This is a genomic window from Paenisporosarcina sp. P4_D4, assembly GCF_056401835.1.
Genome location: NZ_JBFUIO010000016.1, coordinates 1 through 44,185, shown reverse-complemented (window position 1 = coordinate 44,185; position 44,185 = coordinate 1). Strand labels below are relative to the sequence as shown.

43 protein-coding genes, 1 rRNA gene and 1 riboswitch are annotated in these 44,185 nt (G+C 42.1%); of the genes, 36 read left to right on the top strand and 8 right to left on the bottom strand.

Translation table 11 applies throughout. From position 1 onward, the window contains the following. The first annotated feature begins 146 nt into the window (after positions 1 to 146). The 15 genes from rrf to purD all read left to right on the top strand — a co-directional run bounded on the left by rrf (position 147) and on the right by purD (position 14,862). Positions 147 to 262, top strand: a 5S ribosomal RNA gene (rrf, locus tag AC1DSL_RS06540). Positions 263 to 993: 731 nt separating this feature from the next. After that, positions 994 to 1,536 (top strand): DUF2179 domain-containing protein, encoded by a 543-nt coding sequence (locus AC1DSL_RS06535; protein ID WP_036660252.1) that lies wholly within the window; start codon positions 994 to 996, stop codon positions 1,534 to 1,536. Next, positions 1,533 to 1,721, top strand: coding sequence for an NETI motif-containing protein (locus AC1DSL_RS06530; RefSeq protein WP_477531621.1), 189 nt, complete (start codon positions 1,533 to 1,535; stop codon positions 1,719 to 1,721). The genes AC1DSL_RS06535 and AC1DSL_RS06530 overlap by 4 nt, the downstream gene beginning before the upstream one ends. 96 nt (positions 1,722 to 1,817) lie before the next feature. Beyond that, a riboswitch (purine riboswitch) is annotated at positions 1,818 to 1,918 on the top strand. A gap of 202 nt (positions 1,919 to 2,120) precedes the next feature. Next, a complete protein-coding gene (gene purE, locus AC1DSL_RS06525) occupies positions 2,121 to 2,609 on the top strand; it encodes a 5-(carboxyamino)imidazole ribonucleotide mutase (protein WP_016429432.1) in 489 nt (162 codons plus the stop codon). Further along, positions 2,606 to 3,730, top strand: coding sequence for a 5-(carboxyamino)imidazole ribonucleotide synthase (gene purK / locus AC1DSL_RS06520; protein ID WP_477531620.1), 1,125 nt, complete (start codon positions 2,606 to 2,608; stop codon positions 3,728 to 3,730). The genes purE and purK overlap by 4 nt, the downstream gene beginning before the upstream one ends. A 12-nt stretch (positions 3,731 to 3,742) precedes the next feature. Beyond that, positions 3,743 to 5,038, top strand: a complete 1,296-nt coding sequence (gene purB / locus AC1DSL_RS06515; protein WP_477531619.1) for an adenylosuccinate lyase — start codon at positions 3,743 to 3,745, stop codon at positions 5,036 to 5,038. 14 nt (positions 5,039 to 5,052) lie between these two features. Beyond that, positions 5,053 to 5,769, top strand: a complete 717-nt coding sequence (purC, locus tag AC1DSL_RS06510) for a phosphoribosylaminoimidazolesuccinocarboxamide synthase (protein ID WP_016429429.1) — start codon at positions 5,053 to 5,055, stop codon at positions 5,767 to 5,769. After that, positions 5,766 to 6,020, top strand: coding sequence for a phosphoribosylformylglycinamidine synthase subunit PurS (purS, locus tag AC1DSL_RS06505; RefSeq protein WP_477531618.1), 255 nt, complete (start codon positions 5,766 to 5,768; stop codon positions 6,018 to 6,020). Before purC ends, purS begins: the two co-directional genes overlap by 4 nt. Further along, positions 6,017 to 6,703, top strand: coding sequence for a phosphoribosylformylglycinamidine synthase subunit PurQ (gene purQ / locus AC1DSL_RS06500; protein ID WP_016429427.1), 687 nt, complete (start codon positions 6,017 to 6,019; stop codon positions 6,701 to 6,703). The genes purS and purQ overlap by 4 nt, the downstream gene beginning before the upstream one ends. After that, the gene (gene purL / locus AC1DSL_RS06495; protein WP_477531617.1) at positions 6,687 to 8,918 is read left to right on the top strand and encodes a phosphoribosylformylglycinamidine synthase subunit PurL; all 2,232 of its coding nucleotides are present in this window, start codon (positions 6,687 to 6,689) and stop codon (positions 8,916 to 8,918) included. The genes purQ and purL overlap by 17 nt, the downstream gene beginning before the upstream one ends. Beyond that, positions 8,894 to 10,315 (top strand): amidophosphoribosyltransferase, encoded by a 1,422-nt coding sequence (gene purF, locus AC1DSL_RS06490; protein ID WP_477531616.1) that lies wholly within the window; start codon positions 8,894 to 8,896, stop codon positions 10,313 to 10,315. Before purL ends, purF begins: the two co-directional genes overlap by 25 nt. Positions 10,316 to 10,327: 12 nt before the next feature. Then, a complete protein-coding gene (gene purM / locus AC1DSL_RS06485) occupies positions 10,328 to 11,392 on the top strand; it encodes a phosphoribosylformylglycinamidine cyclo-ligase (protein WP_477531615.1) in 1,065 nt (354 codons plus the stop codon). Beyond that, on the top strand, positions 11,382 to 11,954 hold the full coding sequence (gene purN / locus AC1DSL_RS06480) for a phosphoribosylglycinamide formyltransferase (RefSeq protein ID WP_342542929.1): 573 nt from the start codon (positions 11,382 to 11,384) through the stop codon (positions 11,952 to 11,954). The genes purM and purN overlap by 11 nt, the downstream gene beginning before the upstream one ends. A gap of 100 nt (positions 11,955 to 12,054) precedes the next feature. Next, entirely contained in the window at positions 12,055 to 13,590 is a 1,536-nt protein-coding gene (purH, locus tag AC1DSL_RS06475) for a bifunctional phosphoribosylaminoimidazolecarboxamide formyltransferase/IMP cyclohydrolase (protein ID WP_477531614.1), read from the top strand. Positions 13,591 to 13,605: 15 nt separating this feature from the next. Then, entirely contained in the window at positions 13,606 to 14,862 is a 1,257-nt protein-coding gene (gene purD, locus AC1DSL_RS06470; RefSeq protein WP_477531613.1) for a phosphoribosylamine--glycine ligase, read from the top strand. 431 nt (positions 14,863 to 15,293) lie between these two features. On the opposite strand, the gene AC1DSL_RS06465 is transcribed toward purD, so the two are convergent. Continuing rightward, positions 15,294 to 15,959: a YgaP-like transmembrane domain gene (locus AC1DSL_RS06465; RefSeq protein WP_477531612.1), complete on the bottom strand. Its 666-nt coding sequence runs from the start codon at positions 15,957 to 15,959 to the stop codon at positions 15,294 to 15,296. Between the two features lie 115 nt (positions 15,960 to 16,074). On the opposite strand from AC1DSL_RS06465, the gene AC1DSL_RS06460 reads away from it, so the two are divergent. The 5 genes from AC1DSL_RS06460 to pcrA all read left to right on the top strand — a co-directional run bounded on the left by AC1DSL_RS06460 (position 16,075) and on the right by pcrA (position 22,444). Then, the gene (locus tag AC1DSL_RS06460; RefSeq protein ID WP_477531611.1) at positions 16,075 to 17,808 is read left to right on the top strand and encodes an adenine deaminase C-terminal domain-containing protein; all 1,734 of its coding nucleotides are present in this window, start codon (positions 16,075 to 16,077) and stop codon (positions 17,806 to 17,808) included. 13 nt (positions 17,809 to 17,821) lie between these two features. Further along, on the top strand, positions 17,822 to 18,868 hold the full coding sequence (locus AC1DSL_RS06455) for a DUF3048 domain-containing protein (protein ID WP_477531610.1): 1,047 nt from the start codon (positions 17,822 to 17,824) through the stop codon (positions 18,866 to 18,868). Positions 18,869 to 18,895: 27 nt separating this feature from the next. Continuing rightward, positions 18,896 to 19,231, top strand: a complete 336-nt coding sequence (locus AC1DSL_RS06450; RefSeq protein WP_016429416.1) for a YerC/YecD family TrpR-related protein — start codon at positions 18,896 to 18,898, stop codon at positions 19,229 to 19,231. 231 nt (positions 19,232 to 19,462) lie between these two features. After that, the gene (gene pcrB / locus AC1DSL_RS06445; RefSeq protein WP_477531609.1) at positions 19,463 to 20,155 is read left to right on the top strand and encodes a heptaprenylglyceryl phosphate synthase; all 693 of its coding nucleotides are present in this window, start codon (positions 19,463 to 19,465) and stop codon (positions 20,153 to 20,155) included. 57 nt (positions 20,156 to 20,212) lie between these two features. Beyond that, positions 20,213 to 22,444, top strand: a complete 2,232-nt coding sequence (gene pcrA / locus AC1DSL_RS06440; RefSeq protein ID WP_477531608.1) for a DNA helicase PcrA — start codon at positions 20,213 to 20,215, stop codon at positions 22,442 to 22,444. 59 nt (positions 22,445 to 22,503) lie between these two features. Here pcrA and AC1DSL_RS06435 read toward each other — a convergent pair whose 3' ends face one another. Then, positions 22,504 to 22,626 carry a hypothetical protein gene (locus AC1DSL_RS06435; RefSeq protein ID WP_477531607.1) on the bottom strand — a complete coding sequence of 41 codons (123 nt, stop codon included), beginning with the start codon at positions 22,624 to 22,626 and terminating at the stop codon, positions 22,504 to 22,506. 342 nt (positions 22,627 to 22,968) lie between these two features. Here AC1DSL_RS06435 and ligA point away from each other — a divergent pair, with 342 nt between their 5' ends. From ligA to gatB, 5 genes are all read left to right on the top strand, one after another. Next, the gene (ligA, locus tag AC1DSL_RS06430) at positions 22,969 to 24,975 is read left to right on the top strand and encodes an NAD-dependent DNA ligase LigA (RefSeq protein WP_477531606.1); all 2,007 of its coding nucleotides are present in this window, start codon (positions 22,969 to 22,971) and stop codon (positions 24,973 to 24,975) included. A gap of 16 nt (positions 24,976 to 24,991) precedes the next feature. After that, positions 24,992 to 26,134, top strand: coding sequence for a CamS family sex pheromone protein (locus AC1DSL_RS06425; protein ID WP_477531605.1), 1,143 nt, complete (start codon positions 24,992 to 24,994; stop codon positions 26,132 to 26,134). Between the two features lie 206 nt (positions 26,135 to 26,340). Further along, positions 26,341 to 26,631 (top strand): Asp-tRNA(Asn)/Glu-tRNA(Gln) amidotransferase subunit GatC, encoded by a 291-nt coding sequence (gene gatC / locus AC1DSL_RS06420; protein ID WP_016429411.1) that lies wholly within the window; start codon positions 26,341 to 26,343, stop codon positions 26,629 to 26,631. Between the two features lie 24 nt (positions 26,632 to 26,655). Next, positions 26,656 to 28,125, top strand: a complete 1,470-nt coding sequence (gene gatA / locus AC1DSL_RS06415; protein ID WP_016429410.1) for an Asp-tRNA(Asn)/Glu-tRNA(Gln) amidotransferase subunit GatA — start codon at positions 26,656 to 26,658, stop codon at positions 28,123 to 28,125. Next, a complete protein-coding gene (gene gatB / locus AC1DSL_RS06410) occupies positions 28,122 to 29,552 on the top strand; it encodes an Asp-tRNA(Asn)/Glu-tRNA(Gln) amidotransferase subunit GatB (RefSeq protein WP_016429409.1) in 1,431 nt (476 codons plus the stop codon). The genes gatA and gatB overlap by 4 nt, the downstream gene beginning before the upstream one ends. Positions 29,553 to 29,805: 253 nt before the next feature. Here the strand turns inward: gatB and AC1DSL_RS06405 are convergent, their stop codons facing one another. Both AC1DSL_RS06405 and AC1DSL_RS06400 read right to left on the bottom strand, forming a co-directional pair. Then, the gene (locus tag AC1DSL_RS06405) at positions 29,806 to 30,216 is read right to left on the bottom strand and encodes a hypothetical protein (protein ID WP_477531604.1); all 411 of its coding nucleotides are present in this window, start codon (positions 30,214 to 30,216) and stop codon (positions 29,806 to 29,808) included. An 89-nt stretch (positions 30,217 to 30,305) separates the two neighbouring features. Then, positions 30,306 to 31,634, bottom strand: coding sequence for a TrkH family potassium uptake protein (locus AC1DSL_RS06400; RefSeq protein WP_016429406.1), 1,329 nt, complete (start codon positions 31,632 to 31,634; stop codon positions 30,306 to 30,308). Positions 31,635 to 31,764: 130 nt separating this feature from the next. On the opposite strand from AC1DSL_RS06400, the gene AC1DSL_RS06395 reads away from it, so the two are divergent. Next, positions 31,765 to 32,334: a thioredoxin family protein gene (locus AC1DSL_RS06395; protein ID WP_477531603.1), complete on the top strand. Its 570-nt coding sequence runs from the start codon at positions 31,765 to 31,767 to the stop codon at positions 32,332 to 32,334. A 166-nt stretch (positions 32,335 to 32,500) separates the two neighbouring features. Next, positions 32,501 to 33,412, top strand: coding sequence for a diacylglycerol kinase (locus AC1DSL_RS06390; protein ID WP_477531602.1), 912 nt, complete (start codon positions 32,501 to 32,503; stop codon positions 33,410 to 33,412). A gap of 115 nt (positions 33,413 to 33,527) precedes the next feature. Here AC1DSL_RS06390 and AC1DSL_RS06385 read toward each other — a convergent pair whose 3' ends face one another. Continuing rightward, on the bottom strand, positions 33,528 to 33,989 hold the full coding sequence (locus AC1DSL_RS06385; protein ID WP_477531601.1) for an NUDIX hydrolase: 462 nt from the start codon (positions 33,987 to 33,989) through the stop codon (positions 33,528 to 33,530). 289 nt (positions 33,990 to 34,278) lie between these two features. Between AC1DSL_RS06385 and AC1DSL_RS06380 the strand changes: the two genes are divergently transcribed. The 5 genes from AC1DSL_RS06380 to AC1DSL_RS06360 all read left to right on the top strand — a co-directional run bounded on the left by AC1DSL_RS06380 (position 34,279) and on the right by AC1DSL_RS06360 (position 38,855). Further along, positions 34,279 to 35,625, top strand: a complete 1,347-nt coding sequence (locus AC1DSL_RS06380) for a cytochrome ubiquinol oxidase subunit I (RefSeq protein ID WP_477531600.1) — start codon at positions 34,279 to 34,281, stop codon at positions 35,623 to 35,625. Then, positions 35,622 to 36,647 carry a cytochrome d ubiquinol oxidase subunit II gene (locus AC1DSL_RS06375; protein ID WP_477531599.1) on the top strand — a complete coding sequence of 342 codons (1,026 nt, stop codon included), beginning with the start codon at positions 35,622 to 35,624 and terminating at the stop codon, positions 36,645 to 36,647. The genes AC1DSL_RS06380 and AC1DSL_RS06375 overlap by 4 nt, the downstream gene beginning before the upstream one ends. A gap of 14 nt (positions 36,648 to 36,661) precedes the next feature. Further along, positions 36,662 to 36,769: a cytochrome bd oxidase small subunit CydS family protein gene (cydS, locus tag AC1DSL_RS06370; RefSeq protein WP_016429400.1), complete on the top strand. Its 108-nt coding sequence runs from the start codon at positions 36,662 to 36,664 to the stop codon at positions 36,767 to 36,769. 843 nt (positions 36,770 to 37,612) lie between these two features. Beyond that, on the top strand, positions 37,613 to 38,017 hold the full coding sequence (locus AC1DSL_RS06365) for a sporulation protein (protein WP_477531598.1): 405 nt from the start codon (positions 37,613 to 37,615) through the stop codon (positions 38,015 to 38,017). A gap of 52 nt (positions 38,018 to 38,069) precedes the next feature. Further along, positions 38,070 to 38,855, top strand: coding sequence for a TerC family protein (locus tag AC1DSL_RS06360; RefSeq protein WP_477531597.1), 786 nt, complete (start codon positions 38,070 to 38,072; stop codon positions 38,853 to 38,855). Positions 38,856 to 38,905: 50 nt separating this feature from the next. Here the strand turns inward: AC1DSL_RS06360 and AC1DSL_RS06355 are convergent, their stop codons facing one another. Then, on the bottom strand, positions 38,906 to 39,424 hold the full coding sequence (locus AC1DSL_RS06355) for a DinB family protein (protein ID WP_477531596.1): 519 nt from the start codon (positions 39,422 to 39,424) through the stop codon (positions 38,906 to 38,908). Between the two features lie 195 nt (positions 39,425 to 39,619). Here AC1DSL_RS06355 and AC1DSL_RS06350 point away from each other — a divergent pair, with 195 nt between their 5' ends. After that, positions 39,620 to 40,372 carry a hypothetical protein gene (locus tag AC1DSL_RS06350; RefSeq protein WP_477531595.1) on the top strand — a complete coding sequence of 251 codons (753 nt, stop codon included), beginning with the start codon at positions 39,620 to 39,622 and terminating at the stop codon, positions 40,370 to 40,372. A 76-nt stretch (positions 40,373 to 40,448) separates the two neighbouring features. On the opposite strand, the gene AC1DSL_RS06345 is transcribed toward AC1DSL_RS06350, so the two are convergent. Beyond that, positions 40,449 to 41,264, bottom strand: a complete 816-nt coding sequence (locus AC1DSL_RS06345) for an MBL fold metallo-hydrolase (RefSeq protein ID WP_477531594.1) — start codon at positions 41,262 to 41,264, stop codon at positions 40,449 to 40,451. Continuing rightward, positions 41,261 to 42,244, bottom strand: a complete 984-nt coding sequence (locus tag AC1DSL_RS06340) for a quinone oxidoreductase family protein (RefSeq protein ID WP_477531593.1) — start codon at positions 42,242 to 42,244, stop codon at positions 41,261 to 41,263. The genes AC1DSL_RS06345 and AC1DSL_RS06340 overlap by 4 nt, the downstream gene beginning before the upstream one ends. A 152-nt stretch (positions 42,245 to 42,396) precedes the next feature. Here AC1DSL_RS06340 and AC1DSL_RS06335 point away from each other — a divergent pair, with 152 nt between their 5' ends. The 3 genes from AC1DSL_RS06335 (at position 42,397) to AC1DSL_RS06325 (ending at position 43,981) form a co-directional block, all read left to right on the top strand. Then, positions 42,397 to 42,693: a DUF3221 domain-containing protein gene (locus AC1DSL_RS06335; protein WP_477531592.1), complete on the top strand. Its 297-nt coding sequence runs from the start codon at positions 42,397 to 42,399 to the stop codon at positions 42,691 to 42,693. Between the two features lie 131 nt (positions 42,694 to 42,824). Continuing rightward, positions 42,825 to 43,265 carry an SRPBCC family protein gene (locus AC1DSL_RS06330; RefSeq protein ID WP_477531591.1) on the top strand — a complete coding sequence of 147 codons (441 nt, stop codon included), beginning with the start codon at positions 42,825 to 42,827 and terminating at the stop codon, positions 43,263 to 43,265. 26 nt (positions 43,266 to 43,291) lie between these two features. Beyond that, positions 43,292 to 43,981, top strand: coding sequence for an aspartate/glutamate racemase family protein (locus AC1DSL_RS06325; protein WP_477531590.1), 690 nt, complete (start codon positions 43,292 to 43,294; stop codon positions 43,979 to 43,981). Positions 43,982 to 44,185 lie beyond the last annotated feature (204 nt).

The following is a 44,185-nucleotide window of genomic DNA, read 5'->3' as shown; positions in this document are numbered from 1 at the left end:
ACGATGAGGTAGATAGGTTCGAGGTGGAAGCGCGGTGACGTGTGCAGCTGACGAATACTAATCGATCGAGGACTTAACCAAAATGAATTTGAATGGTTTTCAATGACCCGTTTATCCAGTTTTGAGTGAACAAACACTCAAAAAAGTCTAGTGATTATGGCAAAGAGGTCACACCCGTTCCCATACCGAACACGGAAGTTAAGCTCTTTAGCGCCGATGGTAGTTGGGGGTTTCCCCCTGTGAGAGTAGGACGTCGCTAGGCAAATAAGAAACCGATACCTTTCGAGGTATCGGTTTTTTTGTGTTGTTTTTAAGGGTTTGAACAGGAGCGTAGCGGAAACAAGGCCATTAAGAGTTTTAGCCATGTATTCCCTCCCCTAAATGGGAGCCATTCCGCTGACGCTGCAAGTCTCTTCTCTGTTGGAGAAGGATCACATATAGAAAGTCCATTAAAAGACGGTATTGATTCAGAAAGTCTACTTGCTCGTGAGATGAGTTTGAGCGATAAATGCTTCGATTTGAACGATAAATCTCTAGTTTGAGCGATAAAGTATCCAATCTGCACGATAAATCTCCAGTTTGATTGATAAATTTACAACTGTTGATTTTAAGCGAACGAGCTTGTTTCACCCGACTGTTTAACTTGGGTTATGAGACAATCGACTATCACAAACCCCTGAATGGTGGAGATTCTGCCGGTCGCTGCATGGCTCTCTTCTATTTGATGGGATTTTCTTGAACATCCAGTTGAATCAGCTGGTTCAAAGCGACTGGATGGCTTACTAACTAAAAGTAGTTTACATCTTTTCATTAAAGGGCAAATTTAATATAAGTGAAATATAAATAACTTCCTAGCATATCAGTGCTTTTCGCTTTAACAGTAAATAGCTTTGTTTTAATGTCAATTACAGAAATTCCGCAAAATTTCTTGTATTCTAAAGGGTTCTCTAATAAGATAGGGGCTTAATGTTTTTTCATGAAGGGAAGATTATTATGAGCAATGATGCACTTTTGATGGTATTAATCATATTTACTATAAATATTGTCTATGTTTCGTTTTTTACAGTGCGCATGATTATGACGTTGAAGGGTTATCGTTATTTTGCAGCGTTTCTCAGCACAATTGAAGTGGTTATATATGTTGTGGGTCTTGGATTAGTATTGGATAACTTGAATGAGATCCAAAACCTTATAGCCTACGCAGTTGGGTATGGTACTGGGGTCCTTGTTGGTACGAAAATTGAAGAGAAGATGGCCCTTGGTTATATTACGGTAAATGTCATTACGACTGAAGAAAATCGTACCTTGCCACGCCTTTTGCGTGATAAAGGATATGGAGTAACTGATTGGGAAGCGAATGGTCTTGAAGGTAACCGTAAAGCGATGCAAATCCTGACTCCCCGAAAATATGAATTGAAACTGTATGCAACGATAAAAGAGCTTGATCCAAAAGCATTCATTATTGCTTATGAGCCGAAAACTATTCATGGTGGATTCTGGGTTAAAACGGTAAGGAAAGGAAAACTATTTAAATGAAGAAAAAGACTGTATGGTTTGAAGTTGCAGAGAATGAAACCATTGATGACTGTTTAAAACGTATGCAGACTGAAGGATATATGCCAACAGGGCGAAGGGAAGAGCCGATTTTCCAAGAAGTGAATGGAGAAATCGTCCCAATTCGTCAAATCATCCAATTTAAAGGTACGTACATCTCTGAATAACCTAAAAACTGGCGAAAAACCGAACGATATTGTTTTCTGAAAATTTATCGTTCGCATTTTAGCGTTGACTCGAGTCCTAATGGTTGTTAAAATATGAATAAGAACAACGATAATCCCCATATATGCTAAAGAATTGGCTTTAGCGTCTCTACCAGGTCACCGTAAATGACCGGACTATGCGGGAAAGCAACTTTTGGATGAAAATAAGGATGTGAGTCTGCATATGTATATGTCAGCCGTTCATAACCCCTTTTCTTTAAAGTCCTCAAGTAAACTGCTTTTCATGCATAGTGAGCAGTTTATTTGGGGACTTTTTGTCATTAATGTCTAGCTTCAAGTGTTATCTCGTTGTCAAACTAGTGTAGCGCTTTAAGCTTTTCAATAAAGGAGCGATTTCAGATGAATGCAAAAATCGGCGTGATCATGGGAAGCTCAAGTGATTGGGAAACAATGAAACATACATGTGACATATTAGATGAACTGCAAGTCCCTTATGAAAAAAAAGTGGTGTCGGCGCATCGCACGCCAGATTTAATGTTTGAGTATGCGATGTCAGCAAGAACACGAGGAATTCAAGTGATTATTGCGGGAGCTGGCGGAGCCGCACATTTACCGGGTATGGTTGCAGCGAAAACGACGTTACCGGTTATTGGGGTTCCTATTCAATCAAAAGCATTGAATGGTCTTGATTCGTTACTATCCATAGTTCAAATGCCAGGTGGCGTTCCTGTTGCGACAGTCGCTATCGGCAAAGCTGGAGCAACGAACGCAGGATTGCTTGCTGCTCAAATGCTAGCAATGACCGATCAAACCTTAGCACACAATTTAGACTTAAGACGTGAAGCGACGAAAGACAAAGTATTTGAAAGCAACGGTGACCTCATATGATCAAAACCATTTCACCAGGACAAACAATCGGAATTATTGGTGGAGGTCAATTAGGTCGAATGATGGCTTTGGCTGCCAAGGAAGCCGGATTCAAAATTGCAGTGCTCGATCCAAGTATGGAATCGCCTTGCGGTCAAATCGCGGATATACGAATTGTTGCACCTTATAATGACCAGACGGCATTAGAAGAGCTAGCAGATGTCAGTGATGTCATTACGTACGAATTTGAAAATATTGATTATGAAGGACTGAAGCGGTTAGCTGAATATGCTTATATTCCTCAGGGGGCAGAACTTGTCCGTATAACACAAAACCGAATTACAGAAAAAGCTGAAATTTGTCAGGCTGGTGTACCGGTTGCAGACTATATAGTTGCGACAAGTATTGTGGAACTGAAAGCATGTATTAATGAGGTTGGTTTCCCTTGTATCGTCAAAACCGCATACGGCGGTTACGATGGCAAAGGTCAAGTAAAGCTCGAATCGGAAGCCGATTTAATACTGGCGGAACCATTATTCAATCACGGTGCGTGTGTTGCGGAAGCGTTCGTGCCATTCGTTAAAGAAATTTCAGTTATCGTACAGCGTAATGGAAACGGGGAAACCTATTGCCTGCCTGTAGGTGAAAATATTCATAAAGATCATATTTTACACGAAACGATTGTACCTGCTCGTGTAACTGAATCGATTCTGACACAAGCTACAGAAGCAGCAGAACAAATTGCTGATCATTTACAATTAGTCGGCACTTTGGCAGTTGAAATGTTTGTGCTGAAAGATGACACGATTGTGATTAACGAGTTGGCGCCACGTCCTCATAACTCAGGACACTATTCAATAGAAGGTAGTACGATATCACAGTTTCATCAACATGTGCGTGCAATTTGCGGATGGCCTCTAAGGAAGCCTGTCCTGCATCAACCGACTGTCATGGTCAATGTACTTGGAGAACACGTCGTTCCTCTATCGAACGCGATTTCTAAATACCCAGACTGGTCCATTCATCTATACGGTAAAGAAGAAGCGAAAACAAAACGTAAAATGGGGCATGTGACCATTTTGACAAACGATATAAATCAAACGCTACAAGAAATCGAGGATTCCGGCATTTGGTCGGAATAGAAGGAGAACTATATGATAGAACGTTATACTCGCCCTGAAATGGGAGCAATTTGGACAGAACAAAACAAATACCAAGCATGGTTGGAAGTTGAGATTTTGGCATGTGAAGCATGGGCTGAACTTGGCGATATTCCAAAAGAAGACGTAGCGAAAATTCGTGCTAATGCTTCATTTGATATTAATCGCATTTTAGAAATTGAAGAAGAAACGCGTCATGATGTTGTTGCTTTCACACGTGCAGTATCTGAAACACTTGGCGATGAGCGTAAATGGGTACATTACGGACTGACTTCTACGGATGTAGTTGATACAGCTCTTTCTTACATCATCAAGCAAGCAAATGAAATCCTTCGTAAAGATTTGAACAATTTCGTTGAAATCTTGGCCAATAAAGCAAAAGAACATAAATTCACGGTCATGATGGGACGTACGCATGGTGTTCACGCGGAGCCAACGACATTCGGCTTGAAACTTGCCTTATGGCATGAAGAAATGAAACGTAACGTAGAACGTTTTGAAGCAGCTGCAAAATCAATTGAAACAGGCAAAATGTCTGGTGCAGTTGGAACATACGCAAACATCGATCCATTTGTAGAGAAATATGTTTGTGAAAACTTAGGAATCGAAGCATCAAAAATCTCGACACAAACATTGCAACGTGACCGCCATGCACAATACATGAGCACACTGGCATTGATTGCAACGTCTGTAGAGAAGTTTGCAACTGAAATTCGTGGACTGCAAAAATCGGAAACACGTGAAGTGGAAGAATCATTTGCAAAAGGTCAAAAAGGATCATCTGCTATGCCACATAAACGTAACCCGATTGGTTCTGAAAACATGACTGGTCTTGCACGATTGATTCGTGGATATATGTTGACTGCTTATGAAAATGTGTCTTTGTGGCATGAACGTGATATTTCACATTCTTCAGCTGAGCGTGTCATCTTACCGGATGCGACAATCGCTTTAAACTACATGCTAAATCGTTTCGGAAACATCGTAAAAAACTTGACGGTATTCCCAGACAATATGAAACGCAACATGGACAGCACACTCGGTTTGATTTACTCACAACGCGTTCTTCTTGCCTTGATTGACAAAGGAATGGCTCGTGAAGAAGCGTATGATACAGTTCAACCTTGTGCGATGGAAGCTTGGGAAAACCAAATTGCTTTCCGTGGTGTCGTTGAACAGAACGAAACCATTACTTCTCAATTGTCTAAAGAAGAATTGGACGATTGCTTTGACTATAACTACCATATCCAACATGTCGATATGATTTTCGAACGTCTCGGACTAAACTAATCGGGGGAATACACGTGGAAAAAGGTCAGCTTTTGTATGAAGGTAAGGCGAAACGATTATATACAACAGACAAAGAAGATATTCTTTTTGTGGAATACAAGGATAGTGCAACTGCGTTTAACGGAGAAAAGAAAGCTGAAATCGCAGGAAAAGGTACATTGAATAACCAAATCACATCTTTACTGTTTGAAAAATTGAAAGCTGCAGGTATTGATTCTCATTTCGTTGAGCAATTATCCGATCATGAGCAATTAGTGAAAAAAGTTGACATCATTCCAATCGAAGTCGTGGTTCGCCAGGTCGCAGCGGGCAGTTTAGCTAAGCGCCTCGGACTGGATGAAGGAGTAGAACTCGCACGCCCTATCGTCGAGTTCTACTACAAAGACGACGAACTTGGTGATCCCCTCATTACTGAAGAGCACATCGAGCTTTTGAACATCGCTTCTAAAGAAGAAGTACAAGCTCTTTATGATAAGGGATTACAAGTAAATGAGATATTGACGCAATTCTTCAAAGAAATCGGTGTTATTTTAGTTGATTTCAAACTAGAATTTGGCCGGGACAATGAAGGCAATGTATTGCTAGCTGATGAAATTTCACCTGATACGTGCCGCTTATGGGACGAAAAAACAAAACAAAAGCTCGACAAAGACGTGTTCCGCAGAGATTTAGGTCAATTAACGGACGCATACGAAATCATACTATCCCGTCTAGGAGGAATCACACAATGAAAAAAGTAAAAATCTATGTAACGCTTCGCGAAAGTGTATTAGACCCACAAGGTTCGGCCGTAATGGGAGCTCTGCATACAATGGGCTATAACGAAGTTGCAGATGTTCGTATTGGAAAGTACTTAGAAGTTCAAGTGGATGATTCTGATAAAGAGCTAGACGTGGTAGTTAAAGAAATGTGTGAAAAATTATTAACGAACACAGTGATTGAAGATTATAGGTACGATGTCGAGGAGGCTGTAAGCAAATGAAATTTGCAGTCCTCGTATTCCCAGGATCGAACTGTGATTTAGATATGTACCATGCAATTAAAGACGAGCTTGGTGAAGAAGCTGAATATGTGTGGCACGATACGAAAGATTTAAGTGGTTATGACGGCATTTTACTACCAGGTGGATTCTCTTATGGAGATTACTTGCGATGTGGTGCAATTGCTCAGTTCTCTAACGTTATGAGTGAAGTGAAAAAAGCAGCTGATGCTGGTAAACCAGTTCTTGGTATTTGTAATGGATTCCAGATTTTAACTGAAGCGGGTTTACTTCCTGGCGCTTTGCTACGCAATAAAAACTTGAAGTTTATGTGTCGTACCGTTGATTTGACAGTCGTCAATAACAACACCATGTTTACAGCTGAATATGCAAAAGACCAAGTGATTCAAGTTCCAATCGCGCACGGCGAAGGAAACTATAGTTGTGATGAAGAAACACTTGCTTCATTAAAAGCAAACAATCAAATTGTTTTCACTTATACGAACGACAATCCAAATGGCAGTGTTGAAGACATTGCAGGGATAATCAACGAACGAGGTAATGTCTTGGGTATGATGCCACATCCAGAGCGTGCAGTGCACGAACTAATTGGTGGTACAGACGGATTAGCGTTATTCAAATCTATCGTTAAACAGTGGAGGGAATCTCATGTCAGTCATGCTTGAACCAAATCCTCAGCAAATTAAAGAACAGAAACTATATGCTCAAATGGGTTTATCCGATTCAGAGTTTGAGATGGTCGAAAACATTTTAGGACGTCAACCGAACTATACGGAAACTGGATTGTTTTCAGTTATGTGGTCGGAGCATTGTTCTTATAAAAACTCGAAACCAATCTTACGTAAGTTCCCAACAACTGGTCCTCGCGTACTTCAAGGTCCTGGTGAAGGAGCTGGAATCGTGGATATCGGGGATGGACAAGCTGTGGTTTTCAAAATGGAATCACATAATCATCCATCTGCTATCGAGCCTTTCCAAGGAGCGGCAACTGGTGTTGGCGGAATCATCCGTGACGTTTTCTCAATGGGAGCCCGTCCGATTGCGATGCTGAACTCATTGCGCTTTGGGGAATTGACAAGTCCACGCGTTCGTTATTTGTTTGAAGAAGTGGTTGCAGGAATTGCAGGCTACGGGAACTGCATCGGCATCCCGACAGTAGGTGGAGAAGTTCAGTTTGACGACTGCTATGCAGGAAACCCATTGGTAAACGCCATGTGTGTGGGATTGATCAATCATGAAGATATTCAAAAAGGTGTCGCTTCTGGTGTTGGCAATACCGTTATGTATGTAGGGGCAAAAACAGGTCGAGACGGAATTCATGGAGCGACATTCGCATCGGAAGAGTTAAGTGAAACTTCTGAAGAAAAACGTCCGGCCGTTCAAGTAGGCGACCCTTTCATGGAAAAGCTTTTACTTGAAGCGTGTTTGGAGCTTGTAAAATCTGACGCCCTTGTAGGAATTCAAGACATGGGTGCTGCAGGATTAACTTCTTCATCAGCTGAAATGGCTTCCAAAGCTGGCTTCGGTGTAGAAATGAATCTGGATTTAATTCCTCAACGTGAATCAGGAATGACAGCTTACGAAATGATGTTGTCAGAATCACAGGAACGTATGTTGATTGTCGTGAAAAAAGGACGCGAAGCGGAAATCGTGGAGCTCTTTGAAAAATATGATTTGGATGCAGTCGCTGTCGGACAGGTAACAGACGATAAAATGCTTCGTTTGCTTCATAAAGGTGAAGTCGTAGCAGACGTCCCGGCAGATGCGTTGGCAGAAGAAGCACCGGTTTATCATAAACCATCAAGTGTGCCTGCTTATTACACAGAATATCAAGCGATGGAAAACGCAGAACCTCAAGTCGCAGACTATAAAGAAACGCTAATTAACTTATTGAAACAACCAACCATTGCTTCGAAGGAATGGGTTTATGATCAATACGATTATCAAGTACGTACGAGTACAGTAGTTGCACCAGGTTCGGATGCAGCGGTCGTTCGAGTTCGAGGAACAAACAAAGGACTTGCGATGACGACAGACTGTAACTCACGCTACATTTATCTAGATCCGGAAACTGGCGGGAAAATCGCGGTTGCGGAAGCGGCACGTAACGTTGTTTGTTCAGGAGCTAAACCTTTGGCGATTACGGATTGTCTAAACTTCGGAAATCCAGAAAAACCAGAGATTTTCTGGCAATTGGAGAAATCGGCTGATGGGATGGCTGCGGCGTGTTTGGCACTTGAGTCTCCTGTTATCGGCGGTAACGTATCACTTTACAACGAGCGCAGTGGAGTAGCTGTTTATCCAACACCTACGATCGGCTTGGTTGGATTAGTTGAAGATTTATCACATGTAACAACACAAGATGTGAAAGAAGCTGGTGACTTGGTTTACATGATCGGTGAAACGATGACTGAGTTTGGTGGCAGTGAACTTCAAAAAATGGTGGAAGGTCGTATTTTTGGCCAAGCACCTTCAATTGATTTAGATGTGGAAGTAACTCGTCAAAACGCTTTGTTGCAAGCAATTCAATCAGGCTTTGTGGCATCAGCTCACGATATTGCAGAAGGTGGCTTCGCCGTTGCATTGGCTGAAAAAACTTTCGGAGTACAAAACCTTGGTGTGGACGTAACTATTTCAGGTTCGGCTACCACTGCTTTATTCAGTGAATCACAATCTCGCTTCATCGTGACAGTGAAACCACAACATGCGGCAGCGTTCGAAGAAATCGTAAAAGATGCAGTGAACATTGGAACGGTTACATCAGATACGTCCGTCATCATTCGTAATGAACATGGCGAAGAGTGGATGTCAGGAACTGTTGAGGAATTCCGATCTGCTTGGAAAGGAGCAATTCCATGCTTGCTGAACTCAGAGGATTAAACGAAGAGTGTGGCGTTTTTGGAATTTGGGGTGACCCAAATGCAGCACAGATTGCGTATTACGGATTGCATGCACTTCAACATCGTGGACAGGAAGGAGCGGGGATTGTCGTAACGGATGGTCATTCGCTTCAAGCAGTCAAAGGAGAAGGGCTTGTTAATGAAGTATTCAGTGCAGGCAAGCTTGATCATTTGCAAGGCTATGGTGCGGTAGGACATGTACGTTATGCAACTGCAGGCGGTGGAGGTATTGAAAATGTGCAACCTCTTTTATTCCGCTCGACAACTGGCAGTCTTGCGATTGCCCATAATGGCAATCTCGTAAATGCGAACCATTTAAAACAACACTTAGAGCGTCAGGGAAGCATCTTCCAGACCTCTTCAGATACAGAAGTATTGGCTCATTTAATTAAAAAAAGTGGCTATTCGACGTTTGAAAAACGTGCGAAGAATGCATTATCCCTACTTAAAGGTGCTTTTGCCTTCGTCATGATGACGGAAGACGAGATGATTGTCGCAAACGATCCAAACGGTTTGCGTCCATTGTCTTTAGGAAAACTGGGTGATGCCTGGGTAGTTGCTTCGGAAACTTGTGCATTCGATATCATTGGTGCCGAATGTATCCGTTCTGTGGAACCAGGTGAGTTTTTGATTATCAATAACGAAGGATTACGTGTTGAACGCTTTGCATTCCCTGCAAAACGCTCGATTTGTACAATGGAGTACGTTTACTTCTCACGTCCCGATTCGGATATAGATGGCATTAACGTTCATATGGCACGTAAGCGTTTAGGGAAAGAACTGGCAAAAGAAATACAAATTGATGCAGATGTTGTAACAGGTGTACCTGACTCGAGTATTTCGGCAGCAATCGGATTTTCTGAAGTTACGGGAATTCCGTATGAATTAGGATTGATCAAAAATAGATATGTCGGTCGTACTTTCATCCAACCTTCACAGGACTTGCGTGAACGCGGTGTGAAAATGAAGCTGTCGCCAGTTCGCCAAGTGGTAAACGGCAAGCGTGTTGTTATGGTCGATGATTCAATCGTCCGTGGTACGACATCTAGACGTATTGTAACGATGTTAAAAGAAGCGGGAGCAACGGAAGTGCATGTTGTCATTAGTTCTCCGCCTATTAAAAATCCATGTTTCTACGGGATAGATACGAGTTCTACTGAAGAACTAATTGCATCCAACAATAGCATTGAAGAAATAAGAGAATTGATTGGGGCAGATTCACTTACTTTCCTGTCAGTTGAAGGAATGGTTCGTGCAATCGGAAGAACGGATGAAGGGCCTGAAGCTGGACATTGTCTTGCTTGCTTTACAGGGAATTATCCGACTGAAATATTCCCAGATACCATTTTACCGCACCAAAAAGAATTGGCTCGATAGGAGGCAACATGGATGTCAAAGGCATATGAACAAGCTGGCGTAAGTATTGAAGCGGGTTACGAGGCTGTAAAGCGAATGAAATCTCATGTGGATCGTACAGCTCGTAAAGGCATAATGGGGGCATTCGGTGGTTTCGGTGGGATGTTTGACCTGTCATCACTCGACTACAAAGAACCTGTTTTAATCTCGGGCACAGATGGCGTAGGGACTAAATTGAAATTGGCGTTTATGACCGATCAACACGATACAATCGGCATCGATTGCGTGGCAATGTGTGTCAATGATATCGTGGCTCAAGGTGCCGAACCTTTATTTTTCCTAGATTATTTAGCTGTTGGACAAGCAAAGCCTGAAAAGATTGAGCAAATTGTCAAAGGTGTAGCAGATGGTTGTGTGCAAGCTGGAGCCGCACTTATCGGTGGAGAAACAGCGGAAATGCCTGGTCTTTATGAAGAAGATGAGTACGATGTTGCTGGGTTTGCCGTAGGGGTAGCTGAGAAATCAAATATCGTAACAGGTGAAAAGATTCAAACGGGTGATGTCCTTGTTGGACTTGCTAGCAGTGGTATCCATTCAAATGGTTTTTCACTAGTGCGTAAAATTGTCTTTGCCGATCAAGGGTATGAAATAGATTCCTTAGTTGCAGGCTACGAACATTTGGGCCGTATTGGGAAAGCATTATTAAAACCGACAAAAATTTATACTAAACCGGTTCTTGCCATTCATGAACAGCTGGACGTGCACGGCATGGCACACGTAACAGGTGGAGGTTTTTATGAAAACCTGCCCCGCATGATGCCCGCAGGTCTTGGTGTCGAAATCAAACTGGGCTCATGGCCAGTATTACCGGTGTTTTCAATGTTGAAAGAAAAAGGGTCTCTGGAAGACCGTGATTTGTATAATGTTTTCAATATGGGCATTGGTTTCGTCATTGCTCTTCCTGAAGAACAAGCGCAACAAGCCATTCGACTATCAGTAGAAAACGGTGAAAATGCGTACGTGATTGGTCGTGTCGTAGCAGGTGAAGGTGTTCAATTTAATGGAACTCATGACGGGAGCCTGAACGATGAACAGTAAGCCAAAGGTGGCGATTTTTGCTTCCGGCAGTGGAAGTAATTTTCAAGTCATCGTGGACGCAGCAAGAGCTGGCCAGTTACATGCTGACATCGTGGCTGTCGTTACAGATAAGCCACAAGCTTTTGTGGTGGAACGAGCTAAAACAGCTGGTGTAAACGTTGTGGCTTTCCGACCGTCAGATTTTGGGTCGAAAGTTGAATATGAAGAAGCCATCTTACAGGAACTGAAGGAGCTTCAGGTAGAATGGTTGGTGTTGGCTGGTTATATGCGTTTAATCGGCGATACATTGCTGAATGCCTTTACGAACCGCATCGTCAACATCCATCCTTCACTATTGCCTTCATTTCCTGGCAAAGATGCCATCGGTCAAGCTTTGGTACATGGCGTCAAAGTAACCGGCGTGACCGTACATTATGTAGATGCAGGGATGGACACGGGTCCAATTCTGTCGCAACAAGCGGTTGAAGTAGTAGAGGGTGACCGTGAGAAAACAGAACAACTTATACATGCGGTCGAACATGAACTCTATACAAAAACGTTGCATCAATTATTTAGCCGGTAGAAGGCCACAGGATTAAGCTTCAGAAAATGGGACCTTTCTTCCAGCGCCGGTGCAGCGCTAGAGTGGCACTTTACGCTTTTCCAAATTAGGAGGATTTTCTATGACAAAACGTGCGCTTATCAGTGTATCAGATAAATCAGGAATTCTTGAGTTCGCAAAAGAACTAGAGACGTTAGGGTATGAAATTCTATCAACCGGTGGAACAAAAGCGTATTTGCAGGAAAATGGAGTAGCCATTACACCTGTCGATCAAGTAACGAGATTCCCTGAAATATTGGGTGGTCGTGTGAAGACGCTTAATCCTATGATTCACGGAGGCCTTCTTGCCAAGCATGATGATGCCGACCATCAAGCACAAATGAATGAACATGGCATCGAGCCAATCGAGGTTGTTTGTGTAAACTTATATCCTTTCCGTGAAACGATCTCAAAACCGGATGTGACAGCTGACGATGCGATTGAGAACATTGATATCGGTGGACCAGCAATGTTGCGTGCGTCTGCGAAAAACCATGCTTATGTAACTGTCATTACAGATGCAGCGGACTATCCTGCTGTTTTGGAAGAATTGAAAGCAGCAGGCAAAACTACGATTGAAACGCGTCGTCGTCTGGCAGCAAAAGTTTTCCGTCATACTGCTTCTTATGATGCGTACATCTCAGGTTATTTAACTGACCTTGCAGGTGAAGAATTTCCCGAACAAGTTACCTTTACATATGAATTGAAACAACCGCTTCGTTATGGAGAAAATCCACATCAAAAAGCAGCGTTCTACCAACGTGCACTAGGATCGGATTTCTCAATCGCTTCTGCACAGCAACTGCACGGGAAAGAACTTTCCTACAACAATATCCAGGATGCCAATGCAGCCATTCAAATCGTTAAAGAATTTGAGCTGCCGGCTGCTGTCGCTGTCAAACACATGAATCCATGTGGTGTCGGAGTTGGTGAAACCATTTCTGAAGCATTTGGCAAAGCATACGAAGCGGACAGTATGTCCATTTTTGGTGGCATTGTTGCCTTAAATCGCGAAGTGGATACCGAAACGGCGGAACAACTTTCAGGTATCTTCCTTGAAATCATCCTTGCTCCTTCCTACTCTGATAAGGCTTTGGAGATTTTGACGAAAAAGAAAAATATCCGTCTACTAACAATTCCTTTTGAACAAAACAAAAAGGATAAATGGAATACCGTTTCTATCGAGGGTGGCTTGTTGATGCAAGAACCTGATGCTCATGGTTTTGCACAAGCGGACGTCCGTGTCGTAACGGACCGTGAACCTACGGAAGAAGAATGGGCTGCACTGAAGCTCGGATGGAGTGTTGTAAAACACGTGAAATCCAATGCGATTGTTGTCACGGATGCACAAATGACGCTTGGCGTTGGTGCTGGGCAAATGAATCGTGTCGGTGCTGCTAAGATTGCGTTAGAGCAAGCGGCAGAAAAAGCACAAGGTGCATCACTTGCTTCAGATGCCTTTTTCCCTATGAATGATACCGTTGAAACAGCTGCTAAAGCAGGAATCACCGCCATTATTCAACCAGGTGGATCTGTAAAAGACGAAGATTCAATTGCGAAAGCAAATGAATACGGAATTGCTATGGTGTTTACAGGCGTACGTCATTTCAAACACTAAGAGGAGGAGAACTTAATGAAAGTACTCGTTATTGGTAGTGGTGGGCGTGAACACGCTATTGTACGTCAATTCAACAACTCTCCATCTGTAACTGAAGTGTTCGTTGCACCAGGTAATGATGGCATGAGAGAAGATGGGACCTGTGTGGCAATCGAAGCACTTGAATTTGATATGCTGGTTGCTTTCGTTCAGGAAAATGCTATCGATCTTACGTTTGTGGGACCTGAACAACCGCTGGCTGCTGGAATAGTCGATCGTTTCGTGGCAGAAGGTCTGCGTATATTCGGGCCTACGAAAGCGGCATCACAAATCGAAGGTAGTAAATCTTTTGCCAAAGAACTAATGAAGAAATATGGTATTCCAACTGCGGCTTACGAAACGTTCACAGACGTCAAAGAAGCCAAAGCCTATATCGAGAAAATGGGTGCACCAATTGTGGTAAAAGCGGATGGACTCGCTGCAGGTAAAGGTGTGGTTGTTGCCATGACTGTGGAGGAAGCACTTAATTCCGTGGAAGACATGATTGGTAACCAAAAGTTTGGTGATTCATCATCTCGCGTGGTCATTGAGGAATTCCTCGATGGGGAAGAGTTCTCATATATGTCTTTTGTTCATAACGGCCAGATTTACCCGATGGTCATCGCCCAAGATCACAAGCGTGCGTATGACGGTGACCGTGGACCGAATACTGGCGGTATGGGAGCTTATTCACCTGTCCCTCACATTTCGGAGCTTATCGTTCAGGAAGCATTTGAAGCGATTGTGGCACCTACTGTTGAAGCGATGGCAACGGAAGGAACACCTTTTACTGGTATTCTCTATGCCGGGTTAATCTTGACTGAGGATGGACCGAAAGTCATTGAGTTCAATGCTCGTTTTGGTGATCCAGAAACACAAGTCGTGTTACCACGTATGGCTTCAGATTTCGGTGAATTCATGAACGCACTTTTCGATGAAAAACCATATGAATTGGAATGGTCGAATGAAGAGATGCTTGGTGTAGTAGTAGCCGCAGATGGTTATCCTGAAATGGTTGAAAAAGGGGCGACACTGCCTGACTTAGAAAAGCTTAATCAAAATTTACAGATCTTCCATGCGGGCACGAAAGAAGTGAATGGTCGCTTCGTTGGCAATGGGGGCCGCGTAATTTTGGTCGCAGCGAAATCAGACTCTCTGGCTAATGCTCAAAAACAAGTGTATGACGCTTTTTCTGAATTGAAGTGGGATGGATTTTTCTATCGAAACGACATTGGTTGGCGTGCGTTGAAATAATCGGAAAAGGTTATCCTCAAGTCATTTGAGGATAACCTTTTTTTTGTGAGTGGCATGTTTCAATACATGAGATGCCAAGACATTATATTTTTTTCATCTTCATACGAGCGGCTGAATATCTGCACCGCATGTTACGGTAAAGTGTATAACATAAAAAAAGCCCAAAATGCAGTTATGCATTTTGAGCTTGTCTAAATGTTTTCTTGTGCTTGGCACCGTATTGTTCATAAACTTAAGGATATTCTTTTTGCCATTAAATTGGGTGAAAGGGAATAAACACACTACGAGAGGGAATATAGTGACCGCGAAGGGGAATAAACAGTAGGGAATAAATATTCCGCCAAAGTGTATAACCTACTAGCGAAGAGGAATAAACTTTCACTTACTACCTCAATTCGTCACCGGCGACATGCCTTACCCAGAAAAATCCTTTATTTATTTTCGGAAGATCCAGAAGCAGCTTTTGCACCAGCACCAGATGTTGTTTGTCCCGACATAGCTTGACTAGCAAGGTCCTTCACCTTTGTTCCAACGGCAGCTCCATTAGTAGCACCAGTGCCAGAAGCAGCTTTTGCACCAGCACCAGATGTTGTTTGTCCCGACACAGCTTGACTGGCAAGGTCCTTCACCATGTTTCCAACGGCAGCACCAGCACCAGAACCAGAACCAGCTTTTGCACCAGCACCAGATGTTGTTTGTCCCGACATAGCTTGACTAGCGAGGTCCTTCACCATGTTTCCAACGGCAGCACCAGTAGTAGCACCAGTCCCAGAACCTGTTGCAGAACCGGCAGCAGAATTTGAACCAGAACCCGATTGACCCGACATACCTTGACTAGCGAAATCCTTCATCAATTTTCCGATTTCTGGGGTATTTCCGGTTTGTCCCATCATGCTTTGTTTTTCAATCATGGCTTTCATTGGACAGAACTTGACCGTTCCTTCTGCAGCTTTCATAGCACCGAATGCAACCATCATGCGACCTTTGTTGCATTTGGGATTGCGGGCGAGTTTAGCGGTACCATAAGCGAGCATACTAAGTCCGAGTGAAAGTCTGGTCAGTGCGTTACGTGTGCTAAGGTTTTGCGTTTGTGACATTTTCGTGTTTCCTCCTATCTGAATTTTCAAAAAAGTGGTCTTACCGTCTGTATTTTCCAAAGTCGGTATGCTAGTATAAAAAAATGATACCCGTCTTGAAAGGAGAGTGGATACCATGCAACACCCGTTGTGGAAAATAGGGGAGATCCGCCACCAATTAAGCATGATTGATGGAAAAACGAGTCCCGATAAAATTATTGTGAATGCGACATACTTACATAGCGTGCTGAAAAAATGGGTTGAAGGCAACATTTGGATTGCAAAAGACCGCATTGTGTATGCAGGTCCTGATATGCCTGTTCAAACAACTGACGCAGAAATAATTGATGCAACTGGACAGGTGATTGTGCCGGGCTATATCGAACCTCATGTTCATCCATTTCAACTTTATCATCCCCAATCATTTGCTGATTATGCAGCACAATTAGGTACAACTACGTTTCTATCAGACAATCTTATACTCTTTCTTTTGTTGAAAAACAAGAAAGCGTTTACACTATTGGATCAATTGAATGAACTGCCGTTTTCATTTTATTGGTGGGCCCGATTTGATTCACAAACTGAGCTTGAAAATGAAGATGAACTATTTACGACGAAATCCATCGGTGAATGGTTGGATCGTCCGGAAGTATTGATGGGCGGAGAATTGACAGCATGGCCAAGGTTGCTAGCAGGTGATGACCAAATGCTGTACTGGTTACAATCGGCTAAAACAAAAGGCAAAAAAGTAGAAGCCCATTTACCTGGTGCTTCTGACAAAACATTGGCGCGCATGAAATTGCTAGGTAGCGACGGTGACCACGAAGCCATGACAGTTGAAGAAGTGGAAAGACGGTTGTTGCACGGTTATGCCGTGACGTTAAGACATTCGTCGATTCGTCCTGATTTACCTCATTTATTAAAAGGAATCGTCGAAAAAGGACTGGATGTTTTTGATCATTTGATGATGACAACGGACGGCTCTACACCTTCTTTCCACATCGATGGTGTCATGGATAAATGCATTCAAGTCGCACTGAATGCAGGAGTGAAACCGATTGATGCCTATCAAATGGCATCCTATAATGTAGCCCGTTATTACAACATGACCAGTCTGCATGGATTTATTGCCACAGGAAGATTAGCTTCTTTAAACTTCTTGGAAAACGAGCGAAATCCTGTCCCTGTAAGCGTGCTGTCTAAAGGCGTATGGCTGAAGAGAGACGGCAAGCAAGTGCAACAGCTGCCGACAATCGATTGGTCCGTATTAGGTGATTTGGAATTGCCGTTTGATTTGCATGATGGGGACTTTCAGTTCTCGATGCCTTTTGGAATTGAAATGGTTAATGATGTGATCACGAAGCCATATAGTGTATCGATTCACACTGGTGAGTCGAGCTTAAGTTCTGATCATGATGAGAGCTATCTGATGTTAATTGACCGCGATGGTAAGTGGCGTGTCAACACGATGATTAAAGGTTTTGCGACTTCTGTGCAGGGCTTTGCTTCGTCTTACTCGAATACAGGAGATATTATTCTAATAGGTAAAAACCATAAAGATATGTTAGTAGCTTTCAATGAAATGAAGCGGATGAAAGGCGGCATCGTGCTCGTTGAACATGGTGAAGTCATTGCACACATTCCACTGGCAATAGGTGGAGGACTATCAAATGAAAAAGTGGAAGATTTGATTGAGCGGGAATTGTTTTTGAAGAAAGCATTGAACGAACGAGGGTATACACATGGTGATGCGATTTACACATTGCTATTTTTGCAATCGACTCATTTACCATATGTCCGTATTACACAACGCGGCATATATGATGTCATGAAAAAATCAGTGTTGTTCCCTTCATTCATGAGATCTTAGGGGGTTCGGAGAAATGAAGAAATGGCTGTTTATGATGGTTTTGTTGCTTATTATTGCGGGTTGTTCTAAAGATAAAGAAAATACAGTCGACGCAGAAAATCCAAACGAGGATGAAACGACAGATGATAATGAAGACGAAGAAGTGATAACCTTACCTTTTGCTGCACCTTATTCGGGTGAACGTTCCGAAGAAGAATTCACGAAACGTCCTGTGCTGGTCACAATCAATAATCACCCGAAAGCAAGACCACAATCGGGACTTGCAAGTGCAGATATTGTTTATGAAATGGTGGCAGAAGGAAACGTGACACGTTTGCTTGCATTGTATCAAAGCGAATTGCCTAATGAAATTGGACCGGTCCGAAGTGCACGTGATTACTTTATTGAAATTGCATCCGGTCTCGATGCCTTTTACGTGGCACACGGCTATAGCCCGGAAGCGCGACTGATGTTAACTACAGGAGATGTGGAAAACATCAATGGCATGCAATATGACGGTTCCCTATTTTTACGTTCCAAAGATCGTGTAGCACCTCACAATTCGTACATTACAGGTGAACATGTCATCGAAGGAATGGACAAAGTTGGTGCCCGACAAGAAATCGAAAAAATTCCGAACCTGGCATTCTATGATTCAGTCGAAGATGTTCCTTTGGGTACTCCTGCATCAATGATTGATGTCCGCTATGGCGGGAGTGAAGACTTCCACCATGTGTATTCATATGATACACTTACTCAACAATACTCTCGTTCTTCTGGAGGGATTGTCACGATAGATAGAGAGACTGACGAAGAGATCAGCTTAGCCAATGTAATGTTTTTTGAAGTGGATCATCAAACAATTGATGGCGCAGGAAGACAACAACTCGATTTAAAATCGGGTGGCAAAGGCTACTTATTCCAAGCAGGTATGATGAAAGAAATCGAATGGCAACAAATAGATGGTGTGCTAGTGCCAATGGAAAATGGTGAACCCGCTAAACTCGTTCCAGGAAAAAGCTGGATTCATTTAGTGAAAACAAACCCCGGTATTGACCAAATGGTTACATTTACGCCCTAAAAATGCTTCGAAAAGGAGGTAACAACCATGCAAGTAGATAAAATACGCGGTCATCAAACGGATCAGTTATTTAAAGCGGTCTTAGAATTAAAAGACATTGAAGAATGCTATCGATTTTTTGATGATTTATGCACTATAAGTGAAATTCAATCGTTATCTCAACGCTTTGAAGTGGCTCATTTATTACGACTGAAGAAAACATATGAAACGATTAAAAATGAGACTGGAGCCAGCACGGCTACCATTTCTCGCGTGCGTCGTTGTTTCGATTACGGGAACGATACATATGATGAAATGCTAGGCAGGCTATACCCTGACGAAAAACCTTTTCAATTTCCTAAGTACGGAAATTCCAACGAATAAACCATCACAGGGACCACTCACATCCGAGTGGTCCTTTATTGTTGGGTAAAAATGGGTAAATCCGAATAATACGAGAACGATGCGGATTAATAAGAGTTTCATGCCGATAAAAAGCAAATTGATGTCGATTAAACGAATGATACCAAATATTTGCCCGCTCTCACTCTTCGGATAGGAGGGTTTTTTTGTTATACTAGATAGATGAATATGAACATAGATAGGTGGGAACCGATGATGTATCAGGAGTGGCGTCACATTTTTAAATTAGATCCTGCGAAGGAAATATCCGAAGAAGCGCTAAAGCAGGTGTGTGAATCTGGAACGGACGCCATTCTAGTCGGTGGTACAGATGGAGTTACCCTTGATTTGGTTTTGGACTTACTAATTAGAGTTAGACAATATAATGTACCGGTTGCACTGGAGATTTCGACGATAGACTCCGTGACGCCAGGATTCGATTTCTATTTCATTCCTTCCGTGTTAAATAGTACAAATACCGCATGGGTGAAGGATTTGCATATCGAAGCCATCAAGGAATTCGGGGATTATATGGACTGGAATGAACTTGTTCCGGAAGGTTACTGTATTTTGAATGCGGATTGTAAGGCGGCACGCGCGACTGAAGCTCACACTTCTTTATCAGAGGAAGAAGTGATTGCCCACGCAAGGCTGGCTGAACACTTTTTCAAGTTTCCGATATTCTACTTAGAATATAGCGGTGTTTATGGAGACCCCAAGATGGTGAAAGCTGCAAAAAACGTTTTGAAAAACACGCGTCTCTTTTACGGCGGTGGCATTACATCGGCAAGACTAGCGACTGAAATGGCAATGATTGCGGACACAGTTGTAGTGGGCAATCATCTTTATGACAATTTGAACGAAGCGCTCGAAACAGTGAAAGCTGTTCATGCAGTGACACTTTGACAATTAACATAAGCAGTTTATAATTGAAGAACAAATGTTCGTGAAGGACGGTGCATAATGGAATTAATCGTAAAGAATTTATTAAACGGGATGAATCCCGAACAAGAAAAAGCAGTAAAAGCAACGGAAGGTCCCTTACTGATTATGGCAGGAGCGGGATCTGGGAAAACACGTGTGTTAACTCACAGAATCGCTTATTTAGTCGTGGAAAAAGAAGTCTACCCATCGAAAATTTTGGCGATTACATTTACGAATAAAGCAGCAAGAGAAATGCGTGAGCGTATCGATGGCCTACTTGGCAATGGAGCAGGAGAGCGTATGTGGGTTTCTACATTCCACTCGATGTGTGTACGTATTTTACGTCGCGATATCGATCGAATCGGTTACTCAAAAAGCTTCTCCATTTTGGATACCACTGAACAATTGACAGTCATTAAACGTATTTTGAAAGACCAGAACATCGACCCTAAAAAATATGATCCCCGTTCCATGTTAAACGCTATCAGCTCAGCAAAAAACGAGTGCATTGATGCCGAAACATTTGCGAGCCAAATGAATCAGTTCAATCCGTTCGAGAAGACAGCGTCGGAAGTCTACACAGCGTATGACAAACGTCTTCGCAAAAATCAATCCCTCGATTTTGATGATCTGATTATGACAACGTTAACTCTGTTCAAACGTGTACCGGATGTGTTGGAGTTTTATCAAAACAAATTTCATTATATTCATGTTGATGAATATCAAGATACGAACAAAGCCCAATACGAACTTGTACAGATGTTGGCAAAGAAATTCAATAACTTGTGCGTAGTAGGCGACTCGGATCAATCGATTTATCGCTGGCGTGGAGCAGATATTCAAAACATCATGTCTTTTGAAAAAGATTATCCAAATGCCCAGGCCATTATGCTGGAGCAAAATTATCGCTCGACTAAACGCATCCTGAAAGCCGCAAATGACGTCATACAAAACAATACAGGTCGCTATCCAAAAGAACTGCGTACGGACAACGGTTCAGGTGAAGCAATCAATGTTTACAAAGCTTATGACGAACAGCAGGAAGCACAGTTTGTCGTCAAAACAATTCAGGAATTGATGGAAAAGGGCAATCGTACCCTTGATGATTTCGCCATTCTGTATCGCACAAATGCCCAATCTCGTGTGATGGAGGAAGTTTTGGTCAAATCGAATATTACCTACACAATCGTTGGCGGCACGAAGTTCTATGATCGCAAAGAGATTAAAGACTTGCTGTCATACTTACGTTTGATTGCCAACAACGAAGATGATTTGGCATTGGCGCGTATCATCAATGAACCAAAACGCAACATTGGTGCGACGTCTTTCGAACGAATGGCAATGTATGCACTTGAACAGGACCGTTCCATTTTTGATGCACTTCGCGAAGTGGACTTTATGGGATTGCCAGCACGCGCAGCAAACGAAGCGGCTAAATTCCACCAGATGATGGATGGATTCACTCAAATGCAGGAATTCTTATCTGTCACTGAACTCGTGGAGCAAGTATTGGATAAAACCGGCTACCGTAATATGCTGCGAAATGAAAAGACGATCGAATCAGAAAGCCGTCTTGAGAATATTGAAGAGTTTTTATCCGTAACGAAAGCGTTTGAAGAACGCAGTGAAGATAAAACCCTTGTATCTTTCCTTACTGATTTGGCGCTGATTTCCGATTTGGATAAGTTGGATAACGATGAAGATGTATCTAAAGGAAAAGTCGTACTAATGACGATGCACGCAGCAAAAGGACTGGAGTTCCCGGTCGTATTCATCATTGGGATGGAAGAAAACGTCTTCCCTCATTCACGTTCGATCGGTGACAATGACGAAATGGAAGAAGAACGCCGCTTAGCATACGTAGGGATTACACGTGCTGAAGAGCGTCTGTATTTAACTTGTGCACAATCGCGAACATTATTCGGCCGAAGCGGCTACAACAATCCTTCCCGATTCATTGCGGAGATCTCAGAAGATATTCTAGAGCATGTGACGTTGAAACAATCTGCAGGTACAGGCAGAAGTCAAACTACCCGTCGTTCGGTTGCGAACACTACGCGTCCAGCAGTTGAACGTCCTGCATATAAAGCTTCAGGCGGGGACAAGCTTGGATGGAATACGGGCGACAAAGCCGTTCATAAAAAATGGGGCGAAGGAACAGTTGTCAGTGTACGCGGTGAAGGCGAGAATACGGAAATCGATATCGCTTTCCCAAGCCCAACCGGCATCAAGCGATTACTTGCGAAGTTTGCACCAGTTGAAAAAGTATAAATTATAGATAATTTAAAAAGTCCGCTCAAAATAGCACGTCGTGGCCTCCACGAAGCAGGTTATGCAGCCGTTGCCACAAAAGGAATTTTGCGACGAGTAACCGCAGGAGCAGGAATTTTGCGACGAGTAATCGCAGGAGCAGGAATTTTGCGACGAGTAATCGCAGGAGCAGGACGTGGCACTTAGGCTGGGTACCAAAAACCGTTGGCTTGCTTTTCCGTTCCTCACGTATTAAATACAAGAGGAACTTCTGCAATACTTACATCCTGTAAGCATTGCAGAAGCCAGCACATTCTGTGCAAGTGCGGTACTCAAAGGCTGCGTCGCCTCGGGCTAACACGAAGTTGGTTACTCATGTGTTGTCACAAAAGGAATTTTGCGACGAGTAATCGCAGGAGCAGGAATTATTTTGCGACGAGTAATCGCAGGAGCAGGATGTGGCGTTCTTAACCTGAGTTCCAAGACTGGCTCTTTTGATGCTCCTTTTTAAATAGTTATAACAGATCGAGCGGAGGAACGACTCTATGGATAAAGTACAATTGGAAGAACGTGTGAAAGAACTCAATCAGCTTTTGCACGATACAGGCTATGCCTATTATGTGCTGGATCAGCCAGTCGTGCCTGATGCGGTTTATGACCAATATTTGCAGGAACTCATTGCCATTGAAAGTGAATTTCCTGACCTGATTTATCCGGATTCGCCAACTCAACGTGTTGGTGGAGTGGTTCTTGAAGGATTCAAGAAAGTATCACACACATATCCGATGCTCAGTTTATCGAATGCTTTTGGACGGGAGGATTTGGAAGATTTCGACCGACGCATCCGTGCAAGCATAGGGGACGAGTTTTCATATGTATGTGAATTGAAAATAGACGGCTTAGCCATTTCACTCAGCTATGAAAATGGCGTTTTTTTCCGCGGCGCAACACGTGGTGATGGTCGCATAGGGGAAGATATTACGGAGAATTTAAAAACCATCCGTTCCATTCCGTTACGCTTGAAAAAACCGCTCACTATCGAAGTTCGAGGCGAAGCCTACATGCCTAAAAGATCGTTTACCGCATTGAATGAAACACGTGTGGCAAATGAAGAAGAAAAGTTCGCAAACCCGAGAAATGCAGCAGCGGGCTCATTGCGTCAGCTTGATCCGAAAATTGCCGCAAGTCGTAACCTGGCCATTTTCGTTTATGGCATCGGTGGGGACGGGGAAGCATATCAGCTGGATAGCCATGCACAAGCGCTCGATTATTTGGACGAACTTGGTTTTCAAACAAATAGGGAACGACAAACCTGTCAGTCAATCGACGAAGTCGTATCGTATATTGAAAAGTGGACAGCAGAACGTCCAAATCTACCTTATGAAATTGACGGCATCGTCATAAAAGTGAATCGCTATGTTCACCAACAGGATTTAGGCTTCACGGCTAAGAGTCCACGTTGGGCGACAGCGTATAAGTTCCCGGCTGAAGAAGTTGTAACCACTCTGCTCGACATTGAATTGACCGTCGGACGTACAGGTGCCTTAACACCGACAGCAATACTTGAACCTGTACAAGTGGCAGGAACGACCGTCGGACGAGCGTCTTTACATAACGAAGATTTGATTCGTGAAAAAGACATTCGTATTGGGGATACCGTCATTATCCGCAAAGCAGGCGACATCATTCCAGAAGTGGTGGCAGTGGTTCTTGAGGCTCGTAAAGAGGAGTTGCCGGCATTTAACATGCCTACACATTGTCCAGTTTGTGAGAGTGAACTCGTTCGTATTGAAGGTGAAGTGGCACTACGTTGTGTCAATCCTCAATGCCCTGCTCAAATTACCGAAGGACTCATTCATTTTGTGTCGCGAAACGCAATGAATATTGATGGACTCGGTGAAAAAGTGGTGGAGCAATTGTTCCGTGAAGGACTCATCCACGATGTTTCGGACTTGTTTACGCTTACGAAAGATCAATTGATCCAGTTGGATCGAATGGGTGAGAAGTCGGCAACGAATCTGGTTATTGCCATTGAATCATCCAAGCAAAATTCAATGGAGCGCGTATTATTTGGATTAGGAATTCGACATGTTGGTGAGAAGGCCGCCAAAATTCTATCAGAAGAGTTCGGAGATATGAAGTCACTTGCGCAAGCAACTCCAGAACAACTGACGTCAGTTCATGAAATTGGCGATAAAATGGCGGGCTCCGTTGTAAGTTACTTTGACAACGAAGAAGTGCAGGAATTAATCGCACGACTTGAAAAACTAGGAGTGAACTTATCCTATACTGGTAAAAAAGTGGATCTTTCAAACTTGGATCACGTATTGACAGGTAAAACAGTTGTGTTAACTGGGAAAATGGAACAATTGACACGACAAGAAGCAAAAGAGAAAATAGAACAAGTAGGCGGTACCGTCTCTGGGAGTGTGAGTAAAAAAACAGACATCGTCATTGCAGGTGAAGATGCCGGTTCTAAACTCGACAAAGCCCGTACGTTGGGCATTCCGGTATGGGATGAAAACCGTCTGATTGAAGAATTAAATGGGTGAAGGAGTCCTTCCTATAATGAAACGAATACGCTGGATTCCAGCTATAATATCTTTAACCTTACTTGCAGGGTGTATCCCGAGCCTAAGTAAAGATACAAAAGTCAACACTGAAACTGAAAAAAGTAAAGAAGAGGCAACGATCATTCCGAGCATGCAAATTTCGGACCAGTATTATCGTACCCTCTTGCCATATCAAGAAAGTATGAGTCGAGGATTAGTCGTCTCAAATATTTATTCCAAGTACGATGTGAAAGAAGTAGAAAGCGGGTTATTGCGTTTGTCGCAACGTACGTTTTCACCAGACGACTACTTTTTCCAAGAAGGTCAAATGCTTGATGCGGAAGTACTAAGTTCGTGGTTAGCCCGAAGTTCGCAAACGAAAGACGGGTTAAATCCAAGTCGTCCTAAAGAAGGAAACATGACAGCTGAGTTAGCCAAAAAAGCACCTATATATTTAGCACATATAGTTGAGCAAAACTATTTAGTAAAATCAGATAAAAACGAAGTGAAACTTGGTGGTGTTTCCATTGGTCTTGCCATGAATTCTACCTATTACTACCAAAAGGAAGACTTTGGTGCGACGTATGAAGAACCAATTCCCCAAGCAGTCATTGTTGAACAAGGTAAAAAGATGGCCAATGAAATCGTTAAACGCATGCGTACAATGAAAGGACTTGAGAAAGTGCCAATTACGGTTGGCTTGTTCCGACAAGAAAGCCGCAATTCCATAGTACCGGGTACATATTTTGCAAGCGGGCAAGTTGGTGAAGGAAAAGCATCAGTTTCTGATTGGACAGACATTAATGAAGAATTCGTTCTGTTCCCACAACCTGTTTCCGAAGAAAAGTACCGTGAAGTGGGACAATCGTTCAATAAATTCAAACAAGATGTGGAAGAGTATTTCTCGAATTTCACAAGTATCGTTGGTACTGGGTTCTACCAGGACGATCATATTAAGAAAATGACCATTGATATTCCGATACAGTTTTATGGTACGGCTGAAATCATTGGCTTTACGCAATACATGACGGGACTGGTGATGGAACATTTCCCAGCTTCCATGCATGTAGAAGTCAGCGTCACATCGATTAACGGACCAGAAGCACTGGTCATTAAAGAAGCTGACGAGAAAGAGCCTTACGTCCATATTTATGACTAGAAATGCGAAAAGCGCCAATTTAGCTCGACTCTGAGGACATGAAACAGAAGTACGAGTTTGCTTGTCGCTGGAAATCATCAAATGGGAATAGATTCAATTTAGCAAAACCATTGTAATACCTAGGGACAGCTTGATGCTGTCTCTATTCTTTTAAAGTGAAAAATGATATGATACTCGGTATGATTGTGAATTCGGAGGTGTAAAAAATGGCGAATATATCAAAAGAAGAAGTAAAGCACGTAGCACATTTAGCACGTCTTGCCATTACAGATGAAGAAGCTGAAATGTTTGCAGGCCAACTTGCGGCAATAACCAATTTTGCTGAGCAGTTAAATGAACTGGATACAACAAATGTTGTACCAACTACACATGTCTTACCGTTAGTGAACGTATTGCGTGAAGACAAGGCAGTCCCTGGACTTGACCGTGAGAAAATGATGAAAAATGTTCGTGAGCAAGAAGCGGGCCAAGTAAAAGTACCATCAATTTTAGACTGATTTTGACGTAAGGAGGGACTATCCATGACATTATTCAACTACTCAGCAACCGACCTGCAAGAAATGATACATAACAAAGAACTATCAATTGCAGATTTGACAGCTGAAGCCTATACACGTATCGAAACTTTAGACGGTGACGTAAAAGCATTTTTAGCACTTAATAAAGAACAAGCAATGGCTCAAGCAAAAGAAATGGACGAAGTGCCTGCATCAAAACGCGGACCGTTATTCGGTATGCCGATTGGTGTAAAAGACAACATCGTAACAGAAGGCATCGAAACAACATGTTCTTCTAAAATCCTTCAAGGTTTCAACCCGATTTACGATGCGACAGTCGTTCGTAAACTGCGTGAAGCGGGCATGATCACTATCGGTAAACTGAACATGGACGAATTCGCAATGGGTTCTTCAACAGAAAACTCAGCGTACAAAATCACTCGTAACCCTTGGGATCTTGACCGTGTTCCTGGAGGTTCTTCAGGTGGATCTGCAGCATCAGTTGCAGCGGGTGAAGTACCATTTTCATTAGGGTCTGATACAGGTGGTTCAATCCGTCAACCAGCATCATTCTGTGGTGTAGTTGGGATGAAACCAACATATGGCCGTGTATCTCGTTTTGGGTTGGTTGCTTTCGCATCTTCTTTAGACCAAATCGGACCGATTACACGCAATGTAAGAGACAATGCGTTATTGCTTGAAGCGATTTCAGGTGTGGACGAAAACGATACAACTTCTGCAAATGTTGATGTACCAAGCTTTGTTGAATCATTGACTGGTGACGTTAAAGGCCTTCGCATCGGTGTTCCTAAAGAGTATTTAGGAGATGGTGTTGGGGAAGCTGCCAAACAATCGGTACTTGATGCATTGAAAGTATTGGAATCACTTGGCGCAACTTGGGAAGAAGTATCTTTACCTCACTCAAAATACGGCTTAGCAACTTACTATTTACTGGCTTCTTCAGAAGCATCTTCAAACTTAGCTCGTTTTGATGGGATCCGTTATGGTTTCCGTGCAGAAAACGTGGAATCATTAATGGACTTATACAAAGAAACACGTGCGCAAGGTTTCGGAGACGAAGTAAAACGCCGCATCATGTTAGGAACATTTGCATTAAGCGCAGGTTCTTACGATGCATACTACAAAAAAGCACAACAAGTGCGTACATTGATCAAACAAGATTTCGATCAAGTATTTGAAAAATACGACGTCATCATTGGACCAACGACGCCAACACCTGCATTTAAAGTGGGCGAGAAAAACGATGATCCATTGACGATGTATGCAAATGATATTTTAACCATCCCTGTAAACTTGGCTGGTGTCCCAGGAATCTCGGTACCATGTGGATACTCTGAAGGAATGCCACTGGGCTTGCAAATTATCGGGAAACACTTTGATGAAGCAACGATTTATCGTGTAGCTCATGCTTACGAGCAGGCGACAAGCTTCCATAAAGAAACTCCTCAACTTTGGGAGGGAGCAAAATCATGAACTTTGAAACAGTCATTGGTTTAGAAATTCACGTAGAGCTGAAAACAGATTCGAAAATGTTTTCACCTTCACCTGCCCACTTTGGCGCAGAACCGAATACAAATACACATGTAATCGACCTTGGATACCCAGGAGTTTTACCTGTTGTTAATAAACGTGCAATTGATTTCGGCATGAAAGCAGCGATGGCACTGAACTGTGAAATCTCAACACATACGAAATTCGATCGCAAGAACTACTTCTATCCGGATAATCCGAAAGCGTACCAAATCTCTCAATTCGACCAACCAATCGGTGAACACGGCTGGGTTGAAATTGAAGTGGATGGCTACAAAAAACGTATCGGGATTACTCGCTTGCACTTAGAAGAAGATGCTGGGAAACTGTCACATACCGATAAAGGGTACTCATTGGTTGATTACAACCGTCAAGGTACACCATTAATCGAAATCGTTTCAGAGCCAGATATCCGCACACCTGCAGAAGCTTATGCGTACTTGGAAAAAGTGAAATCAATCATCCAGTACACAGGCGTATCGGATTGTAAGATGGAAGAAGGCTCACTACGTTGTGATGCCAACATTTCACTTCGTCCTTACGGTCAAGAGCAATTCGGGACAAAAGCTGAATTGAAAAACTTGAACTCATTCAACTATGTGCGTCGCGGCCTTGAGCATGAAGAAATTCGTCAGGCAGAAGTGTTGCTTTCAGGTGGAGAAATCCTGCAAGAAACTCGTCGTTTTGACGAATCGACAGGCAAAACATTGTTAATGCGTGTTAAAGAAGGAGCGGACGATTATCGTTACTTCCCGGAACCGGACTTAGTCGATTTAGTCATTGACCAAGAATGGATGGACCGTGTACGTGCGGATATTCCTGAACTTCCTGACGCTCGTAAACAACGTTATGTTGAAGAGTTGGGCTTGCCATCATACGATGCAATGGTCTTGACGTTAACGAAAGAAATGTCCGATTTCTTTGAAGCAACGATTGCTCTTGGTGCGGATACGAAGCTTGCATCTAACTGGATGATGGGTGAAGTATCAGCTTACTTGAACGTCGACCAAAAAGAATTACATGATACAAAGCTAACGCCTGAAGGTTTGGCTGGCATGATCAAACTAATCAGCGATGGCACGATCTCTTCGAAAATCGCGAAAAAAGTATTCAAAGAACTTGCTGACAATGGCGGAACTGCTGAACAAGTCGTGAAAGAAAAAGGCTTAGTTCAAATTTCTGACGAAGGTGCGCTTCGTGACATCGTCACACAAACATTGGACGCGAATGCACAATCAATCGAAGACTTCAAAAACGGGAAAGACCGTGCGATTGGCTTCTTGGTTGGTCAAATTATGAAAGCAACAAAAGGACAAGCTAACCCACCGTTGGTTAATAAAATCCTTCAAGAAGAAATTTCAAAACGATAAATACAAAAGCGACTCCATCAACGTGGAGTCGCTTTTTTTATGGATTATGAATATGGAATCTCACCAAGTAAACTTGCTTTTGAAATCTGTTTGATTGATAAAGTGCTTCGTTTGATTGATAAATCCTTAGTTTGATTGACAATGTAGCCAGTTTGATTGATAAATCTCCAGTTTGATCGACAAATCCTTTTTCATCGTTCACCGCTGTCTAAGCATTAAGTTAAGTTAGTTGAGATACACGAATAAAACCATCTCAATATAATTTCTTCTCAAGAGCAGCAAGCTTCCTGAAATTCTTATCATAACTTTGACGTTCGAGGAGATTATTTAGCCAAAACTTCGCTCTCACGTCATCGCCATTTTTGATGAAAGCCTCAATGGCTTGTTTAAAGGGACTACGATATGAAAAAGGCTCGTCAATCATCAGCTCAAATCCTTTATGATAACAATCGGATGCTTTTCGGTAGTTCAACATTTTAGAATAGCGAATCCCTAAATAAATGTAGCCGCTTGATCTTTCTTCGATCGAAAATTGTGGGTGTATGGCTGCTTGTTCCATCGTTGCAATTGCTTTTTCTTTCTGGAATATATGAGAATAGGCATTGGCTTTATAGACATAGTCTTCATAAGTTTTTAATGGTTTTAGCAATGCAATTAAAAACAATAGATTCACCTCATTTTCAGCTTTTTGATTTAAGTTTACCCATAAATGGATAGTAAAAGCCTTCCGTTTTCGTGGAAGGCTTTCGATAATCATCCAGTAAATACTTGATCATACGGATAACGATAATTGACTTTTTTCGGCTTCATTAATAAGAAGAACAATGTGAGTGAGCCGATTCGACCAACAAACATGACCACACATAATAATACTTCGCCTAAGTCGCTCAGTTGCCCAGTAATTCCCATCGATAATCCGACTGTTCCAAAGGCTGAAACGACTTCAAATGCGAGCGGAAGAAATGGGATTTTTTCTGATACGGTTAACAGGAAGATAAAGGCCATCACGAACAATGTACTGATTGTTGTAATTGCCAATGAACGAATTACTGTATCGATACGTATGGAGCGACCGAACAATTCTGGTTCGCCGCGTTGGCGGAAGAACGCAACTGTAGCAAGAATAACAACCATAAAAGTAGTTAGTTTGATGCCTGATGCCGTTGATGCACTCCCTGCACCAATAAACATGAGAATCATGGTTAGCAAAATCGTAGGATCTTCCAAGTCACCATAATTCACGGTATTGAATCCTGCCGTACGAGGAGTAACGCCTTGGAAATAGGATGTCATAATTTTTTCGTAAAAAGTCATGTTACCTAAAGAGGCAGGGTTTCCGTATTCTAACAGGAAAAACGTGACGGACGCTAACACGTTAATGCTGATTGTACCGATAATCATCATTTTCGTGTGAAGAGACCATTCTCTGAATGATTTTTTCTGATGAATGTCAACAATGACAGTAAAACCAAGTCCACCTATTATAAATAAGGCTGATAACACTAAATTCACGATGGGATCTCCCGAGAACCCGATCAGGTTATCCGGAAACAATGCGAACCCAGCATTATTAAAAGCGGAAATAACATGGAATACACTTAAGTAAAGTGCTTCTGAAAAACCGAATTTGGGAGTCCAATGGAGGGTCATGATGACCATCGCAATGGACTGAACCGTTAAAACGAATGTCAAAATCAGCTTTACTAGTTTGACGATACCCCCGACAGATTGTTGATTGAAAGACTCTTGCAAATAGATGCGGTTTTGAAGGCCGATTTTCTTTCCAAGTACAATGAGTAATGCTACGGCAAATGTCATCAAGCCGATTCCCCCGCATTGGATGAGGAACATAAGTACTCCTTCACCAAACCAAGTCAAAGTGGAGGCAGGGTCAAAAACGCTGAGTCCCGTTACGGTTGTCGCTGACGTCGCAACAAACAAAGCATCCGTCCACGAAATAGGTGTGTTCGTGGCAAAAGGAAGCTTTAAACAAAGCGTACCTAGCAGAATTAAAAACAAGAAACTTCCCGCAATTAACAGGGGAGGAGGCAATAAAAATTTTTTCTTATTCCTTGGACGCATAATCGCACTTCCTAATTGGTGAGTATGAAAATATTAACTAACTTTATGCTTCTTTAAATAGACTGTCAACTAAAAATTTGATTSATCAGATGAAAATACGTAAACTGAAGGGAGAGGAGGAGATACACTCATGAAAACAGAACAACAATACTTTGATGAAGCCATTTCTTTGAATGAATATATGGAGAAAATGGAGACCCATAAAGACAACAGCTTTCATATTTATGAACAATTCCATGTCCCTCAAGACGATGAATTCATTTCCTTATTAAAAGATAAATCGCCACGCATTTTAGCTATTACTGAAGATTGGTGCGGGGATGCTATGATGAATAATCCGATTTTGCGTCGTGTTGCTGAAGCGGCAGATATAGAGGTCCGAGTAGTTTACCGAGATCAAACTTTGGACTTAATGGACCGTTATTTAACAAACGGTGGCCGATCAATCCCAATTTACTTATTGTTGAATCAAGATGGAAAAGTCATTGCGAAATGGGGTCCTCGTGCACCGAAACTTCAAGAATATGTGATGGAACTTCGTAAAGAAATGCCCGCATCAGATGACCCAACGTTCAAAGACAAGCAAAAGGATTTTATTGAGAAAATCACAGCTCAGTACAAATCTACACCTGAATACTGGTTGTGGGTTTACGAGGACATCCGTAAGGAATTTACAGGAGCACTGCAAAAACAGTCATAATTGTTCTACTGGGTGCATTCGTATATAATAAAGAAATCAAGCCGAGGCATATGTCCGGCTTCTTTTCGTGGACTATTCCTGCTGAACTGTTGACAGGGAACTTTTCAGATCGCTCAGGAGTCCTAGCAAATAGAATAAAATGTAAAGCAGGAAGAAGGAAATGTGTATGAAACGTGCACGCATTATTTACAATCCAACATCTGGCCGTGAGTTATTCAAAAAACACTTGCCTGAGGTTTTAGAAAAATTAGAGAAGGCTGGTTACGAAACGTCATGTCACGCAACGACGTGTGAAGGTGACGCTGTTGGAGCCGCTAATTATGCAGTGGAGCGAGGATTTGACCTGGTGATTGCAGCTGGTGGGGACGGCACGTTAAATGAAGTAGTGGCCGGAATCAGTCAATTTGAAAAGCGCCCGAAAGTCGGCCTAATCCCAATGGGAACGACTAATGACTTTGCGCGCGCACTTCGAATTCCTCGAGATATTGATAAGGCAGTGAACATTATTTTGGCGAACGATACAATTCCCGTTGATGTTGGCGTTGTCAATGATCGCTATTTTATTAATATCGCGGGCGGCGGGAAAATAACTGAGTTAACGTATGACGTACCGAGTAAGTTGAAAACTGTACTTGGTCAACTCGCATATTATTTAAAAGGAATTGAAATGCTGCCGTCTATTCGCGCTTCCCAAGTAAGGATAGAATACGATGGGGAAGTGTTTGATGACGAAGCGATGATGTTTCTTGTGGGCCTGACAAATTCAGTAGGTGGATTTGAAAGACTTGCTCCCGACTCGAGCGTCAATGATGGCCTGTTTACATTACTCATTTTGAGAAAGTGTAACATTGCCGAGTTTATTCGATTGGCAACCCTTGCAATACGTGGTGAGCATTTGGAAGATCCTCATGTTGTTTATAAAAAAGCCAAACATATCACTGTATCAGCAGACGATCATGTCCAACTAAATTTAGACGGTGAATACGGTGGGAATGCACCAGCGGTATTTGAAAATTTATATCGTCATATTGAAGTGTTTGTTCCGATCAACGACATTCGTGAACAAGACCGTCCATAATTAATTTGTAGAGCATTTCCTGGAAGACCAGGAAATGCTCTTTGTTCTTTTTATAGTAACTTGTAAAGACAGGTTTTCCACCAATCATCAATGAATGGATTTTCTCGCCTTTTACTCAATCGGTCGATTCCTCATGTCTCTTTCTTCTCAGACTTAGCATCTCAACTGCAACATCCTGTGCACCTGCAAGTTTTGGCAACGTTCCGAGTGGCTCCCAACGGAACTGGAATGTGAGGCCGTTATCTAATCCATCGCAAACCACAAGGTGCTCCCAATTTTGTTGGTCGCCCGCATAATCCAGATGGAAAAAATTACGTTCATGAACTGTGCCTTTTCCATTCGGATAATAGTTATACTTGTGGATTTTTCCAATGAAAGACAGTTTGTCACGCGTGATACCTGTTTCTTCATTAATTTCCCGGTACAATGCATCAATTAGTTGCTCGTCTTCTTCGATTGTGCCGGCTGGAACTTGCAAGCCTGCTTCCGGATGTTGTTTGTGCTCGAAAACAAGTAATTCCAAATTGGGTGCCTGGCCTTTTGTTATGTACGCCAACACTTTACGCTTCGTTTTCATCGCATTCACCTCGAAAATTAAGTATGATTTACTTAGAATACAAAATGCTCAGAACTTTCGCAATATCAATATGTGATAGTTTTCACATTTCCTTCACAGGGACGTGACAAAATCGATACATCCCGAGATTTTGAATGACTCTAATTGGGGTATGATAGGAATTAAGGAAGGTGACGACATGTATAAAAAACAAGAGAAAAAGTTAATGTGGCTTGCGTTTATTGTGGCAACCATTATGATGTTGTCGATAATAGGTAGGATTTTCTGAAGTTAATAGGAGGGGTTTTAAGTGGGGAATGAAGAAGCAGTATTTTTTAGTAGGATATTAACTGAACTTACGCTATCGTTTCATATTATCTATGCCACCATTGGGGTAGGTATTCCGCTCATGATTATGATCGCCCAGTGGGTGGGAATCAAGAAAAATGATGAACATTACATTCTTCTCGCAAGACGGTGGGCACGTGGTTTCGTCATCACAGTTGCAGTGGGCGTAGTTACAGGGACGGCCATTGGTCTCCAACTTTCATTACTCTGGCCGAACTTTATGGAACTTGCAGGGAACGTGATAGCTTTGCCATTATTCATGGAAACGTTCGCGTTTTTCTTTGAAGCCATATTTTTAGGGATTTATTTATATACATGGGATCGATTTGAAAATCAAAAGAAACATTTATTATTACTGATTCCGGTTGCAGTCGGGGCATCATTCTCAGCGGTATTTATTACGATTGTGAATGCATTCATGAATGCTCCTCAAGGATTTGATTTGGTAGATGGGGAATTGATTAACATCAATCCTCTGCTGGCCATGTTCAACCCTGCAATGCCTACTAAAGTGGCGCATGTTGTTGTGACAGCCTACATGACGGCGGCATTTGTGCTTGCTTCGATTGCTGCTTACCGATTATTGAGAGGCTCCAATCATGTGTACCATAAAAAAGCCTTGTTTTTAACAATGAAGCTCGGCCTTATCTTCTCTATTGCAACGGCAATTATCGGGGACTTCTCCGGGAAATATTTGGCGGAGTACCAGCCTGAAAAACTCGCTGCTGCGGAATGGCATTTTGAGACGGAAGAAAATGCTTCGTTAGTAATGTACGGCGTTCTGGACGATGGGGAAGTTAAGTATGCCATCAAAATTCCATATGCGCTGAGTATTCTTGCCCATGGCGACCCATTCTCTGAAGTTAAGGGACTTGACCAAGTGCCTGATGATGAAGAACCACCACTATACATTCATTACTTATTTGACATGATGGTGACAATCGGCATGTGGCTAGCTTTCCTTTCTGCTGTCTATGTATTCGCGGTATGGAGAAAGTGGTCGATTGTACAGACGAAATGGTTCAGATGGCTGCTTGTTGCGAGCGGACCGTTAGCAGTGCTGGCAATTGAATTCGGTTGGTGGCTCGCAGAAGTAGGCCGTCAGCCTTGGATTTTGCGAAACATCATGCGAGTGGAGGATGCGGCTACGACCAGTGGCCAAGTGGATTTAATTCTGGTGCTATTTGCCGGTCTATATCTGATTCTTGGAGTAGGTAGTGTCGTCATTCTCAGACGCATGTTCAAGAAGAATCCAGTGGAGCAAGAAATTGAGGATAGACGCAAAGAAAAAGGCGGTGACTTCGTATGACGCTCGAAATAGTCGGACTTTCTGTCTTATGGATTTTCCTGTTTGGCTACTTGATAATCGGATCCATCGACTTTGGTGCAGGTTTCTTCAATGCATATAACACACTGACTAGGCGTGACCATATCCTGACGAACATTATTGAGCGCTACCTCTCACCTGTATGGGAAGTAACAAATGTATTTCTCGTTTTCTTCTTCGTCGGGATTATCGGTTTCTTCCCTAAAACTGCATTCTACTATGGGACGACGCTATTGGTTCCTGCAAGCATCGCGATCATCCTGCTTGCAATCCGCGGATCCTATTACGCATTTGCGATGTATGGTTCATATGGGCATAAAGGATATACCTTCATGTACGGGTTATCCGGTTTGTTTATCCCGGCATCACTTTCAATCGTTTTGACGATTTCCGAAGGCGGATTCATCTCAATGGTAAATGACCATCCAGTCCTGGATTACTGGAAGCTCTTTACGAGTCCGTTGACCTGGAGCATAGTTGTATTAAGCATCGCGGCACTGCTTTATATTTCGGCTGTCTTCCTGACTTGGTATGCCAATAAAGCAGGTGACCGATCGGCAACTGAATTGCTTCGTAAGTATTCGCTCATTTGGGCATTGCCAACGATGATCACAGCAGGCGGAATCATCTTCGAGCTTCGCGGACATAATCCGGAACACTATGCGCGCATTCTTGATTTATGGTGGGTGTTTGGTATTTCATTCCTGATGTTTGTCGGAACGGTATGGCTGATTTGGAAACGTAAAAATTATGGCTTGGCGTTCGGTTTGTTGACAGGGCAGTTTGCCTTGGCATTCTTCGGCTACGGGATTTCACATTATCCGTACCTGTTATATCCTTATTTGACGATTTACGATAGTTTCACGAACGAAGCGATGGCAATCGCCTTGATTGTTGCTTTCATTGCGGGACTTGGATTATTGCTTCCATCCTTGTATTTATTGCTGAAGTTGTTCCTGTTCAATAAAGACTACGTTCGTGGGAATAAAGATAACCACGCCTAAAGGAGGCCAATCATATGACGGATTTTATGATTTTTTACGCACCATTCATCGTCCTCATCGGTGCAATCATCACAGCATTTTGGTTCGCCCCAAAAGACGGACCATTACGAAAAAAAGAATAGGTAAATGAAAACGCTTGGATATGATTGAATATCCAAGCGTTTAGCTTGTTGACAAAAGAATAATAATTAATATAAAAGAATAAAAAATGAGTTCTTATTTTTTGCACTCTATCGAAAAAAATTGTGGTCGGCTATTTCTTTCGTTTTTCCGCAGGAGTCTTCAGAAATAGCCRACCACCTTCCAAATTATATATTTTGCAGAGACAGCTTACAGAAGCAATTTCTTTTGATTGGAGTGGAGGCGGCGGAAAACAACTGCTCCTGCGCTTACTCGTCGCAAAGATTAGGACCAAATTGCCTTTGGTCCCAATCTTTTCAGCGGGAACAGCACGAGCTGAAGACCCCGCAGGAACGTAGTGACGAGGAGACTGAAGCCGTGCCCGCGAAACGCGTCCGCCGCAATGAAAATCAACATTTTCTTGCATAGGCTCTTTTTCAATTACAGTTATATTCACTCATTTTTTTATTCTGGTTAAATAGTTGATACCTGTTTATTTGATTTTCGTTAATGGACAAGTCTTTAAGTGGCGAATTGTCTATGGAAAAATTAAAGTATTTGACAATTTACCCTTAAATAGAATATATTAATAGTAATTAGTTGAATCGTAACTCCTAAAGGGGAGTAGCTTTTACAGCAAAGTCGTCATTTCGGAGGCCAAAATCTCCCGGCTTTGTTGGCAACGACTTCGTTGTTAGCAAGACCTTTACCAACATTGGTAAAGGTCTTTTATTTTTTCAAAAACCTTTGCCGTTTCCGGTAAAGGTTTTTTTATTTTCATTTTTGGAAACGGACCAATCGAAATGGAGCCTCTCAACTAAATACAAATTACAGGAGGATTTTATATGATACTGAGGAAATACATGGCGTTAGTTGGAATAGGGTCGGCAAAAATTGATTTGATTCTTGAGAAAGATATTTACAGGCCGGGTGAGCTAGTTAAGGGAAATTTCTTGGTAAAAGGAGGTACGATTGAACAACAATTGAAACGAATCGATTGTGATTTGGTGAAGACCTGTGAAGGGGACAAAACCGAAGAAGAAATAATCGATTCCGTAACCATTTTTACCTCAAAGCTGATTGAATCAGATGCCACTAATCAGGTTCCTTTCACATTTAGGCTCCCAAAAACCATGCAGCCAGCTGTCAGTGCATCTTATCGATTCCAGTCCCGACTCGCTTTCAAACAGGGAGTGGAAAGCCTAGACCACGATGTCATACAAGTAATTGCAGTAAATGACTCTGTATAACCTTCGCATTTTGCAAAGATAATTTAATTGAATTCTAAAGGAGGAATCAGTAATGGATATTTCAATCTTGATGGAATATGGATGGGTATTGTTACTACTGATTGGACTCGAAGGATTGCTTGCTGCAGATAACGCGCTAGTTCTAGCAATCATGGTCAAACATTTGCCGGAAGCCGAGAGAAGAAAGGCTTTGTTTTACGGACTCGTTGGAGCGTTCGTTTTCCGCTTCGGTTCATTATTCATCATTTCGTTCCTAGTGGACGTATGGCAAGTGCAGGCAATCGGAGCACTGTACCTGTTATTCATCGCCATTAACCATATCGCACGAAAACTTTACTTTAATAACAATGGCGTACAAAAGGAAGCAAAGGAAAAGAAAAAAGCAGGTTTCTGGGGTACGGTATTCAAAGTGGAATTAGCGGATATTGCATTTGCGGTAGATTCAATTTTGGCGGCAGTAGCTTTAGCTATGACACTTCCAAACACCAATCTTCCTCCAATCGGCGGTATGGACGGCGGTAAGTTCCTTGTCATTTTCGCCGGTGGTCTCATAGGCTTAATCATCATGCGTTTTGCAGCCAACTTCTTCGTCAAGTTGCTTCATTCAAAACCGGGTCTAGAAATCGCAGCGTTTGCGATTGTGGGCTGGGTAGGTGTGAAACTTGCCGTCTTGACGTTGGGACATCCAGACGTTGGCGTTATTTCATATGAATTTGCCCATTCCACAGAGTGGAAGCTGATTTTCTACACTGTGTTGATTGGAATTGCAGCGGCAGGCTGGTTCCTGGCGAAAGAAAAGGATGTAGAAGAACCACAAGAAAAARATCTTCCACTATAAACAAATTCAAAACGCTTGAATCAATGAGATCCAAGCGTTTTTTTATGAGTTCAACGCTTCAAATATTTTTCCTTGATAATCTTCACATGGTGAAGTTCATGACCTGCAATGATATAGGCCAGTGCTCGGACAGTTATTTCACCGTTGTTTGCGATACCTTTTCTCGGCCACGTGTTTTCATTCAATCCTTTGATTAAACTGACAGTTGAATATCGGACTGCCACCAATTCTTCAAGCAAATCTGATAGGGAGCGGGAATGAAAAGAAGCTTCTCGGACATATTGTTCGTCATCGTAACCAGACAATGGCGTTTGATCGCCTCTAGCTATTCGTAGTAGTCGGTAACTCATAATCCGTTCAGTGTCCGCGATATGACCAATGACTTCTTTCAATGTCCATTTGTTCTCGGCATAGCGATAATTCGCCATAGATACATCAATATCGGAAAGTAGTGCAATTAAGTCCTGTATCTGTGAATTGAGCAAATCCGTAAGTCCCCCCTCAGGCACAAGCCCGATATAGTTTTCGTAATAAGCCGGGTATTCATCACGTAGAGGTTTTTTAAGCATCGTTTTTCTCCTTTGTTCATACTTTTAGTTTTTGAACGTTTGACAATTAACATTCTATTATATATAAGTTAATGGATACATATTCTTTGTACCATATTCACTATTTTCAAGGAAAGTAGCAAAGCTTAAGAGAATTGGAATCGCATTTTTAATAACATGAGGTTTAGAGAAATAAGATGAGAAGGTGGATATGTTATGGAAAACAAATATACATCAGCGGTAATGAAAGCAATCGGAAATTCAGTGGAAAATATTAATGAAATACCAAAAACGGAAGTCATGGATCTTTACTTAAAATCATTTGGTACTGAAGTGAACGGGACAGAAGTACGTGAAGTGGTAGAGGGCGTTTTCGGAATAGATTTGAATTACATTTCAGAAAAAAACTACGGCAATAAAGTGTCCATGTACAACATTTCTGTCATGGAAAGTCTTCGCAGGTCCTTAAATGTAACTGCAGTCTCAACGGAACTGGATGCTGAAATTATGGACATGCCTAAAAATGAAGTCATGGATCGGTACATTGAAGTTCAGGATAAATCTATTACTGGAGCAGAGATAAGAGTATTGATCAATCAGATTTTTGGTGTGAATCTGGATGGAATCTCTGGGTTGGAACATGCGGGAATTTCCATTCGATCTAAAGGGAAATGGGTTCTATCTGGTGACACAAACCTGCTTATCGTCTCTTCCAGTCTCGATGATGTAGAGCTATATGTAGCTCCAACAGAGTTTTTTGAAGAATCTACAGGTTCGAATCAAATACCAGATTCTTTGAAGAACGACCTAACACAGCTCGGATTTTCATATAACGGAGAACTGAATCACTTTATCTATCGCAATCCTACCAATGAATCTGTTCCGGATGCTCTTAAAGGACAGGTAATGGGAATTGTATTAGGAACGATTCAATCCATGAAACAACAAGACGCTAACAAATTAAAGTAATGTAGACGAACTGTTGCATAATCGAAATAAAGAAACCGCTTGGGGTGTAATGAATCCAAGCGGTTTTCTAATGGGATTAAGTATTTTCTTCACGGATAATTTCTACGTTTTTCTGATGGCATTCTTTCGTGAAATTCGATGGGAAAGGCATCTCTTTTTCCAATGCCAGTATGGCTGCTGCATCCTCGCTTTTCACGGCATCAATCAATCTCTCAAGATAATCATGTGCCAGCTCAATTCTTCGTTTTATCTCATTTTCATTTTCAGTAGCTTGTCCATGCCCTGGAACTAGTACTTTAATTTTATGAGAATTCAAAATTGCCTGCGCTTTATGAAGTGTTTCCAGGTATGCATTTGCACTATCGAATAAATAGGGAAGTTCAAAATCGGAAAGATAGTCTCCAGTTATCCAGATGCCCAGGGGCTCGATGACAGTAAATAATCCATCATGCGTGTGTCCGGGGGATAAATAAAAGGTCATCGTTGTATCCCCTAGGACGAGTTGTTGTCCATCCTTTTCAATGACCAAATCAATTGTTGGGAACTCTATAGGATAAGTTCTCTCAACATAATATTCATTATCAAAATGCTGGATTAAATGGAGCTTGTATTGTTTTCTCGGATGTTCCTGCATGCCCATACTACCGATTACTTTGGCATCCGGGAATGCGTGATATCCGATAATGTGATCAAAATCACCATGTGTGAATAACAGATATAAGTCTTTGCCGTTGCGTATGCTTGCCACAAATTCCTGTATCTCCTGAATTTCAAGGGGGAGCCAGGTGGGATCGACAACCAAGATCAAGTCATCCGTCTCAACTACTGAGCTTGTCGTTTTCCATAGCGCGCTCTGAAAAACCGTCAAACCGGCTTTTTGAAAAGTAATCATTCTGATACTCCATTCGAAGGAATCAATAAAATTTTCCCTGTGCTTTTACGGCTTTCCAAGTAGCGATGAGCTTCCTGTCCCTCATGCAAAGCAAACGTGGTCGGCTTCGCTAATTTCACTTTTCCTTCTTCCATCCAGCGGAACAACTCACCTGAACGAGCCACTCGTTCTTCTCTAGAGGTCAAGACATTCCATAAGTCTCCGCCTGTCAGCGTTTTAGATGTATCCATCAACATGCGTGGGTCAATCGAAACCGGGTCACCACCAGCCATTCCATAGAAGACAACCGTACCACCGACTCGAGTTGCCGCAAAACTGTCCATCAATGTAGAACCCACGGACTCATACACGACATCTACACCTTTGCCATTCGTTTCATGAAGAACTGCCGATTTCCAGTCATCCTTGTAAAGAAACACAACATCCGCGCCGGCTACTTTCGCTGCTTCTGCTTTTTCCTCTGAAGATGTCAAACCAATCACTTTTCCACCAAGCAACTTGGCAATCTGAATTAGAAGCTGCCCCACACCGCCAGCAGCCGCGTGTACAAGTACTACATCATTCTTTTTCACTGCATAACTGTCTTGCGTTAAATAATGGGCTGTCAACCCTTGCAACAAGACGGAAGAAGCTTCTTCAAATGAAATGGCTTCCGGTAGGGGGATGGCTTTATCCATTGGAACAGCCACCAGCTCGGCGTTGGCAAACGGGACATCCGCAAATGCAACTCGGTCGCCATTTTGAATACCTTGTATGTCTGCTCCTACTTGTTCTACAATGCCTGCGCCTTCATAGCCCAGAATATAAGGAGGTTTCCCCTCAAGGTGGTAGTTCCCTTTTCTCCTATAGACGTCGGCAAAGTTCAAGCCAATCGCTTTCATCCGGATCAAAATTTCATTTGGACCGATTACAGGGTTGGGCATGTCATGGTATTCCAATACTTCGGGTCCGCCAAATGTGTTATATATAAGTGCTTTCATAGTAAAACCTCCAATAATAAAGCGAGATGATTCCGCCTTACTTTCATTCTAACCGCTTTTAGTTAAAACCTTAAACAAGAGTTCCTGAAAGCGCTGGAACATTTAACCAGGTTAACCGTCTAATTCTGAAACGAAGATAGGGGCCTTACTAGATGAGAAAAAAGTTGATTTTGTTTGGAATCCTTTGTGCCATGTTGTCAGGTTGTAATTCTGAAGAGGATGAAATGAAAGGTGAAGCTCAAATCATCGGAACAGTCACTGATAAAAGATCCGGCAGTATTTTAGTGGAAGAGGAAGATTCCGAAATGGTCTGGGTAAGGGTACCGGAAGGGCAAAGCATATATGATTATGAAATAGGCCAAGAGGTTCTGGTATGGACAGATGGTGCTTTAATGGAATCCGATCCACCAAAAGCGAATTCACTGCATATAGAAGTAGTGGATGAATAACAAAAGGTTTCCGAGACATTTGGGGACCTTTTTATTCTGTAAATAATTTTTTTAAAAGGTGTTGAACAACAAATATTGAATATATAAGTATGACTAAAAATAAAAACGATACAAAGGGGATTAAAAAATATATGGATATTCAAGTACATACAAAATTAAAAATAATGAAACCCGCACATGAGGTGTTCAATGCGTTCGTTGAACCAGAGCAAATGGCTAATTTTTGGTTTTCAGCTGGTTCTGGAAAATTGGAACAAGGCAAGACCTTTACCYGGAGATATGAAGAATACAATGCTGAAGTGGAAGTAATCATAGTGGAAATTCAGGAAAATAAAAAAATTGTCTTCAAATGGGGTCCTTCAGAAGAAGAACATACTGTGATGATTATGTTCAACGAACTAGATGATACGTCGACAGTTATAGAAGTGAACGAAAAAGGCTGGAATGAAAATGACGAAGAATTAATTAGTCAATTATTAAATAATAAAGAAGGTTGGGTTTATATGCTGACCTGCCTAAAAGGGTATTTAGAAAATGGCATCAGCAATTTGAGAGCAGCAATCGTGCACTGACATAAACTGATGATAGGAGAATATTTATGAAAACTATTGGTCTAATAGGTGGTATGAGCTGGGAATCCTCAGCTAAGTATTACCAGCTAATTAATCAAGAAGTAAAAAAGCAATTAGGTGGATTACATTCGGCTAAATGCATTATGTATAGCGTGGACTTCGCTGAGATTCAGCGTTATCAAGCAGAAGATGAGTGGAAGAAAGCCGGACATGTATTAGGAGATGTTGCACTGACTTTAGAAAAAGCGGGGGCAGATTTTATTATCATTTGTACCAATACTATGCACAAAGTGATTGCATATATTGAAGAAAAAATTAGCATCCCTATCCTACATATTGCGGATGCCACAGCGAATCAAATCCTTAAGTCTGATGTACGTACGATTGGGTTACTAGGCACTAAATATACAATGGAACAAGACTTTTATAAATCACGCATCGAGTCTAATGGGATCAAGGTTCTGGTGCCTAATCGTGAGGACCGTGAAGTTATTAACAGGGTGATTTTTGAAGAGTTGTGCTTAGGAGATATCCAGCAATCTTCAAGGGAGTCCTTTCAAAAAGTGATCAAGAGTTTAATAGATGATGGAGCAGAAGGAATTATCTTGGGCTGTACAGAAATTGGATTATTAATAAGACATGAAGACGCTGAAGTTCCTTTATTTGATACAACAGTTATACATGCCCTGGAAGCCGTTAAAATGGCATTAGAATAGAAGATTCTTGGGGGTTTAAAAATGAATGTTATTCTTACTGTTTTTTTAATAACTTTAAGCTTAATAGGAGTAATTTMATTCTCACTTTTTATAGTGAGATTATTAAAAAATGCAATCTTGYGAAATAACCATTCTAAGAGATAAAAAAATAATTTGAACAAGAGCGAACTAACCAATGTGATGGTTAAAGATGATGGTTAAAGA

Excerpts from the sequence above, each read along its gene's own strand:
- ligA (WP_477531606.1), top strand. The coding sequence starts at position 22,969 with ATGGATAAAGTACAATTGGAAGAACGTGTGAAAGAACTCAATCAGCTT.
- AC1DSL_RS06385 (WP_477531601.1), bottom strand. The coding sequence starts at position 33,989 with ATGAAAACGAAGCGTAAAGTGTTGGCGTACATAACAAAAGGCCAGGCA.
- purH (WP_477531614.1), top strand. The coding sequence starts at position 12,055 with ATGACAAAACGTGCGCTTATCAGTGTATCAGATAAATCAGGAATTCTT.
- AC1DSL_RS06535 (WP_036660252.1), top strand. The coding sequence starts at position 994 with ATGAGCAATGATGCACTTTTGATGGTATTAATCATATTTACTATAAAT.
- AC1DSL_RS06400 (WP_016429406.1), bottom strand. The coding sequence starts at position 31,634 with ATGCGTCCAAGGAATAAGAAAAAATTTTTATTGCCTCCTCCCCTGTTA.
- purB (WP_477531619.1), top strand. The coding sequence starts at position 3,743 with ATGATAGAACGTTATACTCGCCCTGAAATGGGAGCAATTTGGACAGAA.
- purM (WP_477531615.1), top strand. The coding sequence starts at position 10,328 with ATGTCAAAGGCATATGAACAAGCTGGCGTAAGTATTGAAGCGGGTTAC.
- AC1DSL_RS06465 (WP_477531612.1), bottom strand. The coding sequence starts at position 15,959 with ATGTCACAAACGCAAAACCTTAGCACACGTAACGCACTGACCAGACTT.
- pcrA (WP_477531608.1), top strand. The coding sequence starts at position 20,213 with ATGGAATTAATCGTAAAGAATTTATTAAACGGGATGAATCCCGAACAA.
- AC1DSL_RS06395 (WP_477531603.1), top strand. The coding sequence starts at position 31,765 with ATGAAAACAGAACAACAATACTTTGATGAAGCCATTTCTTTGAATGAA.
- AC1DSL_RS06365 (WP_477531598.1), top strand. The coding sequence starts at position 37,613 with ATGATACTGAGGAAATACATGGCGTTAGTTGGAATAGGGTCGGCAAAA.
- AC1DSL_RS06450 (WP_016429416.1), top strand. The coding sequence starts at position 18,896 with ATGCAAGTAGATAAAATACGCGGTCATCAAACGGATCAGTTATTTAAA.
- purF (WP_477531616.1), top strand. The coding sequence starts at position 8,894 with ATGCTTGCTGAACTCAGAGGATTAAACGAAGAGTGTGGCGTTTTTGGA.
- AC1DSL_RS06335 (WP_477531592.1), top strand. The coding sequence starts at position 42,397 with ATGAGAAAAAAGTTGATTTTGTTTGGAATCCTTTGTGCCATGTTGTCA.
- cydS (WP_016429400.1), top strand. The coding sequence starts at position 36,662 with ATGACGGATTTTATGATTTTTTACGCACCATTCATCGTCCTCATCGGT.
- purL (WP_477531617.1), top strand. The coding sequence starts at position 6,687 with ATGTCAGTCATGCTTGAACCAAATCCTCAGCAAATTAAAGAACAGAAA.
- AC1DSL_RS06340 (WP_477531593.1), bottom strand. The coding sequence starts at position 42,244 with ATGAAAGCACTTATATATAACACATTTGGCGGACCCGAAGTATTGGAA.
- purN (WP_342542929.1), top strand. The coding sequence starts at position 11,382 with ATGAACAGTAAGCCAAAGGTGGCGATTTTTGCTTCCGGCAGTGGAAGT.
- purD (WP_477531613.1), top strand. The coding sequence starts at position 13,606 with ATGAAAGTACTCGTTATTGGTAGTGGTGGGCGTGAACACGCTATTGTA.
- gatB (WP_016429409.1), top strand. The coding sequence starts at position 28,122 with ATGAACTTTGAAACAGTCATTGGTTTAGAAATTCACGTAGAGCTGAAA.
- purQ (WP_016429427.1), top strand. The coding sequence starts at position 6,017 with ATGAAATTTGCAGTCCTCGTATTCCCAGGATCGAACTGTGATTTAGAT.
- pcrB (WP_477531609.1), top strand. The coding sequence starts at position 19,463 with ATGATGTATCAGGAGTGGCGTCACATTTTTAAATTAGATCCTGCGAAG.
- AC1DSL_RS06460 (WP_477531611.1), top strand. The coding sequence starts at position 16,075 with ATGCAACACCCGTTGTGGAAAATAGGGGAGATCCGCCACCAATTAAGC.
- AC1DSL_RS06390 (WP_477531602.1), top strand. The coding sequence starts at position 32,501 with ATGAAACGTGCACGCATTATTTACAATCCAACATCTGGCCGTGAGTTA.
- AC1DSL_RS06325 (WP_477531590.1), top strand. The coding sequence starts at position 43,292 with ATGAAAACTATTGGTCTAATAGGTGGTATGAGCTGGGAATCCTCAGCT.
- AC1DSL_RS06530 (WP_477531621.1), top strand. The coding sequence starts at position 1,533 with ATGAAGAAAAAGACTGTATGGTTTGAAGTTGCAGAGAATGAAACCATT.
- AC1DSL_RS06350 (WP_477531595.1), top strand. The coding sequence starts at position 39,620 with ATGGAAAACAAATATACATCAGCGGTAATGAAAGCAATCGGAAATTCA.
- purK (WP_477531620.1), top strand. The coding sequence starts at position 2,606 with ATGATCAAAACCATTTCACCAGGACAAACAATCGGAATTATTGGTGGA.
- purS (WP_477531618.1), top strand. The coding sequence starts at position 5,766 with ATGAAAAAAGTAAAAATCTATGTAACGCTTCGCGAAAGTGTATTAGAC.
- gatA (WP_016429410.1), top strand. The coding sequence starts at position 26,656 with ATGACATTATTCAACTACTCAGCAACCGACCTGCAAGAAATGATACAT.
- AC1DSL_RS06455 (WP_477531610.1), top strand. The coding sequence starts at position 17,822 with ATGAAGAAATGGCTGTTTATGATGGTTTTGTTGCTTATTATTGCGGGT.
- AC1DSL_RS06425 (WP_477531605.1), top strand. The coding sequence starts at position 24,992 with ATGAAACGAATACGCTGGATTCCAGCTATAATATCTTTAACCTTACTT.
- AC1DSL_RS06375 (WP_477531599.1), top strand. The coding sequence starts at position 35,622 with ATGACGCTCGAAATAGTCGGACTTTCTGTCTTATGGATTTTCCTGTTT.
- AC1DSL_RS06355 (WP_477531596.1), bottom strand. The coding sequence starts at position 39,424 with ATGCTTAAAAAACCTCTACGTGATGAATACCCGGCTTATTACGAAAAC.
- AC1DSL_RS06345 (WP_477531594.1), bottom strand. The coding sequence starts at position 41,264 with ATGATTACTTTTCAAAAAGCCGGTTTGACGGTTTTTCAGAGCGCGCTA.
- gatC (WP_016429411.1), top strand. The coding sequence starts at position 26,341 with ATGGCGAATATATCAAAAGAAGAAGTAAAGCACGTAGCACATTTAGCA.
- purE (WP_016429432.1), top strand. The coding sequence starts at position 2,121 with ATGAATGCAAAAATCGGCGTGATCATGGGAAGCTCAAGTGATTGGGAA.